Source organism: Candidatus Neomicrothrix sp. (assembly GCF_035329545.1).
GTDB classification, from domain to species: domain Bacteria; phylum Actinomycetota; class Acidimicrobiia; order Acidimicrobiales; family Microtrichaceae; genus Microthrix; species Microthrix subdominans.
Genome location: NZ_DAOLGP010000008.1, coordinates 56,173 through 96,573, shown reverse-complemented (window position 1 = coordinate 96,573; position 40,401 = coordinate 56,173). Strand labels below are relative to the sequence as shown.

Annotated in this window: 41 protein-coding genes (1 of these 41 only partly in view); 16 read left to right on the top strand and 25 right to left on the bottom strand. The window is 70.0% G+C overall.

Annotated features, from left to right (window positions below; genetic code table 11):
- Positions 1–151 precede the first annotated feature (151 nt).
- Positions 152–1,669 (bottom strand): LCP family protein, encoded by a 1,518-nt coding sequence (locus PKD89_RS06895; protein ID WP_289011955.1) that lies wholly within the window; start codon positions 1,667–1,669, stop codon positions 152–154.
- Between the two features lie 113 nt (positions 1,670–1,782).
- Between PKD89_RS06895 and PKD89_RS06890 the strand changes: the two genes are divergently transcribed.
- Complete coding sequence (locus tag PKD89_RS06890; protein WP_287379582.1) at positions 1,783–2,961, top strand: Coenzyme F420 hydrogenase/dehydrogenase, beta subunit C-terminal domain; 1,179 nt, start codon at positions 1,783–1,785, stop codon at positions 2,959–2,961.
- 36 nt (positions 2,962–2,997) lie between these two features.
- Here PKD89_RS06890 and PKD89_RS06885 read toward each other — a convergent pair whose 3' ends face one another.
- Together PKD89_RS06885 and PKD89_RS06880 are read right to left on the bottom strand one after the other, a co-directional pair.
- The gene (locus PKD89_RS06885; protein ID WP_289011957.1) at positions 2,998–3,408 is read right to left on the bottom strand and encodes a hypothetical protein; all 411 of its coding nucleotides are present in this window, start codon (positions 3,406–3,408) and stop codon (positions 2,998–3,000) included.
- Positions 3,409–3,496: 88 nt separating this feature from the next.
- Positions 3,497–4,252, bottom strand: a complete 756-nt coding sequence (locus PKD89_RS06880; RefSeq protein ID WP_289011958.1) for a uracil-DNA glycosylase — start codon at positions 4,250–4,252, stop codon at positions 3,497–3,499.
- Positions 4,253–4,335: 83 nt separating this feature from the next.
- Between PKD89_RS06880 and PKD89_RS06875 the strand changes: the two genes are divergently transcribed.
- The 3 genes from PKD89_RS06875 to PKD89_RS06865 are packed head-to-tail and all read left to right on the top strand — an operon-like array spanning position 4,336 to position 6,326.
- On the top strand, positions 4,336–5,058 hold the full coding sequence (locus tag PKD89_RS06875) for an MSMEG_4193 family putative phosphomutase (RefSeq protein WP_289011959.1): 723 nt from the start codon (positions 4,336–4,338) through the stop codon (positions 5,056–5,058).
- The gene (locus PKD89_RS06870) at positions 5,055–5,576 is read left to right on the top strand and encodes a DUF3090 family protein (protein ID WP_289011960.1); all 522 of its coding nucleotides are present in this window, start codon (positions 5,055–5,057) and stop codon (positions 5,574–5,576) included. The genes PKD89_RS06875 and PKD89_RS06870 overlap by 4 nt, the downstream gene beginning before the upstream one ends.
- Positions 5,577–5,588: 12 nt before the next feature.
- Positions 5,589–6,326 (top strand): SCO1664 family protein, encoded by a 738-nt coding sequence (locus PKD89_RS06865; RefSeq protein ID WP_289011961.1) that lies wholly within the window; start codon positions 5,589–5,591, stop codon positions 6,324–6,326.
- A gap of 175 nt (positions 6,327–6,501) precedes the next feature.
- Here the strand turns inward: PKD89_RS06865 and PKD89_RS06860 are convergent, their stop codons facing one another.
- Both PKD89_RS06860 and PKD89_RS06855 read right to left on the bottom strand, forming a co-directional pair.
- Positions 6,502–7,482 (bottom strand): electron transfer flavoprotein subunit alpha/FixB family protein, encoded by a 981-nt coding sequence (locus PKD89_RS06860; RefSeq protein ID WP_289011962.1) that lies wholly within the window; start codon positions 7,480–7,482, stop codon positions 6,502–6,504.
- A gap of 10 nt (positions 7,483–7,492) precedes the next feature.
- Positions 7,493–8,275 (bottom strand): electron transfer flavoprotein subunit beta/FixA family protein, encoded by a 783-nt coding sequence (locus PKD89_RS06855; protein WP_287379589.1) that lies wholly within the window; start codon positions 8,273–8,275, stop codon positions 7,493–7,495.
- 118 nt (positions 8,276–8,393) lie between these two features.
- On the opposite strand from PKD89_RS06855, the gene PKD89_RS06850 reads away from it, so the two are divergent.
- A complete protein-coding gene (locus PKD89_RS06850) occupies positions 8,394–9,452 on the top strand; it encodes a diacylglycerol/lipid kinase family protein (protein WP_289011963.1) in 1,059 nt (352 codons plus the stop codon).
- Here the strand turns inward: PKD89_RS06850 and PKD89_RS06845 are convergent.
- Positions 9,358–10,095 (bottom strand): glycerophosphodiester phosphodiesterase, encoded by a 738-nt coding sequence (locus PKD89_RS06845; protein WP_324332331.1) that lies wholly within the window; start codon positions 10,093–10,095, stop codon positions 9,358–9,360. The two genes, PKD89_RS06850 and PKD89_RS06845, sit on opposite strands and share 95 nt — an antisense overlap.
- A gap of 356 nt (positions 10,096–10,451) precedes the next feature.
- Between PKD89_RS06845 and PKD89_RS06840 the strand changes: the two genes are divergently transcribed.
- Positions 10,452–10,742 carry a WhiB family transcriptional regulator gene (locus PKD89_RS06840; RefSeq protein ID WP_287379592.1) on the top strand — a complete coding sequence of 97 codons (291 nt, stop codon included), beginning with the start codon at positions 10,452–10,454 and terminating at the stop codon, positions 10,740–10,742.
- On the opposite strand, the gene PKD89_RS06835 is transcribed toward PKD89_RS06840, so the two are convergent.
- The 4 genes from PKD89_RS06835 to PKD89_RS06820 are packed head-to-tail and all read right to left on the bottom strand — an operon-like array spanning position 10,739 to position 14,670.
- A complete protein-coding gene (locus PKD89_RS06835; protein ID WP_289011964.1) occupies positions 10,739–12,271 on the bottom strand; it encodes a sensor histidine kinase in 1,533 nt (510 codons plus the stop codon). The genes PKD89_RS06840 and PKD89_RS06835 overlap by 4 nt on opposite strands.
- Before the next feature lie 5 nt (positions 12,272–12,276).
- On the bottom strand, positions 12,277–13,452 hold the full coding sequence (locus PKD89_RS06830; protein WP_287379594.1) for an ArsA family ATPase: 1,176 nt from the start codon (positions 13,450–13,452) through the stop codon (positions 12,277–12,279).
- Positions 13,452–14,432 carry an ArsA family ATPase gene (locus tag PKD89_RS06825; protein WP_287379595.1) on the bottom strand — a complete coding sequence of 327 codons (981 nt, stop codon included), beginning with the start codon at positions 14,430–14,432 and terminating at the stop codon, positions 13,452–13,454. The genes PKD89_RS06830 and PKD89_RS06825 overlap by 1 nt, the downstream gene beginning before the upstream one ends.
- A 7-nt stretch (positions 14,433–14,439) precedes the next feature.
- On the bottom strand, positions 14,440–14,670 hold the full coding sequence (locus PKD89_RS06820) for a DUF3107 domain-containing protein (RefSeq protein ID WP_287379596.1): 231 nt from the start codon (positions 14,668–14,670) through the stop codon (positions 14,440–14,442).
- A 129-nt stretch (positions 14,671–14,799) separates the two neighbouring features.
- On the opposite strand from PKD89_RS06820, the gene PKD89_RS06815 reads away from it, so the two are divergent.
- The 3 genes from PKD89_RS06815 to PKD89_RS06805 all read left to right on the top strand — a co-directional run bounded on the left by PKD89_RS06815 (position 14,800) and on the right by PKD89_RS06805 (position 16,606).
- Positions 14,800–15,906 carry a D-cysteine desulfhydrase family protein gene (locus PKD89_RS06815; protein WP_289011965.1) on the top strand — a complete coding sequence of 369 codons (1,107 nt, stop codon included), beginning with the start codon at positions 14,800–14,802 and terminating at the stop codon, positions 15,904–15,906.
- Between the two features lie 98 nt (positions 15,907–16,004).
- Entirely contained in the window at positions 16,005–16,298 is a 294-nt protein-coding gene (locus PKD89_RS06810; protein ID WP_287379598.1) for a ribbon-helix-helix domain-containing protein, read from the top strand.
- Positions 16,295–16,606, top strand: coding sequence for a type II toxin-antitoxin system PemK/MazF family toxin (locus PKD89_RS06805; protein WP_287379599.1), 312 nt, complete (start codon positions 16,295–16,297; stop codon positions 16,604–16,606). The genes PKD89_RS06810 and PKD89_RS06805 overlap by 4 nt, the downstream gene beginning before the upstream one ends.
- Positions 16,607–16,644: 38 nt before the next feature.
- On the opposite strand, the gene PKD89_RS06800 is transcribed toward PKD89_RS06805, so the two are convergent.
- The gene (locus PKD89_RS06800) at positions 16,645–17,799 is read right to left on the bottom strand and encodes an Mrp/NBP35 family ATP-binding protein (protein WP_287379600.1); all 1,155 of its coding nucleotides are present in this window, start codon (positions 17,797–17,799) and stop codon (positions 16,645–16,647) included.
- A 140-nt stretch (positions 17,800–17,939) separates the two neighbouring features.
- On the opposite strand from PKD89_RS06800, the gene PKD89_RS06795 reads away from it, so the two are divergent.
- On the top strand, positions 17,940–19,076 hold the full coding sequence (locus PKD89_RS06795; RefSeq protein ID WP_287391679.1) for a cysteine desulfurase family protein: 1,137 nt from the start codon (positions 17,940–17,942) through the stop codon (positions 19,074–19,076).
- A gap of 148 nt (positions 19,077–19,224) precedes the next feature.
- Here PKD89_RS06795 and PKD89_RS06790 read toward each other — a convergent pair whose 3' ends face one another.
- From PKD89_RS06790 to PKD89_RS06780, 3 genes are all read right to left on the bottom strand, one after another.
- Positions 19,225–20,082, bottom strand: a complete 858-nt coding sequence (locus PKD89_RS06790; RefSeq protein ID WP_287391678.1) for a thioesterase family protein — start codon at positions 20,080–20,082, stop codon at positions 19,225–19,227.
- A 198-nt stretch (positions 20,083–20,280) separates the two neighbouring features.
- Positions 20,281–21,189: a CoA ester lyase gene (locus PKD89_RS06785; RefSeq protein WP_287379603.1), complete on the bottom strand. Its 909-nt coding sequence runs from the start codon at positions 21,187–21,189 to the stop codon at positions 20,281–20,283.
- A complete protein-coding gene (locus PKD89_RS06780; RefSeq protein WP_289011966.1) occupies positions 21,189–22,271 on the bottom strand; it encodes an HpcH/HpaI aldolase/citrate lyase family protein in 1,083 nt (360 codons plus the stop codon). Before PKD89_RS06780 ends, PKD89_RS06785 begins: the two co-directional genes overlap by 1 nt.
- Before the next feature lie 367 nt (positions 22,272–22,638).
- Here PKD89_RS06780 and PKD89_RS06775 point away from each other — a divergent pair, with 367 nt between their 5' ends.
- The 3 genes from PKD89_RS06775 (at position 22,639) to PKD89_RS06765 (ending at position 24,811) form a co-directional block, all read left to right on the top strand.
- Positions 22,639–23,247 carry a class I SAM-dependent methyltransferase gene (locus tag PKD89_RS06775; RefSeq protein WP_289011967.1) on the top strand — a complete coding sequence of 203 codons (609 nt, stop codon included), beginning with the start codon at positions 22,639–22,641 and terminating at the stop codon, positions 23,245–23,247.
- A gap of 98 nt (positions 23,248–23,345) precedes the next feature.
- A complete protein-coding gene (locus PKD89_RS06770; protein ID WP_287379606.1) occupies positions 23,346–23,774 on the top strand; it encodes an SCP2 sterol-binding domain-containing protein in 429 nt (142 codons plus the stop codon).
- Between the two features lie 71 nt (positions 23,775–23,845).
- A complete protein-coding gene (locus PKD89_RS06765) occupies positions 23,846–24,811 on the top strand; it encodes a glycosyltransferase family 2 protein (protein ID WP_287391670.1) in 966 nt (321 codons plus the stop codon).
- Between the two features lie 36 nt (positions 24,812–24,847).
- Here the strand turns inward: PKD89_RS06765 and PKD89_RS06760 are convergent, their stop codons facing one another.
- Positions 24,848–27,145, bottom strand: coding sequence for a Stk1 family PASTA domain-containing Ser/Thr kinase (locus PKD89_RS06760; protein ID WP_289011968.1), 2,298 nt, complete (start codon positions 27,143–27,145; stop codon positions 24,848–24,850).
- A 64-nt stretch (positions 27,146–27,209) separates the two neighbouring features.
- On the opposite strand from PKD89_RS06760, the gene PKD89_RS06755 reads away from it, so the two are divergent.
- Entirely contained in the window at positions 27,210–27,659 is a 450-nt protein-coding gene (locus tag PKD89_RS06755) for a hypothetical protein (RefSeq protein ID WP_287379610.1), read from the top strand.
- A 36-nt stretch (positions 27,660–27,695) separates the two neighbouring features.
- Here PKD89_RS06755 and ligA read toward each other — a convergent pair whose 3' ends face one another.
- Entirely contained in the window at positions 27,696–29,768 is a 2,073-nt protein-coding gene (gene ligA / locus PKD89_RS06750; RefSeq protein WP_289011969.1) for an NAD-dependent DNA ligase LigA, read from the bottom strand.
- Positions 29,765–30,475 carry a hypothetical protein gene (locus PKD89_RS06745; protein WP_289011970.1) on the bottom strand — a complete coding sequence of 237 codons (711 nt, stop codon included), beginning with the start codon at positions 30,473–30,475 and terminating at the stop codon, positions 29,765–29,767. Before PKD89_RS06745 ends, ligA begins: the two co-directional genes overlap by 4 nt.
- A 114-nt stretch (positions 30,476–30,589) precedes the next feature.
- On the opposite strand from PKD89_RS06745, the gene PKD89_RS06740 reads away from it, so the two are divergent.
- The gene (locus PKD89_RS06740; RefSeq protein ID WP_289011971.1) at positions 30,590–31,567 is read left to right on the top strand and encodes a hypothetical protein; all 978 of its coding nucleotides are present in this window, start codon (positions 30,590–30,592) and stop codon (positions 31,565–31,567) included.
- Here the strand turns inward: PKD89_RS06740 and PKD89_RS06735 are convergent.
- Genes PKD89_RS06735 through PKD89_RS06715 form a run of 5 tightly spaced genes read right to left on the bottom strand, consistent with a single transcriptional unit; the run spans position 31,564 to position 36,113 of the window.
- Positions 31,564–32,196: an RDD family protein gene (locus tag PKD89_RS06735; RefSeq protein WP_289011972.1), complete on the bottom strand. Its 633-nt coding sequence runs from the start codon at positions 32,194–32,196 to the stop codon at positions 31,564–31,566. The genes PKD89_RS06740 and PKD89_RS06735 overlap by 4 nt on opposite strands.
- Positions 32,193–32,888: a hypothetical protein gene (locus PKD89_RS06730; RefSeq protein WP_287379615.1), complete on the bottom strand. Its 696-nt coding sequence runs from the start codon at positions 32,886–32,888 to the stop codon at positions 32,193–32,195. Before PKD89_RS06730 ends, PKD89_RS06735 begins: the two co-directional genes overlap by 4 nt.
- A gap of 8 nt (positions 32,889–32,896) precedes the next feature.
- Positions 32,897–33,988: a tRNA 2-thiouridine(34) synthase MnmA gene (gene mnmA, locus PKD89_RS06725; RefSeq protein ID WP_287391655.1), complete on the bottom strand. Its 1,092-nt coding sequence runs from the start codon at positions 33,986–33,988 to the stop codon at positions 32,897–32,899.
- Complete coding sequence (locus PKD89_RS06720; protein WP_289011973.1) at positions 33,985–35,202, bottom strand: cysteine desulfurase family protein; 1,218 nt, start codon at positions 35,200–35,202, stop codon at positions 33,985–33,987. Before PKD89_RS06720 ends, mnmA begins: the two co-directional genes overlap by 4 nt.
- Positions 35,202–36,113, bottom strand: a complete 912-nt coding sequence (locus PKD89_RS06715) for an RDD family protein (protein WP_289011974.1) — start codon at positions 36,111–36,113, stop codon at positions 35,202–35,204. The genes PKD89_RS06720 and PKD89_RS06715 overlap by 1 nt, the downstream gene beginning before the upstream one ends.
- Positions 36,114–36,220: 107 nt before the next feature.
- On the opposite strand from PKD89_RS06715, the gene PKD89_RS06710 reads away from it, so the two are divergent.
- Entirely contained in the window at positions 36,221–37,282 is a 1,062-nt protein-coding gene (locus tag PKD89_RS06710; RefSeq protein ID WP_287391651.1) for a stage II sporulation protein M, read from the top strand.
- A gap of 18 nt (positions 37,283–37,300) precedes the next feature.
- Here PKD89_RS06710 and PKD89_RS06705 read toward each other — a convergent pair whose 3' ends face one another.
- The 3 genes in view from PKD89_RS06705 to PKD89_RS06695 are tightly spaced (at most 49 nt apart) and all read right to left on the bottom strand, a layout consistent with a single transcriptional unit that may run on beyond the window.
- Positions 37,301–38,623: a DUF58 domain-containing protein gene (locus tag PKD89_RS06705; RefSeq protein ID WP_287379620.1), complete on the bottom strand. Its 1,323-nt coding sequence runs from the start codon at positions 38,621–38,623 to the stop codon at positions 37,301–37,303.
- Between the two features lie 49 nt (positions 38,624–38,672).
- Positions 38,673–39,704 carry an AAA family ATPase gene (locus PKD89_RS06700; protein WP_287379621.1) on the bottom strand — a complete coding sequence of 344 codons (1,032 nt, stop codon included), beginning with the start codon at positions 39,702–39,704 and terminating at the stop codon, positions 38,673–38,675.
- A protein-coding gene (locus PKD89_RS06695) for a DUF4350 domain-containing protein (protein WP_289011975.1) crosses the window boundary here: on the bottom strand, positions 39,685–40,401 show its 3' portion. 420 nt of this gene lie beyond the right edge of the window; 717 of the gene's 1,137 nt are visible here — the last part of the coding sequence; its start codon lies beyond the right edge, outside the window; its stop codon occupies positions 39,685–39,687. The genes PKD89_RS06700 and PKD89_RS06695 overlap by 20 nt, the downstream gene beginning before the upstream one ends.

The window sequence follows — 40,401 nt, the reverse complement described above, 5'->3', positions numbered from 1 at the left end:
ACCCCAACTCGGGAGCCCGAACAACCGCCAGACGGTCACCTGCACTCCCCAGTTCGCACATGGGTGGCACCTGCACTCCCCAGTTCGCAGATGGGTGGAGCCGGGCTCGCCTTCGGGCGGGATGGTTGGAGGGCAGTTGGGATGCCCCGGGTCAGGGGCAGGCCACGCCGGGCGGGGGGTCACCGATGGCGACGCCGACCGGATCCGGGGCGGGCGCCGATTCGACGGCGGGCGCCCCGGTCGAATCGGCAGCGCCACCATCACCGAAATTCGAGTCCGAGTCCGAATTCGAGTCCGGTCCGTCATCGGGAGCCGAAATCCCGGTTGGCCCGGTCTCGGCGGGAGCATCGTCCGGGCGGTCGAAGCGGTTGAAGTCGGTGCCGATCACCAGCTGGAGCTCCCCAGCACCGATCGAATCGTCCTCGACCAGCTCGACCGGGGTGACGAAGTACCGCTCGGCCAGCTCGGCCAGCTCCTTGGATTGGGGTCCGTACCGGATTTCGGACGTGTCGGTCGTCCCCCCGGGAGGATTGCCGACGCCGGTCGACACGAACCCAAAGCGCTCGAACTCGGTCGCCAGCATCGTGGCCAGGCCGTCGCGGCCGGTGCCGTTGAGGAGCTCGAAGGACACCTGCTCGGGCTGCGGTCCGGCAGCGGCCGCAGCACCCTGGGGGGCATCGCCCCGGAACGGGGCCAACACCGCCGGCGCAGCCGCCTCGTCCAGCATCTGCACCTGGGCCCCCGAGGGCATCGTGCGGTCGGTCGTCGGCACCACCGTGGTGGCCAGGTCGTCGGGCGAGAAGTCCTGGAACCGCTTGCCGAGGGCGATCAGCGTGCGCAGCGACAGGTCCTGGTCGAGCGTGACCGTCTCGGTCAGCGTCGTTCCGAGGGTGTCGAGCGCCCCGATGTCGGTCAGGTTCAGCTGGGAGACCTGACCGAGCGCCCGCCGCATGAAGATCTGCTGGCGGGTGACCCGGCCGAGGTCGCCGGTGGGGTCGGTGGCCCAGGAGCCGTCGGGCTTCTGGTATTCCAAGTGACGGGCCCGTGAAAACGCCAGGGCCTGGTAGGGGTCGAGCGTGATGCACCCCGCCTGCTCGATGTTGAGCCCGGAGTTGGTGTCACGCACCGGCGACGAGGCGTAGATCGGCACGCCACCGACCGCCTCGACCAGCCGCTGGAACGCGATGAAGTCCACCTCGACGTAGTGGTTGATCGGCACCCCGAGGTTGGCCTCCACCGCGTCGATGACCGCTTGGGGACCGTCGTTGTAGGCGGCGTTGATGCGGTGTCCCTCACCATCGATCTGTACCCACAGGTCGCGGGGCACCGACAGGACCGATGCCGCCCGCTTGGACGGGTCGATCCGCACGACCATAAGGGTGTCCGAACGGTGGCCGGTCTGGTCCTCGCCTGTGTCGAGAAACGCCCCGGCGCCGGCTTCGTCGGCGCCGATGCCGTCCCGGGTGTCCGATCCGACGACCAGGTAGTTGCTCGGCCCCTCCTTGGAGACCGCAGCGAGGTCCACGTCCACCCGGTCGACGTTGCCGTAGCGGCCCCAGGCCCACGTTCCGAGGGCACCGACGAGCAGCGCCAGCGTGATCACGCCGCCGCCCAGCACCATGCGCCTGCGGCGATAGTCGGGCTGTGGGCGGGAGGACCTGGTGGGCATGACGCTGACACTCCGGGAGGGGTTGGCCGAGACCGGCGATCCCCACGGGTCGTCGAGGGTGAAGCACACAATATCGGTGGGGATCGCTCAAGTGGCGGCAGTAGGATTGCGCGATGGTTGCCACCGCCCCCGAAGCCGCACCTTCGACGAACGCCCCGGCCAAGCCACCCCGCTGGACCCACCAGTGGAAGGAGCTCAAGGCCGAGGTGATCGACACGAACCTGTGCACCGGCTGCGCCGGCTGCGTCATCGCCTGCCCCCACGACGTGATCGGCTACAACCACGAACAGGGGGGTTACCGGCCCTTCCACCTCGAGGACGAGTTGGGCCCGGACGACTGCATCCACGGCCAGAAGGGCTGCACGTCGTGCACCCGGGCCTGTCCCCGGTTTCGGGCCTGGGAGCCGCAGGCCAACGAGCACCTCTTCGCCCGGGAGCGCACCGACGACGAGGTCGCCGGGATCTACCAGGACATCGTGTTGACCCGGGCCAGCGACGAGACCGTGCTGAAGAACGGCCAGGACGGCGGCCTGGTGTCGGCCATCTTGTTGTGGGCGCTCGAGCACGACTACATCGACGCTGCGCTGGTGAGCTACCTGGAGGGCGACGCCAACAGCTGGGTGGCCAAGCCGGGCGTCGCCGCCAACCGCGAGGAGATTTTGGAGGCCGCCGGAAGCCGTTACACCTATTCGGCCAACACCCTGGCGATGGACGAGGCGCTCGAGGCCGGCCACGAGCGCCTGGCGCTGGTCGGCATGAGCTGCCAGAGCTCGGTGCCGCCGGTGATGTGGAGCCGCAAGGTGGGCAAGATCTCCAAGCCGATCAAGTTCAACCTGGGCCTGCTGTGCTCGAAGACCTTCGACGACGCCATCTTCGAGGAGCTCTTCTGGCCCAAGTACGGGCTGGCCCGCAACAGCATCGCCAAGATGAACATCAAGGGCGTCTTCCAGATCTGGACCAACGATGGCACCTACCGGGAGATCCCGCTCAAGGAATGCCACGCCTGGACGCGTGAGGGCTGCAACCACTGCCCCGACTTCGCCGCCGAGCATGCCGACATCTCGTGTGGCGGCATCGGCGAGAACGCCGACTGGACGCTGACGATCGTCCGCACCGACCTGGGCCGGGAGATCATGTCCCGCATGATCGCCGACGGCACCCTGGAGTCGCGTCCGGGTGACTCCGATCCCGGGGCCATCGCCCTGATGCGCCGGCTGGCCGAGAACAGCAGGGCCCGCTGGCCGACGAGCGCTGCGCCAGAGGTCCGCCTGGGCCTGCCCACCAAGAAGTAGGTGCGGGCGGTGCCGCCCGGCTGACCCCGGGCGGGATCAGCCCAGCGTGGTGGTGGTCTTGTCGCCCTTGGCGGTGGTGGTGGGCCCGTCGGCCTTGTTGTCGAGGCAGGAGTCGAAGGCGGCCTGGATGCCGGACGGCACCTTGATCTGGCGGCCCTCTTCATCGGCGGTTTGCTGGTCCTTATCGAACTTGGAGAACTCGCCCCACTTGACGGTCTTCTCCAACTTGGTCCACACGCAGCGGCAGTACTCGGCAGAGCCGCCGTCCTTGCAGCCGACCATGAAGTTCTCCTCGGCGCGCTCGTTGTAGTTGGTCGGAACGTCGGCGCAACCGGTTATCACGAGCAGGCCGACCGCGAAGGCGACGGCGGACAGGCGGCGCAGGGAGTGACGCGACCGGCCGGCGGGGCGAGCGGAGGGTCCGACGGGGCGAGGGGGTGTAGGCACGGCCGTGGAGCGTACCAGCGGGTTGAGCAAAGGCCACTTCGACCGGCGCAGACGACGGCGCACAAGGAGCGTCGAACGAGGAGGACCGTCAGTCGTGAGGTGTCAGGCCCGCGAGATGGCGGGCCCTGGCGAACGTAGCGTCCAACATGTCCTCGGTCAGCCGTCCGGTGAAGGTGTTTTGCTGGCTGACGTGGTAGCAACCGAGCAGGATCGGCCTGGGCGACCCCGCGTCGGTTGATCCAGGGCCGGGTGAGGCGGCATCACGGCACACCGCCACTTCGACGCCATGACCAAAGCGGGGGCGGGGCCTCACGTCGTAGAGCCGGCTGAGCACCGAAAACCCGAAGCCACCCAAGGCGACGACGACCGACAACCGGGGCAACGCAGCCAACTCCCGGCTGAGGAACCCGACGCAGGTGTCCCGCTCGACGATGGTGGGCTTGTTGTCCGGTGGGGCGCAGTGCACCGGCGACGTGATCCAGACGTCCGACAGCACCATGTCGTCATCCCGAGACGTCGTCTCGGGCTGGCTGGCGAAACCGGCCCGCCACAACGCCCGGTAGAGCCACTCCCCCGACCGGTCGCCACAGAACATCCTGCCGGTCCGGTTGGCCCCGTGGGCCGCCGGGGCCAACCCCACCACCGCCACCGAGGCCAGCGGGTCCCCCCAGCCGGGTACGCCTCGGCCCCAGTACTCCTGGTCGGCGTAGGCGGCACGCTTCTCGCGGGCGACCCGCTCGCGCCACTCGACCAGCCGAGGACACGCCCGACACTGCGACACCTCGTCGGCGATTGTCGCCAAGGTGCGGGCAGCCTCGGCCTCGACGTCGGGGGTTGGATCCATATCAAGCCAGCTTGCCACCCCGAACCCGTAGGCAATATGACCGAGTCGTTGGGATCGCTGCCCGGCAGTATCCTGACGTCGAGATGACCCCCCAACCTTCCCGCGACGCCAGCGCCGATGCGGCGACCAGCGACCCCCCGACCGCCGCCGAGCCCACCGCAGACGCGGACCACGGAACGAAGCACACGTTGGTGCTGCTCGTCCGTCACGGGTTGACCGAAAGCACCGGTAGCGTGCTGTACGGGCGAACGCCAGGCAACAACCTGTCCTCGGCCGGGCAGGCCCAGGCCGAGGCGGTCGCCGAGCGCATCGCACCCCTGGGAGACCGGGTCCGTTTCGTCGTCTCCTCGAACATCGAGCGCACCCAGCAGACCGCCGCTCCGATCGCCTCGGCCCTCGGGTTGGAGGTGGCCTCCGACGATCGGCTGCTCGAGGCCGACTTCGGCGAATGGACCAACCAGAAGCTCGACGAGCTGCGCAAGCTGCCCGACTGGCCGGCGGTGCAGAACCATCCCTCGACCTTTCGCTTCCCCGGCGGCGAGTCGTTCCTCGAGATGCAGCACCGCATGGTGAACGCCGTCACCCGCTGGGCGGAGCGTGCCGCCGGCGGAGCGGTTGTGCTCGTGTCCCACGCCGACCTGATCAAGACCTTCGTCGCCTTCGCTGCCGGCACCCACCTGGACGAGTTTCAGCGCCTGGTGATCAGCCCCACTTCGGTGACCCCCATCGTGCTGGGCGCCTCCACCCCGATCGTGTTGGCGGTCAACTCGACCGGCGGCGACCTGACCGCGCTGGCGCCGGCATGAGCGACGAGTTCGAAATGTTCGACCAACCAGACGACTTCCTGCCCGGCTCGGTGGGCGAACCGGGCAATCGGGTGTTTTACATGCAGGCCCGCGACGGCCACCGGGTGACGTCACTGCGCTGCGAGAAGGAGCAGGTGCTGGCCCTGGCCCAGTTCCTGATGCGACTGGTCGGCGACGACGGACCCGTCGAGCCGCTGGGCGAGCTGATCGAGCCGGTCACCGAGAGCTTCGTCGTCGGCAACCTGCTGGTCTCGGCCGAGGACGCCGACGGATCGGTCGTCGTCGTCGCCGAAGAACTGGTTTTCGTCGACGAGGATGACGACGGCCTGTTCCTCGATGAGCCCTCCTTCGACGACGCAGCGACCGAGCCCAGGGAACTGCGGATCCGGATGAGCGCCGCCGCCGCTCGCGGCTTCGCCCAGCGGGCCGGACGGCTCATGGCGGGAAGCCGACCGATCTGCGAGCTGTGCGGGCGTCCGATCGACCCCGATGGGCACGCCTGCCCTCGACTGAACTAGAGCTGACCGGGCGTGGACGAGATCGAGCTGCGCTCCACGCTGGAGCCCGACGACCCCGCGACGGTGACGGCGCTGCGCACCGGCGAGATCGACGTTCTCGGCCGCATGCCGTGGAGCTCCAACGGAACGTTCCTCGTGCGGGTCCACGCCGGCGACGACGAGCTGACCGCCATCTACAAGCCGGAGCGGGGCGAACGGCCGCTGTGGGACTTCCCGGCCGGGTTGTGGCGGCGCGAGCGGGCCGCCCGGCTGCTCGACGAGGCGTTGGGGTGGCGTTTCGTACCGCCGACCGAGGTGCGCCACGATGCGCCACTTGGTGTGGGCACGCTGCAGTTCTTCGTGCCGAGCGACCTCAACGTGACCGCGTTCGACCTGGTCGGCGAGGAGCGTTTCGACGCCAACCTGGCCCGCGTGGCCGCCTTCGACGTGGTGGCCAACAACACCGACCGCAAGGCTGGCCACTGCCTTCCCGACGGCGACGGGCGCGTTTGGGCCATCGATCACGGGCTGTGCTTCCACGCCGAGGAGAAGCTGCGGACCGTGCTCTGGGACTACGCCGGCCAGCCGCTCGAGGGCGAGCTGCGCAGGCGCCTGGCCGCCTTCTCGGTCGCCGACCTCGATCCGGAGTTCGGCGAGCTGCTCTCCGGCGAGGAGCTGAACGCCGTCGTCGATCGAGCCCAGCGCCTGGCGCTGGTAGGTGTGCTGCCCAGTGATCCCAGCGGGCGTCGCTACCCCTGGCCGCTGATCTGACCCACCGCCGGTGCTGCGCCCAAGGGGGCCGGCCCGCTACTGAACCAGCGCCCCGCTTGGCGACGACGGTGCCGACCGTTCGGGGCCGCCCCGACCGTTCGGGGCCGCACGCGGCGACGAGCGGGGTCTCCCCCGCTCGCCGTCGACTTCACATGAGGTTGTTGACCAGATCGCCTCAGCGGCTCTGGATCGCCTCGATCAGCTTGGGCAGCACCTTGTGCACGTCGCCCACGATGCCGAGGTCGGCGACCGAGAAGATCGGCGCTTCGGCGTCCTTGTTGATGGCGATGATGTGCTTGGCGCCCTTCATGCCCACCAGGTGCTGGGTGGCGCCGGAGATGCCCGCTGCGATGTACACGTCAGGCTTGACGACCTTGCCGGTCTGGCCGACCTGGTAGCTGTAGGGCACCCAACCGGCGTCGACGATCGCTCGCGAGGCGCCGGGGGCGGCACCGAGCAGCTTGGCCAGGTCTTCCACCGCCTGAAACTTCTCGGCGTCGCCCATGCCACGGCCGCCGGCGACCACGATGGCGGCGTCGTCGAGCGACGGCCCCTCGGTCTCCTCGACGTGGATGTTGGTCACCTTGGCTGCACCGACGGCACCCAGCTCGGGCACGGCCAGCGCTTCCACCGTGGCGGCGTCGCCGGAGGGCGACTCGGCTGCGGCGAACGACTTGGGGCGCACCAGGAAGATGCCGGGGGTGGACCCGGTGAACTTGGTGGTGACGTTGGTGTTGCCACCGAAGACCGGCTCGACGCCGACCAGGGCGCCATCGACCTCGTTGAGCTCGACGATGTTGGTGATGACCGGGGCATCGAGGCGCACCGACAGGCGGGCGGCCACATCGCGGCCGTCGTAGCTGGTGCCGAACAGGATGGCGTCGGGCGAATCGGCCGCGATCGCGTCGGCCATGGCCGCTGCGAGGGGCGGGCCGGGCAGGCGGCCGGTCAGGTCGCCGGTCGCCAGCACCTTCGAGGCGCCGTGGGCGCCCAGGGTGGCGGCGAGGGAGTCGCCGGAGCCACCGACGACGGCAACGACCGTGTCAGCGAGCTCGGAGGCCTTGGCCAGCAGCTCCAGGGTGGTGGAGGTGGGCTCGCCGTGGCCCTCTTCGGGCTGGGTGAGGTCGGTATAGACCCAAATGGTTGAAACAGACATGTCCAGCTCCTCAGATGATCTTCAGGTTGGCGAGGTAGTCAACGACCGACTGGAAGGCTTCGCCCTCGTCCTCGATGATTTCGCCGGCCTCTCGGGCGGGGGCCTTGGCGATGTCGATGATTTCCTGACCGGCACCGGCCCAGCCCACCTGCGAGGCGTCGAGCCCCAGGTCGGCGACGGTCAGGTTCTCGACCGGCTTCGACTTGGCGGCCATGATGCCCTTGAAGGATGGGTAGCGGGGCTCGACCACGCCGGCGGTCACCGAGACGACCGCTGGAAGCGGGCACTCGACGTCGTTGAAGCCGGCCTCGGTCTGGCGACGGACTTTGACGGCACCGTCACCCACTTCGACCTCCTTGGCAAAGGTCACCGAGGGAAGGTCGAGCACGGCGGCGAGCTGCTCGGGAACGGTGCCCGTGTAGCCGTCGGAGCTCTCGGTGGCGGTCAGGATCAGGTCCGCGCCCTCCACGCGCTTGGCGGCGGCGGCGAGCACCTTGGCGGTGGTCAGCGCATCGCTACCGGCGAGCGCTGGGTCGCTGATGAGGATGGCTTTGGCGGCGCCCATCGCCAGCGCAGTGCGCAGCCCGGACACCTCCTCGTTGGGGGCCATCGAGATCAGCGTGACCTCGCCCTCCCCGGCGTTGTCCACCAGCTGCAGCGCCATTTCAACGCCGTAGCTGTCGGACTCGTCGAGGATCAGCTTGCCCTCGCGCTTGAGGGTTTTGGTTTCGGGATCCAGATCCCCAGGCTCAGCCGGGTCCGGGATCTGCTTGACGCAGACGACAACGTTCATGTGCGCCAGTCTGCCAACAGGGCGACCCCCGAACAAAACCGGGCGGGCTCCCCCCACCCGTCCCGGCGTCGCTCCTTGAGCACTGGGCACCGGGCCAGGCCCGGTAGCTTCGGGCGCCTTGAAGATCCTGCTCATCGCCAACTCGACCGCCTCGTCGGTGACCGCCCGCAAGCGCGTCGTCATCGCCAAGCTGCTCTCCGGCGCCCACGACGTCAGCGTCGCCCTCACCGAGCGGCGCGGCCACGCCACCGAGCTGGCCCGCGCCGCGATCGTCGACGGCGTCGACATCGTCGTCGCCCTCGGCGGCGACGGCACGCTCAACGAAGTGGCCAACGGGCTGGTCGGCAGCGACTGCGCGCTGGCGGTGCTGCCCGGCGGATCGACCAACGTGCTCGCCCGCACGCTGGGACTGGCCGACGACCCGGTCCAGGCGTGCCTGCAGCTGCTCGACGCCCTCGACCTTGGGCTGATCCGGCGGGTGTCCCTCGGCCGGGTCGACGCCCTCACCCCCCTCGAACCCGGCAGCGACCTGGGCGGGCGAGGGCCTGCATCGACCATCACCGAGGCGCCGCGCTGGTTCACCTTTCACCTCGGTATCGGTTGGGACGCCGCCACCGTCGCCGAGGTGGAACGGCGGGGAGCGCTCAAGCGGTACCTCAACCACGTGCTGTTCATCTACGCAGGGCTGACCGCATTCTTCCGTGACACCGATCGAACCTCGCCGTGGCTGCGCGTCGACGTGGACGGTGAGATCGTCGAGGGGTGGCAGTGCCTCGTCCTCAACTCCAACCCCTATACCTACGTCGGTAGCCGGCCCTTCGATGTCGACCCGCAGGCCACGCTCGACGCGCTGCCCACGCTGGTGGTCGCCACCCGCTTCGGGGCAGGCGACCTGCTGAGCCTGTCAGGGGCGGCGCTGCGCGGCGGCGGCCTCGCCGACCACCCCTCGGTGAGATTGTTTCGGGAGTTCTCCGAGGCGCGTGTGGAGGCGCTGCGTTCCCTTCCCTGGCAGGTCGACGGCGACTACCTGGGCGAGGTGGGCGGGATGGAGCTCAGCGGCCGACGCGACGCGCTGTCGCTGGTCACCCCGGGGCCCCAGCGTCCCCGCCGTCCAGAACCCGGTCGACGAAGCCGGCGGCGGCGAGGTGTGCCCGCATGGCTCCGGGGTGGTCGGTGATCAGCGCGTCGACGCCCAGGTGGGCAAGGTTCACCGCATGGTCGAAGTCGTTCACCGTCCAGGTCCACACCTCCAGGCCCCGATCGGCAGCGGCTGCGATCAGTGACTCGTCGACCTCGGGGTACCACGGGTTGTATGAGGTGCAGCCCAGCGAGGAGGCCACATCGAGGGCCAGATCCGGACGGGGCACGCCCATCGTGAGGTAGGCGGTCGGGTGGCCGACGCCCATCTGGGTCAACAGGACGAGGATGTCGAGGTCGAATGACGACAGCACGAAGCGCTGGGTCGCCGGCCGCCGGGCCAGGTCGTCGAGCACCAGCTCGAGCGTGGCGATGCGCCGGGCGAGCTGCTCGGACGCTTCGTCGGACTTCACCTCAACGTTGACGACGCCGGGCGCCACCTCCAGGGCCGCCGGCAGCGACTCCAGCGGGGCCAGCTTGCGAAGGGCGGCAGCGCTGGTGCGGTCGATGCGGGTGCCGTCGCCGAGCTCACGGTCGTGCGACAGCACCAGCTGTTGATCGGCGGTGAGGCGGACGTCCAATTCGACGCCGTCGGCGCCCTGTTCGCCGGCTTCGATGAAGGCCGCCAGCGTGTTCTCCACCCGATCACCCGATGCGCCGCGATGGCCGAGTATCAGCGGCATGATCGGCCCGGTCGGCTGGGGCCCCGGCGACGGCGCCTCCACAGGGTTTGGCCTCGCGGCGGTCGGCTCTGCGAGGGTGGGGACACTGGTCGAGCGATCGGGTTTGGTCACGGTCGCTACGCTTGCACAACTCGGCGCGACCCGACCCACACACCACGTGGGTGACCGAAGTCACATTTCACTTTGTGAAACTTTTCCTTTACAGCTCTGCCACTTCTGGATAGGTTGCTGAGCGCCCACTCAGTACATCCCCTCGTGGCTGCGCCAAACCCCCGGCGCTGCCAGCGAAACATTGTGCTGTCGACTTGCCAAGCGCGCGCCTTGTGCGCGCACCCGTGCATACCCGGAGGACAAACATGGCCCTGACGCTCAAGCCCGGCAGCTTCACCGACACCGACAACTGGCGTTCGACCGCTGCGTGTCGCGACACCGACCCCGATCTGTTCTTCCCGATCGGAACCACCGGGCCGGCCATCGAGCAGATCGACAGCGCCAAGGTTGTGTGCGACGCCTGTGACTCCAAGGTGCAGTGCCTTGAGTTCGCGCTGGCCACCAACCAGGACTCGGGCATCTGGGGCGGAACCTCCGAGGACGAGCGCCGCAAGCTTCGCCGCCAGTGGGTCGCCGCCCGCCGGCGCGCCAGCTAGCCACCCCCGAGGTGCATCACCGGTAGCTCCTGGGTGGGGTCGTCCCCACTCGGAGCACCCAGGTCCGGCACCTCGACGACGACCACGGCCCTCGTGCCCGGTTCGTCGGCCTCCGCTCCCCCACCCCACGCCTGATGCCGGGGACCGATCTCGATCGTGCCGCCGAGTTCCTCGGTGACGAGCGACGACACGATCGACAGCCCCAGACCGCCGCTGCTCGGATCGATGCTCCCGTCGACGCCGACCCCGTTGTCGACCACCTTCATGTGCAGCTCGGCTCCGCTTCGGTCGAGCGTCACCCACACCCTCGCCTGGGCTTGGCCCTCCTCCCCCAGGTTGGGGAAGGCGTGGTCGAGCGCGTTCTGGATCAGCTCGTTGACGATGATGGCCAGCGGCGTCGCCACGTCGGACGGCGCTCGCCCAGCGGTGCCGGCCAGCCGTATTTTCACGTGGGCGCCGGTGACCTGATCCATATTGCGAACGATCGCCGCCACGATCTCGCGCAGGTCGACGTCGTCGCGGTGTTCCCGACTGAGCAGCTCGTAGACGACCGAGATCGCCTGGATCCGCTGCACCGACTCCTGCACGGCGCGGATCGCCTCCGGTTGGGAGATGCGCCGGCCCTGCAAGCGGAGCAGCGAGGAGATCGTCTGCAGGTTGTTCTTCACCCGATGGTGGATCTCGCGGATCGTGGCGTCCTTGCTGAGCAGCAACAGGTCGAGCTGGCGGATCTCGGAGACGTCACGCAAAAACACGACCGCCCCGGTCACCTCGGCGCGCACCAACAGCGGCAAGACCTCGAGATCGATGACCACCGGACCGACAGCCACCTCCTCCGAAGTCGGGCGCTTGGTACGAAACGCCAGACGGGTGGCCAGCTGATCGAGCCCCGCCTCGGCCAAATGGGTGGAGCGCATCTGGCCCTCCACCCCGGCACGGTTGAGCGCCGAAGTGGCGTTGGGCGAGGCGAACTCCACCCGTCCGTCGCCGTCGAGCAGGATCAGGCCGTCCCCGACCCGTGGCGGCTCGCGCGGCACCCGGTCCTCGGGGCCCGGTGGATAGGGAAAAGAGCCCGCGGTGATCATCCGGGCCAAGCGACCGAAGATCGCCTGGTAGACGCGCTCCAGTTCCCCCGGTTGGCGACGGGGCGGAGGCGCCTGCTCGCTGGACATCACGGCGACCACCTCGCCGCGCCAGGTCACCGGGGTGGCCTGAACCGCCACCCAATCTTCGAGTTCCTCGACGAACAGGTCGCCGCGCTCGATCCGACCCGTTCGCCAGGCCCGATCGACCAACGGCCGCTCCGCAGCGCTGGCCCACACCCCCACCAGGTCGGACTCGTAGATCGTCTGGCCGGTGGTCGGCCGCACCTGGGACCGAACGAGATAGCCCTTGCCGGCCCGGACGTACAACAACAGGTCGGCGAAGGACAGGTCGGACAACACCCCCCACACAACCGCCAGGCGACGCAAATGATCCTCGACCGGATCGCTGGGCACCCGCGCTTGGTCGCCCGGGGCCTCGGGCACCTCGCTTAGGCGGGGTTCTCGTCCCACAGTCGTTTCCCGAGCCGCACCAGGCCGGCGATGTCGGTGATGTCCTCGGTGAAGTAGGGCACAGAGGCGACCGTGCCGGCGCCGACGGCCAACCGATCGCGCTCCTCCGCCTCGCGCCCGGCAACCAGCTGGAACCGGAGGAAGTTCTCCCCCAACTCCGGCAGCATGCGCCCGAGCAGCGCTTGCCGGTCCTGCTCCAGGCCCAGCGCCTCGCCCAGCGGCTCGGCTCGCTCGGCACCGTGCTCGACCAGGTCGTGGGCGGTCACGGTCGAGGCCTGGTCGGTCAGGGTCGACGGCAGCGTCTTGTTGAGCACCAGCGCCCCGACGTCGTAGTTGCGTTTGTTCAGCTCGGCGAGAAAGTACTTGGCCTCCCGTGCCGGAGAAACCTCGAGCGTCGAGACGACGATGAAGCTGGTGTCGTCGGAGGCGAGCAGTCGGCTGACCGCCTCCGACCGCTCGACGAACCCGTCGTACATCGTCTGAAACAGGATGAAGAACTCGGCGATGTCCTGCAGAAACTGGCTGCCGAGGATGCGGTCCGCAACCGTGTAGAACGGCTTGGAGGCAAGGGTGAGCACCCGCGACCGGCTCGGCGCGATCAACCAGCGCAGCAGCCGGCTGGAGAAGAAGTCGGCCATGCGCTGGGGGGCATCGAGAAAGTCGAGCGCGTTGCGGGTCGGTGGGGTGTCGACGACGATCAGGTCGTAGCGCCCCGAGGAGTGGATCTCGTAGAGCCGCTCCATCGCCACATAGTCGTGGCTCTGCACGAACCGCGAGCTGATGTTGGCGTACAGGGGGTTGGCCAGGATGGCGTCGCGGGTCTGAGCGTCGGGGGCATGCCGTCGCACCAGGTCGTCCCAGCTCTCCTTGGTGTCGAGCATCGCCGCCCACAGCTCGCCGGTCGGACGGACGCCGGCCCCCTGAAACGCCTCGTCGGGCACCCGGCTTTCGACGTTGCCGAACTGTTCCAGGCCCATCGCATTGGCCAGACGGCGTGCAGGGTCGACGGTGATGACCAGCACCTTCAGCCCCAGGGTGGCGGCCGCCATCGTCGCCACCGCTGCGGCGGTCGTCGTCTTGCCGACGCCACCGGACCCCGCCGAGATCAGGATCTCCCGACCCGACGCCAGGTTGCGAATGCTCGAGCCGGCCATCAGACGAGCTCGTCTTCGAGAAGGCCGGCGATGGCGTGGGTCGCCCGGGTGCCGTGGGTGCGGATGAACAACATCGGCAGGTTGAGCAACGGCACGCCTTCGGGCAGCCCGGCCCGTAGGCGCTTGAGGTGCGGCACGCGCGAGCGTCGCAACCCCACCGCCAGCTCGGCGGCCTCGACCACTCCGTCGAGCCCCGCCAGCGTGGTGGCGCCGGACCCCGATGCCACCTTGGGTTGAGCAACCGGCTGATCGGCGCCGCGCACGGCTGTGGCCAGCTCGTCGAAGAGCTCCTGCTCGGCCCGGCCGAACAGCTCGGGCAGCACCCGATTGGCCACGACGGCCGCCAGGTCGATTTCGGTCTCGGTGCCGAGCCGCCCGACCAGCTCCAGGGTTTCGTTCACCGGCATCTCCTCGGGGGTGGCCACGACGACCACCCCGGTCGTAGCGGGGTCCTTGAGCAGGTCGATCATCCACGCCGTCTGGGCCTGCACCACGCCCACGCTGATCAGCTCGCCGAGGGCGACCGGCGAGGCCAGCTGTCCGACGACGTGACCGGAGGCCGACGCGTCGACGACGACCAGGTCGTAGTTGCGCTCGCGCACCTCGTAGGCGATCTTGCCGACCGTGAGGATCTCCTTCACCCCCGGAGCGGCGGTGGCGACAAAGTCGAACATCTTCGCCACCGGTCCCAGCCGGGCGAGCAACGGCAGCTTCAGCTGCAACTTGAGGTACTCCCGCAGCGACTCCTCGGTGTTCATCGCCATGGCGTACAGGTTGGGCTGCACCTCGGTCGGTGCGAACTCCAGGGGGCCAACCCCGTAGAAGTCGGCCAGGTTGCCTTTGGCGTCAACCTCGCACACGAGGGTGCGTTTGCCCTGGCGCGCCCCGAGCAGCGCCAGGGCCGAGGCGACCGACGTTTTGCCTACCCCGCCCTTGCCGGTGACGAACAACAGCCTGCGATCGAGCAGTGGGATGTCCACCGGGTGATTAGCTCGAGAACCCGATCGAGCGGCCGCCCGTGTCGCGGCCCATCTCGAGGTAGGCGATCTTGGCCACCGGCACGGCGACCTCTCGGCCCGAGGTATCGGTCAGCCACAGCACGCCGTCGCCGGCGGCGACCGCTTCGTCGATCCGGTCGTGGATCTCGTCGCGCAGGTTGTCGTCGACGGTGAGGTCCAGCTCGCGTGGGGCCTGGGTCACTCCGATACGAATGTCCACTGAATACTCCTGAAGGTCGTCCGAGGCAGGCAGTGCCGCCGACGGCTCATGCTACGTGGCGTCGCCGTCGGGGCCGATTCGTCACCGGGGAGCTGACCCGAGGGAGCGCGTGCCTGCGAAGATGGAGCGATGTCGACCGACCCCACCAGCACCGAGCCCCTCGCCAACGAGCCCGGCACCACCGACCGGACCTCCACCGACGCCGATGAACGGACCGCAGCGCAGGTGATCGACGACGCCCGGGCCCAACTGGCGACCTACCCCCGCGAACACCTGGCCACGCTGCCCACCCCGCTCGAGCCGTGCGAGCGGCTGAGCGAGGCGCTCGGCGGACCGGAGATCTGGATCAAACGCGACGACTGCACCGGCCTGGCGATGGGCGGCAACAAGGTGCGCAAGCTGGAGTTCCTCATGGGCCAGGCGCGGGCCGCCGGAGCGGCGCGGGTGGGCACGTTCGGGGCGCTTCAGTCCAACCACGCCCGTCAGACCGCCGCCGCCGCCAACGCCCTGGGGCTGGGGTGCGACCTGATCCTCAGCGAGATGGTGCCCCGCGTCGACGGCGACTACCAGACCAACGGCAACCAGACGCTTTTTCGCATCCTGGGCACCCCGGTCCACCGGGTGAGCGACGATCAGGACACCGCCGACGCAATCAGCTCGGTCGAGGAGGCAGCGGCGGAGGCGGGCGAGATCGTCAGCTGGATCCCCACCGGCGGGTCCTCACCGGTCGGTGCGCTGGGCTACGTCAACGCCGCAATCGAACTGGTCGAGCAGGCGGTCGAATCCGAGATCGGGTTCCACCGCATCGTCAGCGCCACCTCGACCGCCGGCACCTACGCCGGGCTGCTCGCCGGCATGGACCTGCTGGGGGCCGGAACCGCGGTGACCGGCTTCGACACCTACGAGGGCGCCGCCCGCTCCCGGGCCGCCGCCCGCACGCTGCTCGATGCGCTGGGGCCGATGCTCGACCGCGAGCCGGTGCCCGAGGGCACGGTCGACATCCTCGACGGCTACTGCGGCGACGGCTACGGCATCCCGACCGCCGAGGCCACCGAGGCGATCGAGTTGTTCGCCCGCACCGAAGGCATCCTCCTCGACCCCGTCTACAGCGGCAAGGCTGCCGCCGGGCTGATCGACGTCGTTCGGCGGGGCCTGATCGGCGACGACGAGCGGGTGCTGTTCCTCCACACCGGCGGAGCCCCTGGCCTCTTCGCCTACTCGGGCGAGTTCGCCTAGGCGGCGGCGCCCTGAGGGCTTGGCCGACCGTCCACGGCCGCCCTGAACTCTCCTGCCGGGCCCTTCCACCCGGCCGGCAGTAGGGCTATCATTGGGCTATGTCTCGGACGCAGACGATGGTCCAGCTCAACGACGATCTCGTCGAACGCCTCGACGTCGAGGCCAAAAGGGCCGGCCAATCCCGCTCGGCGTTCATCCGCCAGGTTCTCTCAGAGCGCCTGGCCGAGCTGGATACCAATGCCAAGATCGAGCAGTGGGTTGAGGGTTACCGCCGCATCCCGCCCGGCACCGTCGACGAGTGGGGCGACCTGGAGGCGGAGGCCGACGATGCTGGTCGTCGAATGGCCCGGGATCTCGACGAGGAAGAACGGCGGGCCGGCTTTTCATGGTGAGACGTGGCGAGGTCTGGTGGTTCGAGCCTCCACGAGAGCGGCCTCGCCCTTACCTGATCCTCACCCGCAGCCAGGCCACGCAGGTACTCACGCGTCTTGTCGCCGTGCCCTGCACCGGAACCATCCGAGCGATCCCCACCGAGGTACGGCTGGGCCCGGACGATGGCATGCCCCAGGAGTGTGTCGCCACGCTCGACAACCTGAGACTGGTTGAGCGGGGCTACCTGACCCAGCGAATTACCGCACTGTCGAGCGATGCCATGGCCCAGGTGTGCCAGGCCCTGTCGTTCGCAACCGGGTGCGACTGACGCCCGGCCGTCCAGGGCACCATTCGCCATCAGGCGGTCTAGAGAATTTTGAGCTCCGGGTGGGTACGTCGGGTGGGGGCCAACTCGGTGTCCACACGAGCCGCCAGGCTCTCGAACACCTTCGACGCCTCGGAATCGGGGTCGACCGCCATGATCGGCCGGCCGTGGTCGCCGCCCTCTCGAAGCTTCGACACCAACGGGATCTGGGCGAGCAGTGGCACCTCAAGCCGATCGGCCAGTTCCTGGCCACCTCCGGCACCGAAGAGCTCGTAGCGCTTGTTGTCGTCGCCGGTGAACCAGGACATGTTCTCGATCACGCCCTTCACCTCGAGGTTGACCTTGTGGCTCATGAACGCGCTGCGCTGGGCGACCCGCTGGGCCGCCTGGTTGGGCGTGGTCACCACAAAGACCTCGGCCCGGGGGAGGAACTGGGCCAACGACAGCGAGATGTCACCGGTGCCCGGCGGCAGGTCGACGAGCAGGTAGTCGGGCTCGTCCCAGTACACGTCGGTCAGGAACTGCTCCAGCGCCTTGTGCAGCATCGGGCCGCGCCAGATGACCGCCTGGTCTTCTTGGGCGAAGAAGCCCATCGAGATGCACGACACGCCGTTGGCCACCGGGGGCACGATCATCGAGTCGATCACCGTAGGTGGCTGCTCGATGCCCAGCATGCGTGGGATCGAGAAGCCCCACACGTCGGCGTCGAGAATCCCCACCTTCTTACCCATGTTGGCCAGTGCGATCCCCAGGTTGGTCGTCACCGAGCTCTTGCCGACGCCGCCCTTACCCGAGGCGATCAGCAGCACGCGGGTGCGGTTGCCCGGCTGAGCGAAGGAGATCGCACGGCCCTCGGCGTGGCCGTGGCCCTGCTGGCTGCCTGCGGTCGCCGCCGGATCGCCCTGCAGCTGCTCTCGCAGCGCCGCCCGTTCGCCGTCGGTCATCGAGGTGAACTCAAGCTTCAGCTCATCCACGCCGGCCAGCGAGGTGACCGCCTCGGACACGCGTCGCTGAATCTCGGCCTTCAGCGGGCAGCCGGGGATGGTCAAGGCGATCAGTACCGAGACAACCGGCAGCTCGATCTGGATGTCGCGAACCATGTTGAGGTCGACGATCGAACGGTGCAGCTCGGGATCCTCCACGGGCCGCAGTGCCTCGATGACGTCGTCGCGGGTAATGGGAGATGCTGGAGCCATAGGGGCCAGTCTCCCCTTCCTGGGCGCGATCCGCCAGCAGGGCCGCAGCCGCCCGCGTCCGACGACGCGCCGTCCGGTCGACGAGCCGCTCCTAGACTGCGATCCACCATGGCAAATGTGACCGATCCCACGATGGCCACGTGAGCGCCCCTCGGGCCTACCTTGACGGAGCGTCGACCCAGCCACTTCGCCCCGAGGCCCGTGCCGAGCTGATCGAGGCGTGGGCCGAACCCGCGGGCGACCCGGGGCGTATGCACACCGAAGGCATGGAGGCCCGGGCCCGGCTGGAGTGGGCCCGGGAGCGGGTGGCGACGGCGGTCGGGGCCCGCAGCCGGTCGGTCGTGTTCACCTCGGGCGGCTCTGAAGCGATCGCCGCAGCCGCCTACGGCGCCACCGAGCGGGGCCCACACTCGGTGGCCGCCGCGGTCGAGCACTCGGCAGTGCGCTCCTGGGCCGAGCGGGGCCCGGTCACCTGGGTGGACGTCGACCGGTCGGGTCGCGTCGATACCGAAGGGCTGCTCGACGGGGTGAACGCATCCACATCGGCTGAGCCCACCGGCCTGGTGCACCTGCAGTGGGCCAACCACGAGGTGGGTACGCGCCAACGGGTCGCCGAGGTGGTCGCATCCTGCCGCGAACGGGATGTGCTGTGCCACATTGACGCATGCGGGGCGTTGGGACACGACCCGATCGCCTTCGACGACCTGGGCGCAGACCTGATGTCGGTCTCCGCCCACAAGCTGGGCGGACCGCCCGGCATCGGCGCCCTGCTCGTGCGTCGCGGACTGCGTCTCGACCCGCTGATCGTCGGTGGCGACCAGGAACGGGCGCGGCGGGCAGGCATGGAGGCGGTCGGTCCGGCCTGCGGGTTTGCTGCCGCTCTCGAGGCCGCAACGGCCGACCTGGACGACAGCGCCCGCTTCGCCCGCACCCAGACCGACCGGGTCATCGCCTGGGCCGAGGGCACCGAGGGGGTCAGGGTGCTCGGCGATCCGGTCGACCGGCTGGATCACCTGGTGTGCCTGGGGTTCGACGACGTCGAACCCCAGCCGTTGCTGATCGGCCTCGACCAGGCCGGCGTGGCGGTGCACTCCGGCTCATCCTGCGCCACCGAGGGCCTGGAGCCCTCACCGGTGCTCGCCGCCATGGGCGTGGACGACCAGCGTTCGATGCGGGTCTCGCTCAGCTGGTCGACCACCGTCGCCGACGTCAGCGCGTTTCTCGACGCCGCGCCCGAGGTGCTCGGCTCGCTGCGCTCCCTGCGCGCAGGCACCTAACGTCGATCGAGGTGCCGGCCGCGAACTCCGACGTGTCGGGCGGGCAGCAGGGCGGTCAGCGGGCTGATGACCACCGACCTCAGCGAGGAGTCCGCTCAAGCCGCGAGCATCGGCGCCCGGTGGTGGCCCTGCCGGCGCAGACGGCGACCTACAACCCGGACGGAACGGTGCCGGTCGGGCGGGGCACCAGTGCCAGCTGACGACCCTGGGCGACCAGGTGACCTTCGGAGTCCCAGATCTCGCCGTCCTCCTCCAGCAGGCCGTCGGTGACGAAGCGGGTGGTGAACGCGCAGGCGAGCCATCCCGGGGCCGGACGACGCCGGACGTGCACGGTCAGCTCGAGGGTCGGCGTCCATCCAACCGGAAGATCGAGGTTGAAGATCGTCGGGGGAAAGGCGTCGATCGCACAGGTCAACGCGATGGCGTCCATCGGCTCGCCGTTGCGCAGGCGGAACCATCCCCGAATTCGTGCCTCACCGGTCGGCTCCCCGCGGAAGAACCCGATGTCCTCGGGGTGGAGGCGCTGCTCGACCCGGGTGGCGAACGATGGCGGCTGCTGGATCGCCACGGCGGCCGCTGCCTCGGCCCGGTCGGGGTCGCCCGCGCAGTCTTCCGGCGGCGGCAGGTCGGGCGGCCCGCCGTCCACCCAGCTGGCGACCTCGATGTTCCCGGGCCCACCGCCCGGCTCGCCGAAGGTGCCCAGCGCCGTCAGCACCGGACGCCCCGCAGCGGACAGCGTGGCCGTCGCTGTGGCGAAGCGCCGTCCCTCCCGGATCACGGTCGTGTCGATGTCGAGCCGACCGGGCTGGCCGGGCGACAGGTAGTGGGCGGTCAGGCTCACCGGCGCGGGTCGGCCGGTCGCCGCCACCAGCGCCCGGGCGGCGATGGCGAGCAGATACCCGCCGTTGGCGTTGCCGCCGATGTCCCACCCCTCGGCGATCTCGGCCCGATACCGGCCCGGACGCTCGCCTGGTTCAACCGCGGTGGCTCGCTCGAATTCGCCCATGGTCGGCCACGCTAGAAGACGGTCTCGACGCGACGCTCCGACGGTGGGCCATCCTCGACGCGAACTCTGCTGCTATCGCGCGCTCTACGACGTTTTAGCGGCAGAGTTCGCCAACGGCGGCGCTCAGCCCGGCTCGTCTCGACCAACACGCAAGGTTCACCCCTCGCGGGATGGTCGGAGAGCGAGCGGCCGAGTTCGCTACCCGCCGGCGGCGGCGATGGCGTCGGCCATCGCCAGCACGCGCTGGGCGTTCTCCACGTGCAGGTTCTCGATCATCCGACCGTTGACCGTCGCCACGCCACGACCCTCGCGCTCGGCGGCCTCGAACGCCTCGATGATCTCCCGCGATGCGGCGATCTCGTCGTCATCGGGGGCGAACGCGGCATTGGCGGCTTCGAGCTGCCCCGGGTGGATCAGGGTCTTGCCGTCGAAGCCCATCTGGGCCCCCTGGCGACACTCGGCGGCAAACCCCTCCAGGTCGCGCACATCGTTGTACACGCCGTCGAGGATGACCTTGCCGGTGGCCCGGGCGGCGAGCAGGCACAGGCCCAACCCGGTCAGCAGTGGCTGGCGACCGGGCACGTGCTCGGCGTGCAACTCCTTGGCCAGGTCGTTGGTGCCCATCACCAGGACGGTCAGGCGCTCGGATGCCGCAGCGATGTTGGCGCAGTCCAGCATCGCCTGGGGCGTCTCGACCATCGCCCAGATCTTCGTGTGATCGGGCGCGCCACCCGAGACAAGGCCGGCCTCGATCGCCGCGACGTCGGCGGGCGAGTTCACCTTGGGCACCACGACGGCGGCGGGGCCCGCCCCTGCCGCTGCCGCCAGGTCGTCGGCGTGCCAGGCGGTGTCCAGCCCGTTGACCCGGATGGTCAGCTCACGACCGCCGTAGGCGCCGGAGGTGACCGCATCGACCACCCGGTCGCGGGCCTCTGCCTTGGCGTCGGGAGCCACCGCGTCCTCGAGGTCGAGGATCAGCGAGTCGGCGGCCAGGCCCTGGGCCTTCTCGAGCGCCCGGGCATTGGCGCCGGGCATGTACAGCACCGACCGGCGCGGGCGCAGGGCTGCCGATGACGAACCGGCCTGTGACGAACCTGCCTCGCCCATCAGTTCGACCCCCCGCCCATGACGGCATCGGTCGCCGCCTGGTAGCTGGCGGCCAGCTCCGGGTCGTTGGCGCTGAGCGCCTCTGCCAGCTCGACGACCACCTTGCACTGCTTGACGGTGGCGTCGTCCTGCATCTTGCCGTCGATCATCACTGCACCGGTGCCGTCACCCATCTGGTGGATGACGTTGCGGGCCCAGGCCACCTCGGAGGGCTCGGGCGAGAACACCTTCTTGGCGATATCGATCTGCACCGGGTGCAGCGACCACGAGCCGACGCAGCCCATCAGATAGGCGTTGCGGAACTGGTCCTCGCAGGCGACCGTGTCGCGGATGTCGCCGAACGGCCCCCAGTACGGGAAGATGCCATAAGTGGCGCAGGCATCGACCATGCGGGCCATCGTGTAGTGCCACAGGTCCTGCTGGTAGCTGGGACGGGGCGCCTCGGCATCGTCGGGGTCGGGGTCGGCGCGCACGACGTAGCCCGGGTGCCCACCCCCGACGCGGGTGGTCTTCATGCGCCGGTCGGCCGCCAGGTCGGCGGGGCCCAACGACAGCCCCTGCATGCGAGGGCTGGCGCCGCAGATCTCCTCGACGTTGGCCACGCCTCGTGCGGTCTCGAGCAGCGCGTGGACCAGGATCGGCCGCTCCAAGCCCGCCTGGGCCTCGAGTTGAGCGAGCAGGCGGTCGATGTAGTGGATGTCCTCGGCGCCCTCCACTTTGGGCACCATGATCACGTCGAGCTTGTGCCCGATCGCCGGAACCAGGCGGGTGAGGTCGTCGAGGCACCACGGGGAGTCGAGGCTGTTGATGCGGGTCCACAGCTGCGTGTCACCAAAGTCGGTGGCCAGGGCGATTTCCACCAGCCCCTCGCGGGCCGCCTCCTTCTTGTCCGCCGAGATCGCATCCTCGAGGTTGCCCAGCAACACGTCGGCCTTCTTCGCCAGCTCCGGCACCTTGGCCGCCATCTTGGCGTTGGATGGGTCGAAGAAGTGGATCATTCGAGACGGGCGGGCGGGCACCTCTCGGATCGGCGTCGGCGCGCCGAGGGCGAGCGGACGGAAGAAATCCTTGGGGGGTTGCATCGAAACCTCCGGGTCGTCGAGTCACTGACCATACCGGCACGGCCGGGTGACCTGGAAGCCGCTTGCGGCGCTCGACGCGGCGACCCCGGAAGGAGCCGGCCGCCCCGAAATGTGCCGTGCGTTGTCTGCCCGCGACCGATCGCATGTGGGTTTTCACTGTTTCCGCCTTGTCTCCGCGGGTACTCAGCCCCACGGAGACGACAGAGTGGAACGGCCGGTGAGCCCGAGCGAACCGCCGAGGACAACAGAACGATGAGCGGACTATGACGATGCAGCCGAGTAGGGGGGACGGGACCGAAGCCACCCGTCGGGGGGCGATGTTGTGCCCTTCGAATCGAGCGGGAAACGAGCGGGCAGGTTTGGTCGTTTGAGCACCGCCACCTTGACAACCAGCACCGGCCAGCGGGTAGCCCTCAATGCGCAGCGCTGGTGGGACGACTGCTCGGCCGTCGATGAGAAGCTGCTGTCGCTGGCGGTCGGCCCCGTTCTCGACGTTGGGTGCGGGCCGGGCCGCCTGGTCGCCCTGCTCGCCCAACGGGGCATTGAGGCGGTAGGCATCGACGTGGCCCCCGGAGCGGTCGAGTCCACACGCCATCGTGGCGGCGACGCCCTGGTGCGATCGGTTTTCGAGCCCCTGCCCAACGAGGGTGGATGGCACACCGCCCTGCTCTTCGATGGAAACGTGGGCATCGGCGGGGATCCGGAGCAGCTCTTCGACCGCCTTGGCAGCGTGCTCGCACCCGGCGGGACGATCGTGGCCGAGCTCGAGGGCCCCGGCAGTCGGCGCCGGAGGGACCTGGTGCGCCTCGAAGGCCAGGCCGGCACGAGTGGCTGGTTTCCCTGGGCCTGGCTCGGCGTCGACGACGTCGAGGCCGCCGCCGCAACCGCTGGGCTGGTCACCACCTCCCACCATGCGATCGAGGACCGCCATTTCGTCATGCTCTCGATGCCGGCGGCGCCGAGGATTCTTCGCTGAGTGCCGGGCCTTTCGGGCGCTCGGTGTGGAGTCTGGACTGATACGATCAGCGCCCGCCGAGACCGGCTGCCCGCCGGTGCAACCGAGGGAGATCCCACGTGGACAAGCACAAGTTCCTGACACCCGAGTGGGTGGCTGCGGCCACCGCACTTCGCGACGAGATGGACGACGAAGTTCCCCCTCCCGCTCATTCGGTGCGCATGAACCAGATCGTCAACGAGGTTCCCGTCGAGGTTGCCGAGGGCGACGTCCTCGCCTACATGGACACCTCCGAGGGCGAGATGAAGATGGGTCTGGGGCAGTTGGACGATCCCGACCTGACCGTCACGCTCGACTACGCCACCGCCAAGGCCATCCTCGTCGACGGCAACCCGCAGGCGGGCATGCAGGCCTTCATGGCCGGCAAGATCAAGGTGCAGGGCGACATGACCAAGCTGATGGCGATGCAGGCCGGTCCGATCGACCCGTCGGCCCAGAAGCTGGCCGAGGCGATCTCGGCCATGACCGAAGAGATCGAGGACGCCTGAGCACTGCGGGCGACGCCGACAACACCGGCGGTATCGACAACGACGGTGACACCGGGCGGTGGGACCATCGGGTGGCGTTCGTGTTGGCGGTCCGCAACGAGGAGGCGGACCTGGCTGCCACCGTCGCGTCCATCCGCGCCCAGCGTCACGGTTCCGGGTCGTTGGCGATCGCTGTGGCGCCCTCCGACGACGACACCTTGGCCGTCGCCCGCCAACTCGCCGCCGACGATGCCGGGATCACCGTGGTCGACAACCCCCGCAGTTGGGTCAGCCACGGGTTGAATCGGGCGATCGCCGCCACGTCGGCCGAGTTCGTCGTCCGGGTTGACGGCCACTGCACGTTGCCGCCCGACTACACATCGTTGGCGGTCGAAGCGCTCGACCGCACCGGGGCGGATGTCGTTGGTGGCGTCCAGTCGGCCACGGGTGCCCCTGGAACCCAACAGGCGGTGGCGATGGCGATGTCATCCCGGCTGGGCGTCGGCAACTCACGCTTTCACTACGGCGGATCGGCGGGGCCGTCGGACACGGTGTACCTCGGGGTGTTTCGTCGCAGCGCGCTCGACCGGGTGGGTGGTTTCGACGAGACGCTGCTGCGCAATCAGGACTACGAGCTGAACTGGCGCATCCGCGACAGCGGCGGCGAGGTGTGGTTCGAACCGGCGATGGTCGTCACCTACCGGCCCCGCCCGTCGCTGCGGGCGCTGGCGTCCCAGTACCGCCAGTACGGCACGTGGAAGCGGGTAATGCTCAAGCGCCATCCCCGCTCGCTCCGGGCCCGTCAGTTGGTCGCGCCGGTCATGGTCGTCGGCGTGACCGGCACCGCAGCGGTGGCGGCCTGGACCGAGGATCCTCGGTGGTTGCTGCCGGCGGTCACCTATGCGGCGGCGGTGACGGTCGGTGGTCTCGCCGCCGGTCGCAGCGCTCCGACCGTCAGCCGCATCCGGGTGCCGGCTGCACTGGCGGTCATGCACTGGGCGTGGGGGCTGGGGTTCCTGTTCGGACGACCGGTGCCGCCCCCCGTCGCCGAGGACTGACATCCGGAGGAGCGTCCCGCAGAAGCCGGCCGGGTCCTATGCGGTCACCAGCCGGACGGCGGTGCCCTGGGAGACCTCGGTGCCGGCGGCCGGGATGGTTCGAAGCACCGGGTTGCCCGGAGGGCCCTGAATACCCAGAACGTTCAAGCCGGCCGCTCGCAGGTCGGCATCGGCCTGCAGTGTCGACTTGCCGGCGACGTCGGGCACGATCGCCTTGTCACGCGGCGAGGACACCCGCACCTTGACCTCGGACTCGAACTCGACCTCGGTCCCGGAGGCCGGTTCCACCGAGACGACATAACCGAGCTGCACGGACGGATCCTGAACCCGCTCGACCACCGGCTTCAGCGAGACCTTCTCGAGTGCCTGAGCCACGTCCAGCGCGTTCTTGCCCGCCAGGTCGGCCGGAACCTTGCGGGGTCGCGCGCCATCGGAGATCACCAGGTTGACCTTTGAGCCCTTCGGGACCTTGCCATCCTCGCCGGGTGCGTCATAGGACAAAATGATGCCACCGCGCGTCTCGGCGTCGTATTGGTTCGTGACCGTTCCCAGCTTCATCCCGGAAAAGGTGATGATCGCTTCGGCCTCGGCACGGTCGAGCCCATCGAGGTCGGGCAGGTTCACCAGGGTCTGGCCGATCGACACGGTGATGTCGAGGGACTCCCCCGCCTCCAGCCTGGTGCCTTCGTCCGGTGATTGGGTGAGGATCTCGTCGACTTCGGTTCCGTCGCGCCGCACCTCGGTGACGTTGAGCCGCCACCGCTGCTCGGTCGCCTCCTGGCGAGCCTCCTGCTCGGTGGCTCCCACCAGGTTGGGTACGGTGCCGGCCTCCGCCAGCACCAGCCGTTGCACGCCGACAAAGAGGACCAGCACGATCGCCATCGCAGCCAGCAGGCCGAACACCCAGGTGCGACGGCTGGCCACCTGTTCGGCGGTGGGGGCGTCGGGGTTTGGGACGTCGCCCTCCGCCCCCTGGTCAGCGGGCATGGTGAGATGCCAACGGACGAGCAGACGGTTCAACGCCGCGCCCGCACCGGCCTGTGCGGTCTTCAAGCGCTCGGCGGCCGTTGGCCCGTCCTTCGGCCGTCGCCAGGATCGGGCCGGAGGCTCGGCGGTGTCGGTCCCACCGGCGGCGATCCCGGTTCCACCGGCAGCTGAGCCGCTTGCGCCCGGCGCTGCGCTCGCTCCAACTTCGGTGGGGTCGGAGCGGGTGGGACCCGCAGCAACTTCGGTGGGGTCGGAGCGGGTGGGACCCGCAGCGCGGCCAGTCGGCGGCAGGCCGGCGGACCCGGTCGGGTCGCGGGGGGCGGTCGTCGAGGAGCCCGGCGAGCCGACGGGCCGGGTCGACGGTTCGGCCTGCCGGGCGGTGGCTGGCTGCCCGCCGGCGCTGCGTTCCGACCGTGACGCCGGTCCGGGCACACCGGCGGGGGCCACGGCCGGTGCGCGACTGCGCACGATCAACCGCATCGCTTCCAACTCGTCGCTGTAGGCCGCCGGGTCCACATGCGGGAGGTCGACCCGGCTGCCGCCAAGCTGGTCGATCAGCGCCATCAGGCCCACGTCGAGCTGAGCCGCTGGCACCCGCCGGTTGGGGTCGGCCCGCCCTGCGGCTCCGATCGCCCGGCCGATCCGGCCCCAGTCCTGACCGACCCTCACATCGCGATCGTGGCGCATGCCCAGCGTGGCGTTGACGTCTGCGGCCAGCATCGGGATGTCCCCGCAGAGCGTCTCGATCATGATCAGGCCGAGCGCATAGACGTCGAGCGGGGCGCCGGCGCTCCCGCCGCCCACCTCGGGGGCCAAATAACGGAAATCGGAGAACTGATGCCCCGAGTGATGGGCCAGGATCCAGGCGAGGCCGGCGTCGCCCACCACCACCCTGCCGTCGGCGGAGACGAGCAGGTTGGACGGGTGGAGGCGCCGGTGCACCAGGTTGCGCTGACTCAGAAATGCCAGCGCCCGCGAGGCGTCCACCGCCATCGCCGCCGTCTGTCCGGCCGACAGGCCCCCGCCAGGCCGCAAGACCGACCGCAACGGCCCCGCCATCAGCTCGGTCACCACGAACAGTTCCCGCTCCTCACCCCAGGCGATCACCCGCAACACGTTGGGGTGATCCATCTCGGAGGCCGCCCGCAGCACGTGGCGGAACCGACGCATGAAACCCACGTCGCTGGTGAGCGAGCTGGCGAGCAGCTTGATCGCCACCTCGTCGCCGGTGACGAGGTCGAGCGCGGCAAAGACCAGGGTGGAACGGCCCCGCCCGAGATACCGGTCGAGCCGGAACTGGCCAGCGATCTCGCGACCTATGAGAGCTTCCGGCCGTCGTGGCGCCATCGGGGGCGATGCTACCGGTCCGGGCGAGGGCCGGAGGTAAGCGCCCCGTGGGAGACTGGTCGACATGCGGCCCTATGCCCCCAAGATCGCCATACTCGCCATCATCGTGGCGCTCGTGGCGCTGATCGTCGTCGCCAACTCGGCGACGACCGGTTCGAGCGCCGCCAGCCAAAGCCTTCCCGACGAGGTCGACCGCCTCATCCCGGTGAGCGACGGCACGATCCTGCGTCAGGAGACGATCGGCATCGACGTGGCCGACGGCTACACCGCCAGCCTGATCGTCAACGGCGTGGCGATCACCAACCCGATCCAGTATCGCGAGGGCACCGAGGAACTCGTGCAGGACGGCCTGGTGATCAATGCCGAGACCGGCCTGTACACCTATACGCCTCGTGAAGACGGCCTGGTCGAGCGCTTCGAGACCGGTAAGAACTGCGTCGATGCCAACGTCTGGAAGTCCGACGCCGAGCCGACCAGCGGGCGCACGGTCAGCTGGTGCTTCTCAGCGGCTTAAGCGTCCAGCTGGTCCAGCGATCAGCCGCTGAAGTGATCACTCGGGAAGCGTCCCGGTCGCCAGCAGGGCGACGAACCCGGCCTCATCAAGGATGGGCACCCCCAGCTCCTGGGCCTTGGTCAGCTTGGACGCCCCCGGCTCGTCGCCGACGACCACCGCTGTCGTCTTCCTCGACACCGAACCGGGGGACTTGCCGCCCCGCTCCTTGATCGCCGCGGCCGCCCCGTCCCTCGTGAAGCCTGACAGCGTGCCGGTGACGACGACCGATGCGCCGTCGAGGGTCTGCTCGATCGACGGCCCGCCGGTGCCCTCGAAGTTCAGGCCGGCCGCCCGCAGACGCTCGACCAGGTTGACGTTGTCCTCCATGGCAAGAAACTGGGCTACCGACGCGGCGATGATCGGCCCGATTCCGTCGAGGGCGCCGAGCTGCTCGACGTCGGCGGACATGATGGCGTCCAGGTCATCGAAGTGGCGGGCCAGCACCTCGGCGCCGGCAGGCCCGAGGTGAAAGATGTTGAGCCCGACCAAGAGCCGCTCCAAGGGGCGGGTCTTCGAGGCCTCGATCGAGGCGGCCAGGTTGTCGACCGAGCGCTGCTGATACCCGTCGAGCTGGGCGATCGCCTTGTAGTCGAGCGAGTAGATGTCGGCGACGTCGGCGAGCAGGTCGAGATCGAGGAAGCGCTGGAGCTGGCGTTCGCCCAGCCCGTCGATGTCGAGCGCACCGCGCGACGCGAAGTGGGCGAGGCGGGCCAGGCGCTGAAAGGGGCATTCGGCGGTGACGCAGCGGTGCTTGGCCTCGCCTTCGGGGCGCACCAGGGTGCTGCCGAGCGGACAGGGGCAGCGGGTGGGGAACACCCAGGGCTCGGTGCCATCCGGGCGGTCGGCCAACACGGGAGCGACCACCTCGGGGATGACGTCGCCCGCCTTGCGGACGATCACCGTGTCGCCGGGCCGCACATCCTTGGCCGCCACCTGGTCCTGGTTGTGCAGGGTGGCCATGCCCACCGTCGAACCGGCGATGACGACCGGCTCGAGCACGGCGAAGGGCGTGGCGGCACCGGTGCGACCGATCGACACCTGAATGTCGGTGAGACGGGTGGTGCGCTCCTCCGGGGGCAGCTTGTAGGCGATTGCCCACCGTGGCGCCTTGGAGGTGGCGCCCAACGCCTGCTGGGCGGCCAGCTCGTCGATCTTGACGACGACGCCGTCGATCTCGTAGTCGAGATCGTGGCGGTGGGCGACCCAGTGCTCGATGTAGTCAAGGACGTCGTCGAGATCGTCGAAGGTCGAGGTGTTGGGGTTGACCGGGAACCCCATCGATCCCAGCCAATCGAGCACCGCCGCGTGACCCGGCGGGCGCTCCGCCCCCACCAGCTCGCCCAGCTGGTAGCACCAGAAGTTCAGGTGCCGGCTGCGGGTGATCGTGGCGTCCTTCTGGCGCAGCGACCCGGCGGCGGTGTTGCGCGGGTTGGCGTAGCGAGGCTGGCCCGCCGCATCGCGGGCCTCGTTGAGGCGCTCGAACACGGGCACCGGCAGGTAGACCTCGCCGCGCACCTCCAGCACCTCGGGGGCGCCCTCGCCCAGCTCGTGGGGGATCTCCGGGATCGTCGCCACGTTGGCGGTGACGTCCTCACCCACCCGCCCGTCGCCACGGGTGGCCGCCCGCACGAACCGACCGCCCTCGTAGCGCAGCGACATCGCCAGGCCGTCGATCTTCAGCTCGCAGCTGTACTGGATCGGAGCGTCAGACCCCTCGGGCGGGTAGCCGGCCGCGTCGAGGCGGCGGCGGGCACGTTCGGCCCAGCCGCGCAGCTCGTCCGCCGACATGGCGTTGTCGATGCTCATCATCGGCACCGCATGGGTCACCGCTGCGAAGGTCGCGCTCGCAGCGGCGGCACCCACGTTCCGGGTGGGGCTGTCGGCGGCGGCCAGCTCCGGATGGGCTGCCTCGAGCCCGCTCAGCTCGCGCATCGCCTCGTCGAAGTCGGCATCGGCCACCGTGGGCTCACCCGCGTAGTACTCGGCATTCCAGCGGTCGAGCTGCCGGCGCAGCTCGTCGACCCGTTCGGGTACTCGCTCGGGATCGACCGCTGCCCCGCCGGCGCTCACGACCCGCCCTTCGAATCGCCGGTCCCCTTGGACGATCCGATCAGACGGGAGACCTGAAGTGGGACGCAGTCGACGTCCGGGTGACCGCTCAGCGCGTCGCCCAGCGCATAGATCGGCGCGCTGGCACCCGGCCCGGCCAGGGACACGTTGTCGCTCGCCTCGGCCGCGGTCACGTCCTCGTCGCCGTCGACGAAGGCCACGAGCACCTGATGGGTGCCGGCGCGACCCCCCTTCCCGAGGGTCATCGATCCGGCCACGGTCACCCGTCCGCTGTCGACATCGACATCGCACTGGTCGATGTCGATCACGTAGTCCTCCTCGGGCACGACCACGGTCGCCTCGCGCACCTCCGCCTCTTCGGAACGATTGACCGCTGCCTCGAAATTGCCCGAGAGGTTGCGACCGAACCCGAAGGCCCAGACCGCAGCACCCACCACGAACCCCACCGCCACCACCGCGAGCACGATCAGGCGGCGGCGGCGCTGCGCCGGGGGCAACTCGCTTTGCTGCCAGGGGGCATCGTCGATCGGGTCCCCGTCGGCCGTGGAGACGCCGGCGTTGCCGCGACCCGTCGGCCGAATGTCCAGGTCCGCCTCTGGGGGAAGGCTTGGCGGATCGGCGAACTCGGACTCGGACGGGTCGACCACCTCCGGGGCAGCGTCGGCGTCGGCGTCGAACTCGGGGGTGTCGTCGCGATGGTTGGTCACGTGTCGGGTCGTCCTGGAAGGTGGGTGGCGATGAAGCGGGCGGGTAACCGTCTGGTCGGGCTCTTTGGGCGGCCGACTTCGACGCTAGCGGCCCCGGTGGGACAATCTGGGGCGATGGATGCCCCCGTGCCACTCTGGATCGTGCGACTGGCGTGGCTCGTCCTGCCGTTTCTGGCCTGGGCGGGGATCGGGGCGGCCCTCGACGGGGCCTCAAGCGGCGCTTCGATCGTCGTCGCCGCCATCGCCTGGGCGGTCTGGGCGGTCGTCCTCGTCGCCACTGCCATGGTGCGCCCCGTGGCTCTCGTCATCCTGCGACTCCTCGTGCCGCTGGCCCCGGCAGCGACGGCGACGGCGCTGCTGCTCGCTGCCGGGGAAGGCTCCCTGGCCGCCGGTGACGGCGACACCATCACCGCCCTGCTCGGCTTTGCGGCCGGCGTGGTGGCCGCAGTGGCGGTCATGTTGCCCTCGACGGGCGACTACTTCCTCAACGGCGACAGCTACGGCGACGAGCAGCGCTTCGGCCTGCGGTGCCCCGGCGCGCTGGTGGTGACGCTGGGCCCGCTGTGGCTACTGGGCGTTGCTCTGCCCGCCGCAGGCATCGCCTGGTTGGCCGGAGCGCAGTGGGCCATGGGCGCGGCGGCGCTGATCGTCGGCGGCCTGGCCGGCGTCTGGCTGTGGGCGGTCGCCGGCCGTTTGGCGCAACGCTTCGTCGTCTTCGTGCCCGCCGGGCTCACCGTGGTCGATCCGCTGTCGCTGGCCGAGCCCGTCCTGTTCGCCCGCAACCGCACGCTGTCGATCGGGCCGGCGTTCGTCGATCCGGACCCGTCGGACGCCGACGTCGAGGGCGAGCGGGTCGATCTCAGTGGGGCGGCGCTCGGGCTGGCGATCGAGCTGCGCACCGATGGCCCAACCGAGGTCGTCACCCTCAGCCGGCCCTCCGAGCGGGATACGTCTGACGGCGGCGGGCTGGCGGACCGGATGAAGGCGGCCCGGATGGGCGTATCCCGGCAGGCCGCATCGGTGCTGTTCACACCGTCGCGACCGGCCGAGTTTCTGTTGCAGACCCGCCGGGCGAACTCGGCACGGGCCTAGCTCGGCGTCGAAACCGCTTTCCCCGCCTCGTGGCCTGCCGGGCTGCGGGCCAGGAACCTCAGCCGGGCGGCGCGGGCGTCCCAGTCGTAGACGACCGCCGACCCGGCCAGCATGTCGTGCAGGGCCCGACGGCGCCGGTCGACCAGCGCCCAGATGTATCCAAGCCCCAGCGTGACGAAGCCGAGCGGCAAGATGGCCGCCCGCAGAATCGACCTTCCGGGCGACAGCTCGGAACCGTCGGTGGCGACCACCCGGATGCCGACGAAGGCCATGCCCAGCGTCCTGCCGCTCACCGCCCACGGGTAGGCGAAGTACACCAGCCACCACACGATGTACCCGATCGTCGCCACGAGTGGCGGCACCTTGAGGCTGGAGGTCGGCCCGTCGATCGCCCGAGTGGCGGTGTCGAGCAGCGCCAGCGTCAGGGCGAACATGCCGTTGACCACGCCCTGATCCAACGCAAAGGCCAGCAGGCGGGTGACCGGTCCCGAGTAGTGGCCCTGCAGGCTGACGGCGGCGTCCTGCAGTTCCGACTCGCTCATCACCGTCGGTCCCGACAGACCGTGCCGGCCACCCCCCCTCACCGGGTCGGGTGTTCCGGGCCGGGCGATCGTGGCGTCGGCGCTCATCGCTGATGCCTTCCGGCCTCATCGGCGACCAACCGGGGAGGCCCGAGGGGCAGCGACGCCGGATCGCGTCGCAGCAGGCGACTGACCCACCGCTCGACGAAGCCGTCGAGGCCGACGCCCTGGGCTCGTCCCACGTCCAGGGCCCGGGAGGCGACACCGCTGGTCGACTTGGCGATGACGGCGCCCAGCTCGGTGTTCTGCACCAGCGAGTCGACGTCGATGCGGCCGATCATGGTGTTGATGTCCACCTCGGCCAGCAGTGCGTCGATGTCCACCCGCGCCATCAACCCGTCGATGTTCACCCGCTCCATCAGCGCATCGATGTCGACCCGGGTCATGATCGCGTCGATGTTCACCCGCGACACGACAGCGTCCACATCGACCCGAGCGACCACAGCATCGACGTCCACCCGGGCCACCACTGCGTCGACGTCAACCTGAGCCACCACCTGGTCGACATCAACCCGGGCGATCAATGCGTCGACGTCGACCTTCTCCATCAGGGCATTGATATCAATGCGATCGATCAGCGCACCGATATCGACCCGAGCCAGCACCCGGTCGAGGTCGAGGCGGTCCAGCAGCTCGTTCAGATCGATACCCGACAGGATCTCGTTGAGATCGAGGGCCCCGGTGACCCGAGAGGTCACCCGGCCGAACAGCCCACCGCCGGATTGGTGTTCGTCGGCCACGCCCGACCCTAGACCGGCTCGGCGATACCGCCGCCAAGCACCACCTGGGGTTCGGTCGCGTCGGGCACGCTGTAGAGCACGACCGACTGGCCCGCGGCCACGAAGCGTTGGGGTTCGTCGAACACGACCCGGTCACCGCCGACCCACCGGGCGGGACGCACCGCACCGTGGGCTGCGGTCTGCACCTCGACCAGCATCCCGTCGGCGGGCGGCTCTCCGGCCGCCCACGCCTGGTTGGACACCCCGAGCGCCCCGATGTCGAGGTCGGCGTCCGAGCCGACCGTCACCGTGCGGGCATCGAGGTCCACCCGGGTGGCGTAGCGGCGGGGCCCTCCCCCCGGGAGTCCCAGACCCTTGCGCTGGCCCGGCGTGATCATCTCGAGCGCATCGACCCGCCCCACCTCGGTGCCCTCGGCGGTCACCACCCGCCCGGGGGTCAACTCCAGCCGGCGTTCGAGGAACGCCTGGCGCCCGTCGGTCCGGGTGATGAAGCACACGTCCTGGCTGTCGGGCTTGTCGGCGGTCCGCAGGCCCAGCTCGGCGGCCCGGCGACGCACCTCGGCCTTGTCCAGGTGGCCGATCGGAAATCGGGTGCGGGCCAGGTCGGCGGCGGAGAGCATGTGCAGCACATAGGACTGGTCCTTGGCCGCATCGGCGCCACGACCGAGGCGGGGGCCGTCGGCGGTGGTCACGATCCGGGCATGGTGGCCGGTGGCGACGGCATCGAAGCCCAACGCCAGCGCCCGTCGAGACAGCTTGTCGAACTTGATGTGCCGGTTGCACTCCACGCACGGGTTGGGGGTGCGACCCCGGCGATGCGCCTCGACGTAGGGGCCAACCACCGCCCGCTCGAAGTCGTCGCCCAGGGCGAAGACCAGGTGTTCGATGCCGAGACGGTCGGCCACCCGTCGGGCGTCGTCGACGTCGCTCACCGAGCAGCAGCCCGAGTCCGACGGGCCACCCCACAGCTTGAGGGTCACCCCGACCACCTCGGCACCGGTCGCCACCAGCTCCGCGGCGGCGACCGAGCTGTCGACCCCGCCCGACATCGCCATCAGCACCCGTTCGGGGCGGCGGGTCCCGTCAGCGGCGCCGCTCATGAGAACAGCTCCAGACGCTCGATGGCCGCCGGCACGGCCGCAAGGGCCGCCTCCACGTCGGCATCGGTGCTCGTCGTTCCCAGGGTGAGCCGCAGCGCGCCCGACGCGATGGCGCGCGAATGCCCGAGCGCCTCGACCACATAGCTGGGCTCCTGGGCGCCGCTGGCACACGACGAGGCCGCCGTCGCCATGATGCCCTCACGCTCCAGCAGGTACAGGAGGGCCTCGGTCTCCACGCCGGGCAGGCACACGTGGCAGTTGCCCGCCGCCTTGTGCAACCGGTCGACGCCACGATCACCGGAGACACCATCCGGGCCGCCGCCGGGCTCAACCGGGTCAACACCGGTCTCGATCAGGCCGGGGATTGCGGCTGCCAGGCCGTCGACCAGCCGGTCGCGAAGCGCGGCGATGCGGGGCAGTTCCTCGGCGCGCCGGGCGGCGGTCACGCGGGCTGCGGCCGCCATGCCGAGCACACCGGCAACGTTAAGGGTGCCGGCGCGCCGGTCGCGCTCCTGGCCGCCGCCGACGGCGCGCGGCGCCAGCTCAACCCCGTTGCGGACGATCAGCAGTCCGATGCCCTTGGGACCGCCAAACTTGTGGGCGCCCACCGACACCAGGTCGGCGCTGCGGGCCGCAGCGGCCACGTCCACCCACTGGTGGGCCTGCACGGCGTCGGTGTGCAACCACGCCGTCGGTGCGTGGCGGCGCACCACCTCAGCGATCGCATCGAGGTTCGCGATCGTGCCGACCTCGTTGTTCACCAGGATCACCGACACCAGCGCAACGTCGGGCGTACAGGCCTCCACCAGCGCATCCAGGTCGAGGCGGCCGTGACCGTCGACGGCGACCTCGATGCCCCCGAGCCGACCAGCCGGCATGCGCACCGCCGGGTGCTCGATCGCCGAGCACAGCAGCGCTGCGCCCTCGCGGGGTGCGCCGGCGCCGACCGAGCCCAACACGGCCAGGTTGTCCGCTTCGGTTCCGCCGGAGGTGAACACCACCTCCGAGGGCAGCGCACCGAACAGCTCGGCGAGTTCGTCGCGCGCGTCGTCGGCCGCCCTCCTGGCCCGGCGCGCCAGCAGGTGCCCTCCGGAGGGGTTGGCCCACAGCCCACCGTGTGTCACCTCCGCCATCGCCTCAATCGCTTCAGGCAGCAGCGGTGTGGTGGCAGCGTGATCCAAATAGTGCAATGGCGTCTCGTTCGTCGCGTCCATCAAGCAACCCACCCCCCAAGATCGGGCGCCGCCGCAGATGGGGCGCCGTGCCACAACGGAGGCCCGTTCGGCGCAGCCCACGAGCTGTTGGCCGATTCGTAGGCGCCCAGGCCGACGGCGGCCAGGCCCCCTTGGCGGCGCTGATAGGCGGTGCAGACGGCGGCGAGGAATTCCTCGGCGGTCATCCAGGTGGGCACACCAACGCCAATCCGGGCCACCACCCGGTGCCCGAGCTCGTTGGTGACGGCGTGCCGGGCGGCCGGATCGAGGGTGCCAAGGCGCAACAGCGCCTCCCGCACCACTCCGTAGCCCGCGTCGCCCAGCCGGGCGACATCCAACACATCGACGTACTCTGCATGGCCGGGCGGCGTGGGGAAGACCACCGGTTGCAGCCGCAGCAGGGCGGCGGGTTCGCTGACGACGAACGTTCCCGCCATCAGGTCGCCCAGGCGCTGTGCCCGGGGGCTGAGGAAGGACGCGGTGATCGCGAGCGCGCCGAGGGTCAGATAGATCTCGACCAGGCCGGCGATCGCACGCATCGACGATTCCGACCAGCCGACCGGACCGCCCTCGCCGGACACGACGCGCAGGCCGACCGCCACCTTGCCCGGCGTGCGTCCCCGCCAGAGCGCCTCGAAGATCGTCGGGTAGCCGACGAGGACGAAGAGGATCGACCCGAATGCCACATAGGCGGCCAACGTCTCCGACGCGTTGGCCAGGAACGCCGCCGCCACCAGCGCCACCAGGATGATCACCAGCTGCAACAGCAGGTCGATCACCCTCGCCAGCAGACGGCTGGGCACCGCGGCAACCGGCTGGCTCAGCAACACCGCCTCGGGCGTCACCACCGTGTTGGGGTCCGCGGCCAGCCCTCGGCGGCTGACGTCGGCGAACTGTGGGGCGGCACTCACCCCGCCCACGCTACCGCCGTCCGGCTCGGACGAGCGGCGCGCGGTTGCCCGCCGGCCGGACACCCCCGGCCTCGGGTGTTCGTCGCAATGGCCTCTACGCTGAGGTGGTGGACGTCGACCGCTACATCGCTGCCCACCGTGCCACCTGGAACCGTCTCGACGAGCTGGTCGGAATGGCCCGGGTCACCCCCGGCCGGCTGAGCTTGACCGAGACCGAGGAGTTGCTGCGCCTCTACCAACTGACCTCGGCCCACCTCAGCCACGTGCGGACCCATCACCGCGACCGGGCGCTGATCGGCGGGCTCAGCTCCCGGGTGGCGGCCGCGCGTCAGGTGATCTACGGGCGACGCGGTCGGGCCCAGCGCGTGGTCGTCTCGTTCTTCACCGTCGGTTTCCCACTGGCGGTCACCCGGGCGTGGCGGGCGATCGCCTTCTCCGCCCTGCTGTTCTTCGGTTCGGCACTGGCGACCGGCCTGTGGTTCAACAACTCTCCCCAGGCGCTCGACGTCACCGTGTCGCCCGAGCAGCAGGAGCTGATCGCCGGACACGAGTTCGAGGACTACTACAGCTCGCAGGGCGCAGGCGTGTTCGCAGCCCAGGTGCAGACCAACAACATCCAGGTCAGCCTGCTCGCCCTCGCCGGCGGTGCTACCGCCGGCGTGCTCACCGCAGCGGTGCTCGTCATCAACGGCTTCAGCATCGGGGTCGTGGGTGCGCTCATGCATCAGAACGGGGCCGCTGGCACCTTCTGGGGCTTGATCCTGCCCCACGGGCTGCTCGAGATCTCGGCGATCGTCGTCGCCGGCGCTGTCGGCCTGAAGCTGGGCTGGGCGGTCATCGCCCCCGGAGAGGATCGCAGCCGGGGCGACGCCGTCGTCGAGGAGGCCCGTCACGGGGTGACCATCGTCGTCGGCCTGGCCCTGTGGTTCGTCGTCGCCGGGTTCATCGAGGCGCTCGTCACCCCGTCCGGCCTGCCGACCGCGATCCGCATCGGTATCGGGGCGTTGGCCCTCGCAGCGGCGATCGCCCACGTGCTCGCCTTCGGTCCGGCGGCACTCGCCGCATCGCGCGCCGGCGCCGGCACCGACCCGTGGGAGGTCGAAAAGGCCGACCTGGCCCGTGCGGGCAGCCCGCCCGTCCGTCACCCCCAGCCCGCCGCCGGGCCATAACAGCGCCCTCAGGGCGGGTTACAGCGCGCCTCGGGACTTGAGCCCGAGGTAGGCGTCGGCGAGCCGGCCGGACAGGCGACCGACCGGGGCGTCGACCACCCGGGCACCCAGGGCGCGCAGGCGTCGCGCCGCCCGCTCCCGTTCCGCCAGGGCGGCCAGTGCGGCCGTCTTGCGGTAGGCCTCCTCCAGGTCGGCCGGCTTCTCCTGGGACCAGGCGAGCACCTCGGGGTCCTGAACGCCACCGACGAGCACCAGGTGGGTCCGGGTGATCAGCGGCATCGCCGGGATCAACGCCTCGAGCACCGCTTGCTCGACCAGGTCGGTGAGGACGACGAGCAGCGCTCGACGACGGAACCGGGCAACGGTGGTGGCGAACGCCCCGGCGTAGTCCGACTCGGCCAATGCCGGCTTCAAGGCGTACATCGCCTCGGTCATCCGCATCGCCTGGTCGGTGCGGCCGCTGGCAGCCACCACCGAGCGCACCTCCGTGTCGAAGGTCACCAGGCCGCAGCGGTCCCCCACCCCGGTGGAGACCGCTGCGAGCATCATGGCCGCATCCATCGCGTGTTCGACGCGAGGGACGCCGGCCACCTTTCCGGCCATCACCCGCCCGTTGTCCAACAGGACGACGACGTTCTGGTTGCGTTCTATCCGATAGGTGCGAACGATCGGTTTGCCCATGCGGGCGGTCGCCCGCCAGTCGATGCGTCGAAAGTCGTCGTTGACCCCGTACTCGCGGAGGCTCTCGAAATCGGTACCGGCGCCCAGGCCCTTGGTGGTGCGCAGCCCAAGCTGCTGCGAGCGGGCCTGGTTGATCTTCAGCTCGGCCTCGGCTCGGGATCGGAACGGTGGGTACACCCGCACGTCGCCGGGTAGCTCGACCCGTTCCTGGCGGCTGAGCAGGCCCAACGGGCCCCGCAGGCGCAGCCCGACCGAGCCGAGCTCGAGGCGCCCGCGTCGCACCGGCTCGATCCTGGTGCGTACCTCGACGGTTGCGTTGGCAGCGACCGTCACGGTTGCCCGGCGGTTGGCTGGTCGCAGCGATGGTGGGAGCTCGTCGGACAGGGTGAGGCGCACCCTGCGACGAGCCGGGTTGGTCAGGCGCCACACCAGCGGCACCTCCACACCCTGGGTCACGGTGGCCGGCAGCACCCGGCGGAGCTCGACCCGACTGGGACGCGGGGTGACCAGAAAGTCGGCGACCGCCAGGACCACCACCACCAGGTTGCCGCCGAGCAGGAGGCCGAACGTCGCCCCCGCCGTCGGCGGGGAGACCACCACGACGACCGCAGACAGGGCGGCGAAGGCCAGCGCCAGGCGCCAGGTGGGGACGGGGGTCACGAGCTAGGTCGCTCCTGCGCACGCGTGCTGGACGGTGGAACCCACAGGTTCACCGCGGGGCCGGGACGGCAGCGAGCACCGCGTCGAGGATCCCGTCGGCGGTCGAGCCTTCCAGCTCGAGCTCGGGGCGCACCATGATCCGGTGACGCAACACCGGGCGCGCCACCGCCTTGACCTCGTCCGCGGTGACGAACGGCCGGCCGGACAGCCAGGCCCACGCCTTGGCAGAGGTCATCAGCGCCGCCGCGCCACGAGGCGACACGCCCAGCTGAACCGACGGCTGGTTGCGGGTGGCCCGGGCCAGCGCCACCACGTACGCCATCACCGGTGGTTCGACGGTCACCCTGGCCACCTCCTGGCGCGCCGCCAGCAGGTCGGCCGCAGTGGCCACCGGGCGCACGCCGGCGGCGCGCACGTCATGGGGATCGAGGCCGCGGTGGTGGCGCACCAACACCTCGACCTCCTGCTCCTCGCTCGGGTACCCGACGAGCAACTTCATCAGGAACCGGTCCAGCTGGGCCTCCGGCAACGGGTAGGTGCCCTCGTACTCCACCGGGTTCTGGGTGGCGATGACGATGTGGGGATCGGCGAGTTCGTAGGACGTTCCCTCCACCGAGACCTGGCGTTCCTCCATCGCTTCGAGCAGCGCCGACTGGGTTTTAGGCGGCGTGCGGTTGATCTCGTCGGCGAGGAACAGGTTGGTGAAGATCGGACCGGCCCGAAACTCGAACGAGGCATCATCGGGTTTCAACACCATCTGGCCGGTCACGTCGGCGGGCATCAGGTCCGGGGTGAACTGCACCCGGCTGAAGTCGAGGTCGAGCGCCGCCGCCAGCGTCTTCACCATCAGGGTCTTGGCGACACCCGGCACGCCCTCCAACAGGATGTGACCGCGCACCAACAGCGCTGTGACCAGGCCCGCCAGCGAGCCGTCCTGTCCGACGACCACCTTGGCCACCTCGGAGCGGAGCGCGGCAATCGCCTCGTGAGGGGTTCGTTCGGCGGGCTCGGATCCCGGGGGTGGCCCGGGATGGGACGGAGCCGCGTCGGGGTCGGGGCGATCAGCGGACGGTGGTTCCATGGATCAGTTCTCCTCTGAGGTCTTCAAGATCGTTGGCCAAGCGCACGAGCGCTGCTTCGGAGGTGACCGGCGCGCTGAGCAACACCGCGTCGACCGCGTCGGCGGGCTGGCGCAGGCGCTCGGCGACCGCTCGTGCGACCGCCCGGTCGTCCACCGTGGCATCCAGGCCGAGTTGTCGCCGTGCGGCGAAGAGGATCTGGGACCGCAGCAACGCCGCCGTCCCGGCCGGATCGTGCCGCCGACGCAGCAGCTCCCCCACCGCTTCGGTGTGCTCGGAACCGGCGATCGACACCGGCAGGGGCTCGTCGACGTGTCGGCCGACCCTGCGAGCGCGGGCGATCGCCAGGATCAAGGCGGCAAGACCCAACTGAGCGAGGGCACCCCGTACCCCCGGACCCAGCAGTGCGAACGGGCTCTGGCCCTCGTCGTCGCCGGTCGCAGCCCCAAAAGGCCGCACGACCGCCAGCGAGGACCCCTCGCCCATCTCGGTCATCGCCGCCAGCAGCGGGCCGTTGTCGTTCAGGTTGTCGGCGGTCGGTTCCTCACCGGGCTGGATCCGCTCGCTGAGCGTGGCGTTGGTGAACAGCTCCGGGCCGCCCAGGGTGACGATCCGTCCTGCGCCCACCGGGCTGAGCACCACCTGGGCACCTTCGGGGTACCCGAAGCAGTAACGGTCCGACGGGCCGACCAGAACGGG

Excerpts from the sequence above, each read along its gene's own strand:
- PKD89_RS06740 (WP_289011971.1), top strand. The coding sequence starts at position 30,590 with ATGGATGCCCCCGTGCCACTCTGGATCGTGCGACTGGCGTGGCTCGTC.
- PKD89_RS06810 (WP_287379598.1), top strand. The coding sequence starts at position 16,005 with ATGTCTCGGACGCAGACGATGGTCCAGCTCAACGACGATCTCGTCGAA.
- PKD89_RS06860 (WP_289011962.1), bottom strand. The coding sequence starts at position 7,482 with ATGTCTGTTTCAACCATTTGGGTCTATACCGACCTCACCCAGCCCGAA.
- PKD89_RS06880 (WP_289011958.1), bottom strand. The coding sequence starts at position 4,252 with ATGGATCCAACCCCCGACGTCGAGGCCGAGGCTGCCCGCACCTTGGCG.
- PKD89_RS06735 (WP_289011972.1), bottom strand. The coding sequence starts at position 32,196 with ATGAGCGCCGACGCCACGATCGCCCGGCCCGGAACACCCGACCCGGTG.
- PKD89_RS06700 (WP_287379621.1), bottom strand. The coding sequence starts at position 39,704 with ATGGAACCACCGTCCGCTGATCGCCCCGACCCCGACGCGGCTCCGTCC.
- PKD89_RS06840 (WP_287379592.1), top strand. The coding sequence starts at position 10,452 with ATGGCCCTGACGCTCAAGCCCGGCAGCTTCACCGACACCGACAACTGG.
- PKD89_RS06895 (WP_289011955.1), bottom strand. The coding sequence starts at position 1,669 with ATGCCCACCAGGTCCTCCCGCCCACAGCCCGACTATCGCCGCAGGCGC.
- mnmA (WP_287391655.1), bottom strand. The coding sequence starts at position 33,988 with ATGAGCGGCGCCGCTGACGGGACCCGCCGCCCCGAACGGGTGCTGATG.
- PKD89_RS06870 (WP_289011960.1), top strand. The coding sequence starts at position 5,055 with ATGAGCGACGAGTTCGAAATGTTCGACCAACCAGACGACTTCCTGCCC.
- PKD89_RS06720 (WP_289011973.1), bottom strand. The coding sequence starts at position 35,202 with ATGGACGCGACGAACGAGACGCCATTGCACTATTTGGATCACGCTGCC.
- PKD89_RS06760 (WP_289011968.1), bottom strand. The coding sequence starts at position 27,145 with ATGGCGCCACGACGGCCGGAAGCTCTCATAGGTCGCGAGATCGCTGGC.
- PKD89_RS06875 (WP_289011959.1), top strand. The coding sequence starts at position 4,336 with ATGACCCCCCAACCTTCCCGCGACGCCAGCGCCGATGCGGCGACCAGC.
- PKD89_RS06780 (WP_289011966.1), bottom strand. The coding sequence starts at position 22,271 with ATGCAACCCCCCAAGGATTTCTTCCGTCCGCTCGCCCTCGGCGCGCCG.
- PKD89_RS06785 (WP_287379603.1), bottom strand. The coding sequence starts at position 21,189 with ATGGGCGAGGCAGGTTCGTCACAGGCCGGTTCGTCATCGGCAGCCCTG.
- PKD89_RS06830 (WP_287379594.1), bottom strand. The coding sequence starts at position 13,452 with ATGGCCGGCTCGAGCATTCGCAACCTGGCGTCGGGTCGGGAGATCCTG.
- PKD89_RS06755 (WP_287379610.1), top strand. The coding sequence starts at position 27,210 with ATGCGGCCCTATGCCCCCAAGATCGCCATACTCGCCATCATCGTGGCG.
- PKD89_RS06800 (WP_287379600.1), bottom strand. The coding sequence starts at position 17,799 with ATGGCTCCAGCATCTCCCATTACCCGCGACGACGTCATCGAGGCACTG.
- PKD89_RS06855 (WP_287379589.1), bottom strand. The coding sequence starts at position 8,275 with ATGAACGTTGTCGTCTGCGTCAAGCAGATCCCGGACCCGGCTGAGCCT.
- PKD89_RS06845 (WP_324332331.1), bottom strand. The coding sequence starts at position 10,095 with ATGCCGCTGATACTCGGCCATCGCGGCGCATCGGGTGATCGGGTGGAG.
- PKD89_RS06890 (WP_287379582.1), top strand. The coding sequence starts at position 1,783 with ATGGTTGCCACCGCCCCCGAAGCCGCACCTTCGACGAACGCCCCGGCC.
- PKD89_RS06815 (WP_289011965.1), top strand. The coding sequence starts at position 14,800 with ATGTCGACCGACCCCACCAGCACCGAGCCCCTCGCCAACGAGCCCGGC.
- PKD89_RS06790 (WP_287391678.1), bottom strand. The coding sequence starts at position 20,082 with ATGGGCGAATTCGAGCGAGCCACCGCGGTTGAACCAGGCGAGCGTCCG.